The sequence below is a fragment of the Pseudonocardia sp. NPDC046786 genome (assembly GCF_040645415.1).
Classification (GTDB): domain Bacteria; phylum Actinomycetota; class Actinomycetes; order Mycobacteriales; family Pseudonocardiaceae; genus Pseudonocardia; species Pseudonocardia kongjuensis.
Window position 1 is genome coordinate 57107 of the sequence record NZ_JBEYYF010000024.1, and the last position, 42272, is coordinate 99378.

General features: G+C 72.2%; 45 protein-coding genes and 2 pseudogenes (1 of these 47 cut by a window edge). 26 read left to right on the top strand and 21 right to left on the bottom strand.

What is annotated here, in order from left to right:
• Nucleotides 1–66 carry the 3' end of an MFS transporter gene (locus tag ABZ881_RS24770; protein ID WP_358487969.1) on the top strand. It extends 1497 nt beyond the left edge of the window, so only the last 66 of its 1563 coding nucleotides appear in the window; the start codon falls outside the window, past its left edge; it ends in the stop codon at nt 64–66.
• A 98-nt stretch (nt 67–164) separates the two neighbouring features.
• Nucleotides 165–737: a TetR family transcriptional regulator gene (locus tag ABZ881_RS24775; RefSeq protein ID WP_358487971.1), complete on the top strand. Its 573-nt coding sequence runs from the start codon at nt 165–167 to the stop codon at nt 735–737.
• Between the two features lie 76 nt (nt 738–813).
• On the opposite strand, the gene ABZ881_RS24780 is transcribed toward ABZ881_RS24775, so the two are convergent.
• The 4 genes from ABZ881_RS24780 to ABZ881_RS24795 all read right to left on the bottom strand — a co-directional run bounded on the left by ABZ881_RS24780 (nt 814) and on the right by ABZ881_RS24795 (nt 3971).
• Nucleotides 814–1899, bottom strand: a complete 1086-nt coding sequence (locus tag ABZ881_RS24780; protein WP_358487972.1) for an ABC transporter permease — start codon at nt 1897–1899, stop codon at nt 814–816.
• Between the two features lie 56 nt (nt 1900–1955).
• Nucleotides 1956–2426 (bottom strand): hypothetical protein, encoded by a 471-nt coding sequence (locus tag ABZ881_RS24785; RefSeq protein ID WP_358487974.1) that lies wholly within the window; start codon nt 2424–2426, stop codon nt 1956–1958.
• A gap of 94 nt (nt 2427–2520) precedes the next feature.
• Nucleotides 2521–3387, bottom strand: a complete 867-nt coding sequence (locus ABZ881_RS24790) for an LLM class F420-dependent oxidoreductase (protein ID WP_358487975.1) — start codon at nt 3385–3387, stop codon at nt 2521–2523.
• 26 nt (nt 3388–3413) lie between these two features.
• On the bottom strand, nt 3414–3971 hold the full coding sequence (locus ABZ881_RS24795; protein ID WP_358487976.1) for an SDR family oxidoreductase: 558 nt from the start codon (nt 3969–3971) through the stop codon (nt 3414–3416).
• Nucleotides 3972–4063: 92 nt separating this feature from the next.
• Between ABZ881_RS24795 and ABZ881_RS24800 the strand changes: the two genes are divergently transcribed.
• Both ABZ881_RS24800 and ABZ881_RS24805 read left to right on the top strand, forming a co-directional pair.
• Entirely contained in the window at nt 4064–4672 is a 609-nt protein-coding gene (locus ABZ881_RS24800; RefSeq protein ID WP_358487977.1) for a TetR/AcrR family transcriptional regulator, read from the top strand.
• Between the two features lie 79 nt (nt 4673–4751).
• A complete protein-coding gene (locus ABZ881_RS24805; RefSeq protein WP_358487979.1) occupies nt 4752–5306 on the top strand; it encodes a 3-keto-5-aminohexanoate cleavage protein in 555 nt (184 codons plus the stop codon).
• A gap of 51 nt (nt 5307–5357) precedes the next feature.
• Here the strand turns inward: ABZ881_RS24805 and zwf are convergent, their stop codons facing one another.
• The 3 genes from zwf to ABZ881_RS24820 form a co-directional block, all read right to left on the bottom strand.
• A complete protein-coding gene (zwf, locus tag ABZ881_RS24810; protein WP_358487980.1) occupies nt 5358–6854 on the bottom strand; it encodes a glucose-6-phosphate dehydrogenase in 1497 nt (498 codons plus the stop codon).
• Nucleotides 6855–7373: 519 nt separating this feature from the next.
• On the bottom strand, nt 7374–7958 hold the full coding sequence (locus tag ABZ881_RS24815; RefSeq protein WP_358487981.1) for a hypothetical protein: 585 nt from the start codon (nt 7956–7958) through the stop codon (nt 7374–7376).
• A 19-nt stretch (nt 7959–7977) separates the two neighbouring features.
• Nucleotides 7978–8658, bottom strand: coding sequence for a haloacid dehalogenase type II (locus ABZ881_RS24820; protein WP_358487982.1), 681 nt, complete (start codon nt 8656–8658; stop codon nt 7978–7980).
• A 71-nt stretch (nt 8659–8729) separates the two neighbouring features.
• On the opposite strand from ABZ881_RS24820, the gene ABZ881_RS24825 reads away from it, so the two are divergent.
• The gene (locus ABZ881_RS24825) at nt 8730–9332 is read left to right on the top strand and encodes a CGNR zinc finger domain-containing protein (RefSeq protein ID WP_358487984.1); all 603 of its coding nucleotides are present in this window, start codon (nt 8730–8732) and stop codon (nt 9330–9332) included.
• 72 nt (nt 9333–9404) lie between these two features.
• Here the strand turns inward: ABZ881_RS24825 and ABZ881_RS24830 are convergent, their stop codons facing one another.
• Nucleotides 9405–9842, bottom strand: coding sequence for an ArsI/CadI family heavy metal resistance metalloenzyme (locus ABZ881_RS24830; protein WP_358487985.1), 438 nt, complete (start codon nt 9840–9842; stop codon nt 9405–9407).
• Between the two features lie 72 nt (nt 9843–9914).
• Between ABZ881_RS24830 and ABZ881_RS24835 the strand changes: the two genes are divergently transcribed.
• The 3 genes and pseudogenes from ABZ881_RS24835 to ABZ881_RS24845 all read left to right on the top strand — a co-directional run.
• Nucleotides 9915–10277 (top strand): metalloregulator ArsR/SmtB family transcription factor, encoded by a 363-nt coding sequence (locus tag ABZ881_RS24835; protein ID WP_358487987.1) that lies wholly within the window; start codon nt 9915–9917, stop codon nt 10275–10277.
• Entirely contained in the window at nt 10274–11350 is a 1077-nt protein-coding gene (gene arsB / locus ABZ881_RS24840) for an ACR3 family arsenite efflux transporter (protein WP_358487988.1), read from the top strand. The genes ABZ881_RS24835 and arsB overlap by 4 nt, the downstream gene beginning before the upstream one ends.
• A pseudogene (locus ABZ881_RS24845) lies at nt 11347–11439 on the top strand (arsenate reductase ArsC); the annotation flags it as partial. The gene arsB and the pseudogene ABZ881_RS24845, both read left to right, overlap by 4 nt.
• Nucleotides 11440–11830: 391 nt before the next feature.
• Here ABZ881_RS24845 and ABZ881_RS24850 read toward each other — a convergent pair.
• Nucleotides 11831–12070 (bottom strand): annotated as a pseudogene (locus ABZ881_RS24850) (rhodanese-like domain-containing protein); the annotation flags it as partial.
• 597 nt (nt 12071–12667) lie between these two features.
• Complete coding sequence (locus tag ABZ881_RS24855) at nt 12668–13960, bottom strand: ROK family transcriptional regulator (protein WP_358487989.1); 1293 nt, start codon at nt 13958–13960, stop codon at nt 12668–12670.
• Nucleotides 13961–14092: 132 nt separating this feature from the next.
• Between ABZ881_RS24855 and ABZ881_RS24860 the strand changes: the two genes are divergently transcribed.
• From ABZ881_RS24860 to ABZ881_RS24925, 14 genes are read left to right on the top strand one after another with little or no spacing between them, the layout of a single operon-like run.
• Nucleotides 14093–14950 (top strand): sugar phosphate isomerase/epimerase family protein, encoded by an 858-nt coding sequence (locus ABZ881_RS24860; protein ID WP_010228579.1) that lies wholly within the window; start codon nt 14093–14095, stop codon nt 14948–14950.
• Nucleotides 14951–14982: 32 nt separating this feature from the next.
• Nucleotides 14983–16026, top strand: a complete 1044-nt coding sequence (locus tag ABZ881_RS24865) for a Gfo/Idh/MocA family oxidoreductase (RefSeq protein WP_358487991.1) — start codon at nt 14983–14985, stop codon at nt 16024–16026.
• On the top strand, nt 16023–16943 hold the full coding sequence (locus ABZ881_RS24870) for a sugar phosphate isomerase/epimerase (protein ID WP_358487993.1): 921 nt from the start codon (nt 16023–16025) through the stop codon (nt 16941–16943). The genes ABZ881_RS24865 and ABZ881_RS24870 overlap by 4 nt, the downstream gene beginning before the upstream one ends.
• 40 nt (nt 16944–16983) lie before the next feature.
• Nucleotides 16984–18561: a GMC family oxidoreductase N-terminal domain-containing protein gene (locus tag ABZ881_RS24875; protein WP_358487994.1), complete on the top strand. Its 1578-nt coding sequence runs from the start codon at nt 16984–16986 to the stop codon at nt 18559–18561.
• Nucleotides 18558–20066, top strand: a complete 1509-nt coding sequence (locus tag ABZ881_RS24880; protein WP_358487995.1) for a sugar ABC transporter ATP-binding protein — start codon at nt 18558–18560, stop codon at nt 20064–20066. Before ABZ881_RS24875 ends, ABZ881_RS24880 begins: the two co-directional genes overlap by 4 nt.
• Entirely contained in the window at nt 20053–21063 is a 1011-nt protein-coding gene (locus tag ABZ881_RS24885) for an ABC transporter permease (RefSeq protein WP_358487996.1), read from the top strand. Before ABZ881_RS24880 ends, ABZ881_RS24885 begins: the two co-directional genes overlap by 14 nt.
• Nucleotides 21060–22100 carry an ABC transporter permease gene (locus ABZ881_RS24890; RefSeq protein ID WP_358487997.1) on the top strand — a complete coding sequence of 347 codons (1041 nt, stop codon included), beginning with the start codon at nt 21060–21062 and terminating at the stop codon, nt 22098–22100. Before ABZ881_RS24885 ends, ABZ881_RS24890 begins: the two co-directional genes overlap by 4 nt.
• Before the next feature lie 11 nt (nt 22101–22111).
• Nucleotides 22112–23137 (top strand): rhamnose ABC transporter substrate-binding protein, encoded by a 1026-nt coding sequence (locus ABZ881_RS24895; RefSeq protein WP_358487999.1) that lies wholly within the window; start codon nt 22112–22114, stop codon nt 23135–23137.
• Nucleotides 23138–23147: 10 nt separating this feature from the next.
• Entirely contained in the window at nt 23148–23990 is an 843-nt protein-coding gene (locus ABZ881_RS24900; RefSeq protein WP_358488000.1) for a sugar phosphate isomerase/epimerase family protein, read from the top strand.
• Nucleotides 23987–24856, top strand: coding sequence for a sugar phosphate isomerase/epimerase family protein (locus ABZ881_RS24905; protein WP_358488001.1), 870 nt, complete (start codon nt 23987–23989; stop codon nt 24854–24856). Before ABZ881_RS24900 ends, ABZ881_RS24905 begins: the two co-directional genes overlap by 4 nt.
• Entirely contained in the window at nt 24837–25253 is a 417-nt protein-coding gene (locus ABZ881_RS24910) for an SDR family oxidoreductase (RefSeq protein ID WP_358488029.1), read from the top strand. The genes ABZ881_RS24905 and ABZ881_RS24910 overlap by 20 nt, the downstream gene beginning before the upstream one ends.
• Nucleotides 25254–25270: 17 nt before the next feature.
• Nucleotides 25271–26158 (top strand): alpha/beta fold hydrolase, encoded by an 888-nt coding sequence (locus ABZ881_RS24915; RefSeq protein ID WP_358488002.1) that lies wholly within the window; start codon nt 25271–25273, stop codon nt 26156–26158.
• On the top strand, nt 26155–27246 hold the full coding sequence (locus tag ABZ881_RS24920) for an agarase (RefSeq protein ID WP_358488003.1): 1092 nt from the start codon (nt 26155–26157) through the stop codon (nt 27244–27246). Before ABZ881_RS24915 ends, ABZ881_RS24920 begins: the two co-directional genes overlap by 4 nt.
• A 1-nt stretch (nt 27247) precedes the next feature.
• On the top strand, nt 27248–28060 hold the full coding sequence (locus ABZ881_RS24925; protein ID WP_358488005.1) for a mycofactocin-coupled SDR family oxidoreductase: 813 nt from the start codon (nt 27248–27250) through the stop codon (nt 28058–28060).
• A gap of 359 nt (nt 28061–28419) precedes the next feature.
• Here the strand turns inward: ABZ881_RS24925 and ABZ881_RS24930 are convergent, their stop codons facing one another.
• From ABZ881_RS24930 to ABZ881_RS24950, 5 genes are read right to left on the bottom strand one after another with little or no spacing between them, the layout of a single operon-like run.
• On the bottom strand, nt 28420–29793 hold the full coding sequence (locus ABZ881_RS24930; protein ID WP_358488006.1) for an aromatic acid/H+ symport family MFS transporter: 1374 nt from the start codon (nt 29791–29793) through the stop codon (nt 28420–28422).
• Between the two features lie 56 nt (nt 29794–29849).
• On the bottom strand, nt 29850–30884 hold the full coding sequence (locus ABZ881_RS24935; protein WP_358488007.1) for a 2Fe-2S iron-sulfur cluster-binding protein: 1035 nt from the start codon (nt 30882–30884) through the stop codon (nt 29850–29852).
• Nucleotides 30881–31861 carry a 4-hydroxythreonine-4-phosphate dehydrogenase PdxA gene (locus ABZ881_RS24940; protein ID WP_358488009.1) on the bottom strand — a complete coding sequence of 327 codons (981 nt, stop codon included), beginning with the start codon at nt 31859–31861 and terminating at the stop codon, nt 30881–30883. Before ABZ881_RS24940 ends, ABZ881_RS24935 begins: the two co-directional genes overlap by 4 nt.
• The gene (locus ABZ881_RS24945) at nt 31858–32406 is read right to left on the bottom strand and encodes an aromatic-ring-hydroxylating dioxygenase subunit beta (RefSeq protein WP_358488010.1); all 549 of its coding nucleotides are present in this window, start codon (nt 32404–32406) and stop codon (nt 31858–31860) included. Before ABZ881_RS24945 ends, ABZ881_RS24940 begins: the two co-directional genes overlap by 4 nt.
• Entirely contained in the window at nt 32403–33689 is a 1287-nt protein-coding gene (locus ABZ881_RS24950; RefSeq protein ID WP_358488012.1) for an aromatic ring-hydroxylating dioxygenase subunit alpha, read from the bottom strand. Before ABZ881_RS24950 ends, ABZ881_RS24945 begins: the two co-directional genes overlap by 4 nt.
• 155 nt (nt 33690–33844) lie before the next feature.
• On the opposite strand from ABZ881_RS24950, the gene ABZ881_RS24955 reads away from it, so the two are divergent.
• A complete protein-coding gene (locus ABZ881_RS24955; protein ID WP_358488013.1) occupies nt 33845–34630 on the top strand; it encodes an IclR family transcriptional regulator C-terminal domain-containing protein in 786 nt (261 codons plus the stop codon).
• A 125-nt stretch (nt 34631–34755) separates the two neighbouring features.
• Nucleotides 34756–35511, top strand: coding sequence for a FadR/GntR family transcriptional regulator (locus ABZ881_RS24960; RefSeq protein ID WP_358488014.1), 756 nt, complete (start codon nt 34756–34758; stop codon nt 35509–35511).
• A 90-nt stretch (nt 35512–35601) separates the two neighbouring features.
• Here ABZ881_RS24960 and ABZ881_RS24965 read toward each other — a convergent pair whose 3' ends face one another.
• Genes ABZ881_RS24965 through ABZ881_RS24975 form a run of 3 tightly spaced genes read right to left on the bottom strand, consistent with a single transcriptional unit; the run spans nt 35602 to nt 38437 of the window.
• Nucleotides 35602–36627, bottom strand: coding sequence for an amidohydrolase family protein (locus ABZ881_RS24965; protein WP_358488016.1), 1026 nt, complete (start codon nt 36625–36627; stop codon nt 35602–35604).
• On the bottom strand, nt 36624–37322 hold the full coding sequence (locus tag ABZ881_RS24970) for a 4-carboxy-4-hydroxy-2-oxoadipate aldolase/oxaloacetate decarboxylase (RefSeq protein WP_358488017.1): 699 nt from the start codon (nt 37320–37322) through the stop codon (nt 36624–36626). The genes ABZ881_RS24965 and ABZ881_RS24970 overlap by 4 nt, the downstream gene beginning before the upstream one ends.
• Entirely contained in the window at nt 37319–38437 is a 1119-nt protein-coding gene (locus ABZ881_RS24975) for a zinc-binding dehydrogenase (protein WP_358488018.1), read from the bottom strand. Before ABZ881_RS24975 ends, ABZ881_RS24970 begins: the two co-directional genes overlap by 4 nt.
• Before the next feature lie 95 nt (nt 38438–38532).
• Here ABZ881_RS24975 and ABZ881_RS24980 point away from each other — a divergent pair, with 95 nt between their 5' ends.
• Together ABZ881_RS24980 and ABZ881_RS24985 are read left to right on the top strand one after the other, a co-directional pair.
• Nucleotides 38533–39477, top strand: a complete 945-nt coding sequence (locus tag ABZ881_RS24980) for a hypothetical protein (RefSeq protein ID WP_358488020.1) — start codon at nt 38533–38535, stop codon at nt 39475–39477.
• Nucleotides 39478–39482: 5 nt separating this feature from the next.
• Nucleotides 39483–39941 (top strand): RpiB/LacA/LacB family sugar-phosphate isomerase, encoded by a 459-nt coding sequence (locus ABZ881_RS24985; RefSeq protein WP_358488021.1) that lies wholly within the window; start codon nt 39483–39485, stop codon nt 39939–39941.
• A gap of 12 nt (nt 39942–39953) precedes the next feature.
• Here ABZ881_RS24985 and ABZ881_RS24990 read toward each other — a convergent pair whose 3' ends face one another.
• From ABZ881_RS24990 to ABZ881_RS25000, 3 genes are read right to left on the bottom strand one after another with little or no spacing between them, the layout of a single operon-like run.
• The gene (locus tag ABZ881_RS24990) at nt 39954–40808 is read right to left on the bottom strand and encodes an alpha/beta hydrolase (protein ID WP_358488022.1); all 855 of its coding nucleotides are present in this window, start codon (nt 40806–40808) and stop codon (nt 39954–39956) included.
• Between the two features lie 4 nt (nt 40809–40812).
• Nucleotides 40813–41628, bottom strand: a complete 816-nt coding sequence (locus tag ABZ881_RS24995; protein WP_358488023.1) for a 3-methyl-2-oxobutanoate hydroxymethyltransferase — start codon at nt 41626–41628, stop codon at nt 40813–40815.
• 12 nt (nt 41629–41640) lie between these two features.
• Nucleotides 41641–42159 carry a hypothetical protein gene (locus ABZ881_RS25000; RefSeq protein ID WP_358488025.1) on the bottom strand — a complete coding sequence of 173 codons (519 nt, stop codon included), beginning with the start codon at nt 42157–42159 and terminating at the stop codon, nt 41641–41643.
• Nucleotides 42160–42272: the final 113 nt, after the last annotated feature.

The following is a 42272-nucleotide window of genomic DNA, read 5'->3' on the forward strand; positions in this document are numbered from 1 at the left end:
CTCGCCCTCCTGACGCTACGCCGGGTCGCCCCGGTCGGCCGTCCCGAACCGTCGAGATGCAGCTGAGCGTTCCGGAAAGATCGACTATTCGCGCTGGTGCGCATCTCGCCGGGCCGCGGGGCCCGGCCGATAGCGTGGGGTGGGCGCCGAGCAGAGGGGGTTGCGTGCCGGGCACCGACACACCGTTCGACGGGCGCCGCGCGCGCGGGGAGCGCCGCCGCGCCGAGCTGATCGCGGCGACCCTGCGGGTGGTCGCGCGGGACGGCGCCGCCGGCGTCACGCACCGCAGCGTCGCCCGCGAGGCGGGCACCCCGACCAGCCTCGCCACCTACTACTTCGCCACCCTCGACGACCTGCTGGTCGCCGCGCTGACCGAGGTCGGCCGGGACTACGAGCGGATCCTGCGGGCGGCGCTGGACTCCGGTGCGGACCCGCTGACCGGGCTCGCCCGGCTGCTCGCCGACTCCGGCACCGGGGCGGGCCGCGGCCGGGCGCTGGCCGAGCGCGAGCTGTCCACACTGGCTGCCCGGCGCCCGGCGCTGCGCGGGCTCGCGCACGGCTGGCGGGCGCTCGTCGCCGAGATCGCCCGCACCCGCACCGACGACCCGCACGCCGCGACCGCACTGATCGCCACCGCGGACGGGCTGTGCGCCTCGATCCTGCTCGACGACGAGCCGCCCGATCCGGAGCGGTTGCGGGCCGTCCTGGAGCGGGCGCTGGGTGTGGCCCGGACGTGACCCGGTGCGCCGGTGCCGACGCCGGTGCCGACGGCTGCCTGCCGCCGGGGGGACTGCACGCGGTCCGGCCAGCGGCTCAGCGCCCGGCGCGGGTTCGGTAGAGCCGCCGGGCCCACAGGCGGCTCGCCACGGTGATCAGCACACACCAACCGACGGCGAGCGCGGCGCTGGTGCCGAGCCCGTCGGCCGGGCCGATCCCGAGCAGCCCGCGCAGCGCGTCGATCATCGGGCTGAACGGCTGGTACTCGGCGAACCAGCGCAACCCGGCCGGCATCGAGCCGGTGGGCACGAAGCCGCTGCTGAGGAACGGCAGCAGCACCAGGAACAGCGGGGTGTTGCTGGCCGACTCGACGGTGTCGGCGGCCAGCCCCAGCGCCACGGTGAACCAGGTCAGCGCGACCGTGACCAGCGCCAGCAGGCCGATCGTGCCGAGCCAGCCGAGCGGCCCGGCGGTGCTGCGGAAGCCCATCGCGACCGCCACCAGCCCGACGACGGCGAGCGCGACGGCGGTCTGCGTGAACGCGGCGACGACGTGCCCGGTGAGCACGCTGATCCGGGCGATCGCCATCGTCCGGAACCGGGCGACGATCCCCCCGGTCATGTCGGTGGCCACCCCGAGCGCGGTCGCCAGCGCGACGCTGGAGATCGTCATCAGCAGGGATCGCCGGGGTGATGTAGACGAGGTACTCGGTGCGGCCGGCCCCCGGTCCGGCGAGAGCGGCGCCCATCGTCGCGCCGAAGGCGTGCACGAACAGCAGCAGCACGATCGGCTGCGGAGCTCGGCCGAGGCGGCGCTCTGCACTCGGACGCCGCCGTAGCCGCTGCGGATCGTGTACGGACCGAGCCTGCCCTCGGTGTGGATCTCGCCGCAGGACGTCCTGGCGTCCAGTGCGGAACCGGCCGGGAGGCCGATCTGCACCGCGATCGACCGCCCGGGCGTGCGTGGCGTGAGCTTCTGCAGCAGGCCCAGCGGGGGACCGGTGACGCGCAGCTCGGTCCCGGTGAGCTCGATCCGGAAAGGCTCCGCCTGTGCCCGGTCGGCGGGTGCGGCGGCGTGCACCCCGACGGTCGTGTCGGTTCGGGCGGAGGCGACGACCCGGAGCTCGCCGATCGGCAGCTCGACGGTCACCATGATCGGATCGGGGGTGTCGACGGTGGGCATGGTTCGTCGCCTCCTCGGCGCCACGCGGGCACCGTGAGTGGGAAGGTCGGTGCGGCTCAGCCGAACCGGCCGGTCCGGCGCTGTTCGCCGGCCGGTGCGCACGGTGGATCGAGTGCGGCGGACGCGACCCGGGTCAGCCAGGTGTTCACGCTGAGGCCGTCGCGGGCGGCGGCCTCCTCGATCCGGGCCTTGAGGCTCTCCGGCGGCCGGAAGTTGATCCGGGCGACCGGCCCCTCGGGCTCCTGCGGTGGCGCCACGGACGGCACCGATGGCGCCGATGGCGCCACTGCGGGAGTGGTGCTGACCACGAACTCGGGATCGGACCCGCTCAGTCGCAGGTGCACCGGGCCGGGCACGAGATCGAGGGTGATCTCGTCGGCGGCCGCGGTCAGCGCCTCCAGCAGGACCAGGCGCAGGGTGGACTCCAGCGGGCCCATCAGGCGTTCGGCGAGGTCGCGGACGTCGTCACCCGCGACCTCGCCGACGGCCGCGAACTGGGTCCGGAGCCGGTCGACATATCCGTCCAACTGAATGGCGCCACCATGGCGCACAGTGGCGCAGCTTGCAAGGCGCAAGCGGGCCCCCGCGGTCTCCCGCGGGGGCCCGGTGTCTGTCCGGGGCTCAGCCCAGCTGGCCCGCCGCCGCCCCGACGACGTCGACGATCCGCCCCGGCTCCGGGATCCGCCGGGCGAAGACGTAGACCGTGCTGAACCCCAGGTCGCGTTGCGCCGACGCGGCCCGGACGACGTCGTCGGCGGTGGTGTCCGGGTCGATCCCGATCATCGCGGTCTTCTCGATGTCGGCGTAGTCGCGCCCGACCGCGTCGCAGTGCGCCCGCAGCACGTCGAGCTTTCGGGCCGACTCCGGCGTCGCGGCGATGTTGCAGGCGTCGGCGTACTGCGCGACCAGCCGCAGCGTGCGCTTCTCGCCGGATCCGCCGATCAGCAGGTAAGGGTGCGGCCGCTGCAGGGTCTGCGGCACGTTCAGGGTGCGGCCGAGCCGGTAGTGCTCGCCGGTGAACGGGTCGTCGGAGTCCGACCACATCTGCAGGCAGATCCGGATCGCCTCCTCCAGTCGCTCGAACCGCTCCCGGGTCGGCGGGAAGCCGAAGCCCAGTCCTGCGGACTCGTCGGCCGCCCAGGCCGCACCGACGCCCAGTCCGGCGCGGCCGCCGGACAGCACGTCCAGGGTGGAGACCTGCTTCGCGACCAGGGCCGGCTCCCGGTAGGTGACGCCGGTGACGAGCGTGTGCAGCCGCACCCGCTCGGTGGCCGCCGCGAGGAAGCCGAGCGTGGTGTACGCCTCCAGCATGTCGTTCTCGAACGGGCCGAGACCGACGTTGCCGCCGAGCTGCCAGAAGTGGTCCATCACGGTGATCCGGCTGATGCCCGCGGCCTCCGCGTCCCGGGCGTGCCGGGCGAGCGCGGGGCCGAGCGCCGCGGCGCCGCCGTTCCAGGTGAAGTCGGCGATGTGCAGTCCGAGTTCCATACGGTCTCCTGTTCTCGTCGTCCGGGTCAGAGCTGCTTCTCGCCGCCGTCGACGTAGAGGTTCGCACCGAGCACGAAGCTGCTCTGCGCGGACGCGAGGAAGGCGACGGCGTCGGCGACCTCGTCCGCGGTGCCCGCGCGGCCGAGCGGCACCTTCGCCGCGAAGCCAGCCCGGGTCGAGGAGTTCACGATCACCGAGGCGCCGTCGTTGAGCAGTGGCAGCGCCTTCTGCACGGTGAACAGCGTGCCGCGCACGTTGACGTCGAAGATCCGGTCGACGTGCTCCTCGGTGATCTCGCCGAGCGGACGGAACTCCGCCGTCCCGGCGTTCGCGAACACGACGTCCAAGCCGTCGCCCCGCTCCCGGACCGCGGCGTAGAGCCGGTCGAGATGGTCCAGGTCGGCGACGTCGCCCGGCACCCCGGTGGCCGGGCCGATCGTCTCGACGGCCGCGTCCAGCTCGGCCTCGTTCCTGCCGGTGACGAACACGTGCGCACCCTCGGCGGCGAACCGCCGGGCGGCCGCCAGGCCGATCCCACTGCTGCCGCCGGTCACCACGGCCGTCCGGCCCTCGAGCTGTCCCATGCCACCCTCTCCCGCCGGTTCAGTACCGATCGGTACTGAAAAGACCATAGCACTTCGGTACCGATCGATACAGAACGAGTAGTCTGGGTCCCGTGACCGGTGCGAAGAAGGCCCCCGTCGGCCGGCCCCGCGGGTTCGACGCCGACGAGGCGCTCGAACGCGCGCTGCTCGTGTTCTGGGAGAAGGGCTACGAGGGCGCCGGCCTCGCCGACCTGACCGCGGCCATGGGCATCACCCGGACCAGCATGTACGCGGCCTTCGGCAACAAGGAGCAGCTGTTCCGCCGGGCCCTGGACCGCTACACCGAGGGACCGGCGTCGTACGGGGAGCTGGCGCTGACCGAGCCCACCGCACTGGCGGTGGCCTCGGCGTTCCTGAACGGCTCGGTCCGGACCACCACCCGTCCCGACGCACCGGCCGGCTGCCTGGGGGTCCAGGGCTCGCTGGCCTCAGGCGAGGCGGGCCGCCCGATCCACGACGCGCTGGTCGAGTGGCGCACCGCGGCCGAGGTGCGGCTCGCGGAGCGCTTCCGGCGGGCGGTCGACGAGGGCGACCTGCCCGCGGGCGCGGACCCGCGGCGGCTCGCCCGCTACATCATGACCGTGGCGAACGGGATCGCCGTGCAGGCGGCGGGCGGGGCGTCGCGGGGGGAGCTGCAGGAGGTCGCCGACACCGCGCTGCGGAACTGGCCGCCGGTCTGACCGGGCTTGACCCTGCCGCGGGGGCATGGTGTTGCGTGGTCCGGGTGAGGCAACCGTTCACCGTCCCGGTGCCCTGCAGGTGGCGCGCAACGGCGACGCCGCGCATCCCGCCATGCCGCGTACGCCGGACGAGATCGCCGCCGCCGCCTGTGTCGCGGCCGGTGCGGACCTGCTGCACCTGCACGCGTTCGACGACGACGGCGTCGAGACGCCGGCCGAGGGCCCGGTGACGGCGGCGATCCGGGCCGTCCGCGGGGTGGGCGTCGAGGCCTGCGTGCTCACCGTCGCCGACGCGGAGCTGCTGGTGCGCCGCGGCGTCGTGCACCGGTTCCGGCGGGTCGTCGTCGAACCCATGGAATCCGATCCGGCGCAGGCGTGCGCGCACGCGATCGCGATGGAGCAGGTCCTGCGCGCCGCCGGGATCGGGATCGAGCAGCTGCACCACGGGATGGGACGGCGTCCTGGCCGGTGCTTCGGCAGGCCGCCGCCCGGGGGCACGGCGTCCGCACCGGGATCGAGGACGTCGGGACGCTGCCGGACGGTGTGGCGGCCGGGGGAACGTCGATCGTCCGGGCCGCGGTGGCGATCCTCGGGAAGGGCGACGCTCTCACGGCGGCCACATCGAGGACGGTGACCCCGACGTCACGAGCCGGCACCGGGTCGGCCGGGACGGGCCCGCGACCCGCTACTTCGTCTCGCGCCAGGCCCGCTCGAACGGCAGCCGCCACATGTTCGGCGCGATGAGCTGGTGGATCGAGTTGGGCCCCCAGGTGCCCGGCGGGTAGCGCTTGACGACGGGCGGGTCGTCCAGCAACGGCTGCGACCGTTCCCACAGGGACTCGATGCCCTCGGCGGTGGTGAACAGGGTGTGGTCGCCGCGCATCGCGTCGAGGATCAGCCGCTCGTAGGCCTCCAGGACGTCGCCCGCGGTCTCGGTCTCCTGGGTGGAGAACTGCATCGACAGCTTCTCCAGTCGCATGCCCGGCCCGGGCCGCTTCCCGTAGAACGACAGCGACACCCGCGACGAGTCGGCGAGGTCGAACGTGAGGTGGTCGGGCCCGGCCTCCCCGACGCCCGAGCCCTGCGGGAACATCGTCCGCGGGGCCTCCTTGAAGGCGATCGAGATGATCCGCTGGCCCTCCGCCATGCGCTTGCCGGTGCGGAGGTAGAACGGCACTCCGGCCCAGCGCCAGTTGTCCAGGCCCACGCGCAGCGCGATGAAGGTCTCCGTGTCGGAGTCGGGCGACACGCCGCGCTCCTCGCGGTAGCCGCCGTACTGGCCGCGGACGACCTCGTGCGGGTGGATGGGCAGCATCGAGCGGAAGACCTTGTTCTTCTCCTCGCTGATGGCGCGCGGCTCCAGGGCCGTCGGCGGTTCCATCGCGACGAACGCCATCACCTGCATGAGGTGGGTAACGACCATGTCCTTGTACGCGCCGGTGGACTCGTAGAAGTCCGCGCGCTGGTCGAGGCCGAGCTGCTCGGGGATGTCGATCTGGACGTGGTCGATGAAGTTGCGGTTCCAGATCGGCTCGAACAGGCCGTTGGCGAAGCGGAACGCGAGGATGTTCTGCGCGGCCTCCTTGCCGAGGAAGTGGTCGATGCGGAAGACCTGCGACTCGTCGAACACCTCGTGGACGTGGTCGTTGAGCTCGATGGCGCTGCGCAGGTCGTGGCCGAACGGCTTCTCCATGACGACCCGGGAGCGGTCCACCAGGTCCGCGTCGTGCAGCATCGTGATCACGTTCTGCGCGGCTTTCGGGGGGACGGACAGGTAGTGCAGCCGGCGCGCGCCCTCCCCGAGTTCCGCCTCGGCGGTGGCGACCGCCGTGGCGAGGCCCTCGGGGCCCGCGCCGGTGCCGACGTAGCTGAGCCGCTGGGCGAACCGGTCCCAGGCCTCGTCGATCAGCTTGTGCACGCCGAAGTCGTGCATGGCGCTCTTGGCGAGGTCGCGGAACTCCTCGACGGGCATGTCCTCCATCGCGGTGCCGACGATGCGCACGTCGGGAGCCAGTTCCGACTCGGCGAGATAGGCGAGACCCGGGAGGAGCTTGCGCTTGGCCAGATCGCCGGTGGCCCCGAACAGCACGATCACGTGCGGGGCGGTCGGCTCGACGTCGCGCCGCCGGGGGCGGGAGGCGGGTGACGGATAGGCGATGGTCTGCGCCGCTCGCAGGGACACCGATCTCCTCCTCGAACCGTTCGGGGGTCTGTCCGGAGTCCCGCACACGCGCCGGGCGGAGGCGTCAACCTAGCACGGGCGAACTCGACCGGGAAACGAATGGCCGGTTCGTCGGGTATTGTTCGACGACCTTTCGGGTCCCCGTTTCCGGAATCGTCCCGCCGAACGCGCGGAATGCCCTGCGGTCCACGATGGCCGGTCGTGTCCCGGGAGGACGGGGGTTCCGGCTCGGCAGCACCTGCCCGGTCCCGGCCCGGGACGGACCGTGTCGATACGGACGGGAGCCGTCGACCTGGTCGATTCCACCGGGTGCCCGGACGGGCGCACGGTCCCGATGCCGGGAATGCTTTCCGCCGACGCGATTCTTCCGGTCCGGCGGAGCCGTCGACGATCGGCGACGCCGTCGGGAGGGCCGCGTGGCGAGCCGCCGTTCCGCGGCGTCGTCGGCATCCACGCCGAGGGCGACGCCGTGCTGGTCGACCGTGCCCCGGCGCGCGACGGTCGACGTCGCGCCGTGGCTCAGCCGGGCTGCTCGATCCACGGCCGCAGGTACTCGCGATCCACCGGGACGCCCGGCGGGACGAGGTCGATCATCCTGCGGACGCGCTCGGCGGCGTCCCGGGTCAGCCGGAAGTCGTCGTCGCGGGTCATGGTCCGCTCGGGACCGAACTCGCGGGCGCAGGCCACGATCCGGGGCACGACGGCCCGCAGGTCGTCGAGGTCGTAGCGGGCGAGCGCCGGATCGAGCCCGGCCCAGCGGAACCGGTCCTCGACGTGCAGCAGCTGATCGGACAGCCATCCCCAGGGGTCGGCGGTCAGCTCCGGTGACCAGACGCGGTCGGAGGGCTCGACGCCGTCGAACGACGGGTGGTAGTGGGCCGCGGCCCACCGTCCCGGCTGGTCGAGGCGGTCGAACAGGTCGGCCCGCCAGAACGTGCTGTCGGCGACGGACCGCTGGGAGGCCGACTCGGTTCCCCGGTGCGGCTGGGGCTCGAGGAGCCGCAGCTCGACCCGCGCCCCGCGCTCCATCGTCGCGTCGGGGGCGATCTCGAACCACCGCCGGACGTCCACGGAGAGTCGGGTGAAGGCGAAGGTGACGATCATGGGCGGTGCTCCTGGTTCGTCAGAGCCGGTCGGCCAGGTCGGCGAGACCGGTGGTGTGCAGATCGAAGCGGTCCGTGCCGGCCGGCGGATCACCGCCAGGGCGTTCGACGTAGGCGGTCCGCATGCCCAGCGCCGCCGCGCCGCGCAGGTCCCAGGCGTGCGCGGCGACCATGAGAACACGGTCGGGGGCGACCGCTGCGGCGGTGAGTGCGAGCCGGTAGACGGCCGGGTCCGGCTTGTAGGTCGCGGCGTCCTCGGCCGACAGGGCCAGGTGCCAGCGCAGGCCGGCGTGGGCGTCGAGTCGCAGCAGCGTCGAACGGTCGGCGTTGGACAGGCCGATCACGGGACGTCGTTCGGCCAGACGGGCCAGTCCCTGCGCCGAATCGGGCCACGGTGGGAGCCGTGTCGAGGCCGCGGCCAGGAGCTGCAGCTGCCCGGGATCGTCGATCCCGGCGCGCCGGGCCACGACGGTTGCGGCCTCGGCGTCGAGGACGCTGCTCGGCGCGAACGCGCGCCCGCCGGCGATGATGCGCTCCTGCTCGACCGCCACGTGCTGCTGCCAGACGGCGACGAGCCCGGCCGCCGTCGTGGGATCGGCGCCCGGGGCGCACTGTTCGACGGCGCTGCGCAGGCCCGCCGCCTCGTCCACCAGCGTCCCCAGCACGTCGAACACGATCACGTCGACGTCGATCGGTGCCATGCTCGACTCCATGATGTAAGGGGTAAAGTCCGATTGAGCCGAGCCTAGGAGGGGGAGCGTAAGGTATGCAAGTGCTTCTTGACGGTTACGCCTTCGCCGCCACCGTGGCGACCGGGCTGGCCAACACGACGCCCGAGGTGTGGCAGGGGCCGGATCACCTCGGCGACCTCGACGCACTGGTCGGCTTCGCCGACGAGTCCGACCGCACAGCGGCCGACCCGGCCGATCCGGGGCGGCCGTTCGGGCTGGGCGAGCTCGCGCGCGCGGCCGACGACCGCCGGCTGGGGGCGGTGCAGTCGCTGCGCTACGTCGTGCGGGGGCTGATCGACGTCCCGGAGCGGGAGCGCCTCGTCGCGGGGGCGACCGCGCTGACCGCCTCCGCCGGGGCGCTGACGCTGGTCCCCGGCGGTCGTGCCGATCGGTGGGCGGTGGAGCTCGCCCCGGGAGGCGGGGTCGACGACGCGCTCGCGCTCGTCTGCGGAGTCGGGATCCTCGGCGTCGTGCAGGCCCTCGGCGAGCAGCGGTTCCGGCAGTGCAGCGCGCCCACCTGCGTCGGGGCGTTCATCGACTCGACCCGGGCGGGGCGCCGCCGCTACTGCATGCCCGGTCTGTGCGGGAACCGGGTCAACGTCGCCAACCATCGTGCGCGGCGGGCGTCGGGGGTGACCGGCTAGCGTCGGCTGCGGTGTGCCGCAGGGCCTCCGGGATCCATGCTCACCCGCTCGGCCGGCCGTCGGAGGAGAGGATCAGCGGCCCGCGCAGCAACCGCCGGCCGGGCCGGCCGCCGGCACCGTGCCGCCGTCCGGCCCGTGCCCGGGGGAGTCGTCGGTGACCGTGTAGACCTCCCACGGCTCGTCACCCGGGCCGTGCACCCACACCTTGTCCTGCCGGGCGTGGCAGCAGACGGTGTCGTTCTCCACCTGCGTGACCAGTCCCAGTCCGGACAGCCGGCCGGTGGCCTGCTGCACCGTGGCGGTGTCCTCGACCTCGACGCCGAGGTGGTCGAGCACCGTGGCCTGGCCGGGCTCGCCCTCGATCAGCACCAGCTTCAACGGCGGATCGGCGACGGCGAAGTTCGCGTAGCCGGGGCGGCGCTTGGCCGGTTCCACCCCGAACAGCGACCGGTAGAACGCGATCGAGCCCTCCAGGTCCGGCACCCGCAGGGCGAGCTGCACATGGGACATGACCCCTCCTTGTCTTGACGACTGTCGAAACAGAGGTTGCGTCTCTGATTCGATGGTTGTCAAGATAGTGAGATGTCGAAGCAAGGTCCCGAGTGCTGCTCCCCGCTGGTCGCCGAGCCGTTGTCCGGCGGGCAGGCCGCGGACCTCGCCCGGGTGTTCAAGGCGCTGGGCGACCCGGTGCGGTTGCGGCTGCTGTCGTTGATCGCCTCCCACGCCGGGGGAGAGGCGTGCGTCTGCGACCTGAGCGACGTGTTCGAGCTGTCCGGTCCGACGATCTCCCATCACCTCAAGGTGCTGCGCGAGGCCGGCCTGATCGCCGGGGAACGACGCGGGACATGGATCTACTACCGGGTCCTGCCCGACGTCCTCGGTCGTCTCGCGGGCGTGCTCGCCCCGAGCGCCACCGGCCGGAGCGTCGCGCAGGCGACCCGATGAGCTCCACGACGAACCGCGGCGACGTCGTCGCCCGCCTGTCCACCCTGGACCGGTTCCTCCCGGTCTGGATCGTCGCGGCCATGATCGCCGGGCTCCTGCTCGGCCGTCTGGTCCCCGGCGTCGCCCCCGCGCTCGACGCGCTCGCCGTCGACGGGATCTCGGTGCCGATCGCACTCGGCCTGCTCGTGATGATGTACCCGGTCCTGGCCAAGGTCCGCTACGACCGCCTCGACACCGTCACCGGCGACCGCCGCCTGCTGATCGGCTCGCTGGTGCTGAACTGGGTCCTCGGGCCCGCCCTGATGTTCGCGCTGGCCTGGCTGATGTTGCCCGACCTGCCCGAGTACCGCACCGGCCTGATCATCGTCGGCCTGGCCCGCTGCATCGCGATGGTCGTCATCTGGAACGACCTCGCCTGCGGCGACCGCGAAGCCGCCGCCGTGCTCGTCGCCCTGAACTCAGTGTTCCAGGTCGTCGCCTTCGGTGCCCTGGGCTGGTTCTACCTCGTCGCCCTGCCCGGCCTGCTCGGGCTGCCCGTCACCGACGTCGCGTTCTCCACCCGGGACATCGTCAAGTCCGTGCTGGTGTTCCTCGGCATCCCGCTGCTCGCCGGCTACCTGACCCGCCGGATCGGTGAACGCGCCAGGGGCCGCACCTGGTACGAGGAGCGCCTGATCCCGCGGATCGGACCGTTCGCGCTCTACGGCCTGCTGTTCACCATCGTGCTGCTGTTCGCCCTGCAGGGCGACGCCATCATCTCCCGGCCGCTCGACGTCGTCCGGATCGCACTGCCGTTGCTGGCCTACTTCGTCCTGATGTGGGCCGGGTCCTACGCCCTCGGCCGCGTCCTGGGCATGGGCTACGAACGCACCACCACCCTCGCGTTCACCGCCGCGGGCAACAACTTCGAACTCGCCATCGCCGTGGCCATCGGCACCTTCGGCGTGACCTCCGGCGAGGCCCTCGCCGGGGTCGTCGGCCCGCTGATCGAGGTGCCCGTCCTCGTCGCCCTGGTCTACGTCTCCCTGTGGCTGCGCCGCCGCCTCGTCACCCGGACCGGAGTTCCGTCATGACCCACGTGCCCGAGGTGCTGTTCGTCTGCGTGCACAACGCCGGCCGCAGCCAGATGGCCGCCGCCCTGCTCGCCCGGCACGCCGCCGGATCCGGTCGACGACCGCTGCCGGTGCCGGTTCGACGGCGTCCGGTTGAACGGCAGCTTCGCCAGCATCGCACCCGTCCCGCAGGTGTTGCTCAGCGCCGAGAAGGTCAGCCCGGTGCCGATGCCACCTGCCAGCAGCCGCAACTTCGGTGAGACGAAGCGACCGCCGAGGATGCCGGTCAGCACCAACGAGCCGGCGACGAGCCGGACCTGAGGCTCCAGGGCCCAGGCCGTCCGTCCGCGGACGACGTGACCGCCTTCCGCGGCGTAGGCCGGCACCCCGGCGTCGAGCACGCGGGCGTGGTCCAGGCCGGCGGCGGCCAGGTGACGTCGCCCCTGCTCGGCGCGAAACGCCGGGCTGGCACACCAGTACCAGCGGGGACGCCGGGGCGTCGAGATGAGCGGCGAGCTCGGCCGCGTGCTCGGCGAGGGTGGCGAGGGGCACGTGATAGGAGCCGTGGATGTGCTGGGCCTCGAACTCGGCGGCGCTGCGGACATCGATCACCAGTGCCTGCGGCCACCGGCGTAGGTCGGCTGCGGAGACGGTGCGGGGTCCGGTTCCGTCGGTCCAGGGGTGGGACATCGGCACCTCGGAGGTCGTGGGAACGGGCTCGCCGCCGGCGTTCTCGATCATGAAATGTGACGGCGGCTGCGCAGGACCCGGGCGGGTCGGCCGGTGATCATCTCAGGCCCCGGCCCCTTCCGCGACCACCTCGGGGGCTCGCCGAGCCGGCGCCGGAGTGTGCGCATCGTGGAGATCGTCGAGCGGAGCGGCGTTGAGGTACGAGCGGAGTTCGCCGACGTCGAGATGGCGCGCAATCGTGATGACCTCTGATCAGGCGCTCGAATCCGTCGGAGGGCCGGTGCGATCGACCTCCCACCATATCCCCGATACCCCATGATTCGCTGCGCCGCAGGTGCGGGAGCACAGGCAACCACGCCGGCTGGTCTGGCCGCCCGGGCACGCTCGTCGAGTCTTGGAGCAGAGCAGCATCGGACGTCGTGCTCAAGCACACATCTGGCCTTGTCGGTCTCAGCGCGAAGTCGCTGACGACGGTCGTGGAACGGCGTTGGGCCGTCGTTCGCGGCGACGTTGATCGAGCGGTTGTCGGTCCAGGCGCGCACCGGACTCGTCAACACCAGATGATCTCTACTTGGTGGGACGGTCGTAGCGATGCGGGCATGTCGTGGAGCGGCGGCGATGTCGGTGGCGCCGCGAGGCGGTACAGGTTCAGCCGCCGGCTGCCGCCCGCGGACGGAGCCCCGGCATGCCGGCAGGGCTGCCGTGGGGGATCCACTGGGCGAGTAGGTCCCGGCCGAACAGCTCGTCGACGACCATGAATCCCGCGCCGGTCGGGCCCGATCGCTCACCCAGCGACGTCCGCATAATCTGCAGCTCGCGTGTGGCCAGCGGCAGTGACCGTCGGTAGACCGATTGGCGGACGCTGGCCAGCAGGAGGTCGCCGGAGGTGCCGATCCGCCCGCCGAGCAGGATCGTCGACGGGTTGAAGAAGTTGACCACCGCGGCGACCGTGTCGCCGACCAGTCGACCGGCTCGGGACAGCAGTTCCACCGCCACCGGGTCGCCGAACTCGGCGGCGAGCACGACGTCGTTCGGGGTGATCTCACCGACCTGGGCCAGCCGCGCGACCAAGTGCTCGCCCCGGCCGTCCTGGGCGGCCGCCGTCGCGTCCCTGGCCAGAGCGGCCCCGCCGACCAGCGCCTCCAGGCAGCCGACGTTGCCGCAGCGACACACCACCTGGTCGGCGCCGGGCACCGATCCGGTCAGTCCGACGTGCCCGATGTCGCCCGCCGAACCCTGCGCGCCGCGGTGCAGCCCTCCGCCGGAGATCAGCCCGGCCCCGATCCCGGTACCGATCTTGATCAACACCAGGTCCTGGGAGCCGGCTCCACGGCCCGCTCGGAACTCGCCCAGCGCCATCAGGTTGACCTCGTTGTCCACGAACGCGGGCGCGTCGTAGCGGGCGGCCAGCCGATCGCGGACCGGGTAGCCGTCCCAGCCCGGCATGATCGGTGGCGCCACCGGACGTCCCGAGGCGAACTCGACCGGCCCGGGCACCCCGAGACCGATGCCCCAGACCGAGGGAGCGTCCCGTTCGGCCAGCAGCTCGTCGAACAGGCCCTCGACCCGGCTCAGACTGGCCTCCGGTCCGGTACCGATGTCCCAGTCGTGGCCCCGGTGGACGATCAGGCGCCCGCTCAGGTCGGCCACGCCGGCGTCGAACCCGGTCGCCCCGAGCGAGGCCACCAGCAGCACCCCCGCATCGACCTGGAAACGCAGCTCGCGCGGCGCCCGGCCGCCGGTGGACATCCCGAGGTCGCCCTCGGTCACCAGGCCGGCCGTCTCCAGCTGACCGAGCCGCTGCGATATGACTGTGCGACCGAGCCCGGTGCGACGGGCCAGTTCCGGGCGCGTGCGCGCACCGCCGGAACGAACCAGGTCGAGCACGGTGACCAGCGTGTCCAGCTGGTCCGGCGCGACACCTTGCACGGACAGTCCCACTCGTGGCCCTCCTCGTTCCGCGTCGGTCCCGGACTTCCGAGTCTAGTTCATTGACTTTTGTGCGGATCAAACTTTAGTGTCATTGCATCGATCGGAAGTGCGGCGCTGCGGCCGCACCGGAGGAGGTGGGCCGTGCGTCTGGGCTATCACTCGATCACCTGGGGCGGAGTCACCGGCGCCGCCGCCGGGGTGACCAGTGTCAAGGATCTCGTCTACCGGGTGCCCGGCGACATGCGGCTGGCGCTGCGCGAGATCTCCGCCGCCGGTTACCGAGGTGTCGAGATGTTCGACGGGAACGTGCGCGAGTTTGCCGAGCTCGCCGACGGTCACCCCGGCTCGCTTCCCCGGCTGCTCGACGAGACCGGGTTGTCGCTGGTCGGGGTCTACACCGGAGCGAACTTCATCTACCCGGACACCCTGCCCGACGAGCTGCACCGGGTGCGCCGGGCCGCAGAGGACGCCGCCCGGTTCGGTGCCGGCCAGCTGGTGGTTGGTGGCGGCGCTCCGCGTGCACACGGGATCGCAGACGGCGACCACGACCGGCTCGCTCAGGCTCTTGACACGGTGGCCGGGATCGCGGCGGAGCACGGCCTGTCGGCCTGCTACCACCCGCACCTGGGCACGATCGGCCAGTCGCCGGAGCAGGTCGAGGCCGTGTTCTCCCGGTCCTCGATCGGCTTTTGCCCGGACACTGCGCACCTGGCCGCCGGCGGCGGGGACCCGGCCGCGATGATCCGCCGGTACCCGGACCGGATCCGGCACGTGCACCTCAAGGACCTCGGAGCCGACGGTGCCACGTTCCTCCCGCTGGGCCGCGGCGAGCTCGACCTGGACGGCGTGCTCGCCGCCGTCGCCGAGTCCGGCTACGACGACTGGCTGGTCGTCGAGCTGGACTCCTACGACGGCGACCCGGCCGAGGCAGCCCGGATCAGTCGCGCCTGGCTCGACGGCGCGCTGGACCGGGCCGGGCTGACCGTGACGACGAGTTGAGACGTGACGACGAGTTGAGACAGGAGCAACCGATGGCGGACAGGCTCCGCGCCGGGATCATCGGCGCCGGCTTCATCGGCGGCGTGCACGCGCACGCCGTCCGGGCGGCCGGCGGCGAGGTGACCCGCGTCGCGGCATCGAGCCCCGACCGGTCGCACGAGGCCGCCGTCCGGCTCGGTGCCCGCACCGGGGCCGTGAGCGGCGAGGCTCTGATCGATGCCGACGACGTCGACGTGGTGCACGTGTGCACTCCGAACTCGATGCATGTCGCTCTGGCCCGCCGGGCGCTGGCCGCGGGCAAGTCCGTGATCTGCGAGAAGCCCCTCGCGACGACGCTGGACGGCGCGCGAGAACTGGCCTCCGCGGCCCGCGGACTGGTCGCGACGGTGCCGTTCGTCTACCGCTTCTATCCCGCAGCCCGCGAGATCCGGGCCCGGGTCCACGCGGGCGAGTCCGGGCCTCTGCACCTGCTGCACGGCGCCTACCTGCAGGACTGGCAGGCCGCCGGAGCCCCGGCCGGCTGGCGTGGCGACGCCGCCGAGGGCGGCGCACACCGTGCGTTCGCCGACGTCGGAGTGCACTGGTGCGACCTGGTCGAGTTCAGCAGCGGGCACCGGATCACTCGCCTGCAGGCTGCGACCGCGGGCGGGGGTACCGCCAGCACCGTGCAGTTCGAGACCGACACCGGTGCCACCGGTTCGGTCGTGGTCAGCCAGACCGCGCTCGGCCGGCGCAACGCCCTGCGGATCTCCCTCGACGGCGAGCGGGCGGCGTACCGCTTCGACCAGGAGGCCCCGGAGGCGGTGCGGATCGGTGGCATCGACGGTGACCGGACGCTGCACCGTGGCTCGTCGGCGTCGTCGGAGGCCGCGGCGCGCTACTCGCTGCTCCCGCCCGGGCACCCGCAGGGCTACCAGGACTGCTTCAACGCGTTCGTGGCCGACACCTACGCCGCGGTCCACGGCGGCGCACCGGACGGGTTGCCCACGTTCGCCGACGGCCTGCGCGCCGCGGCACTGACCGACGCGGTGATCCGCTCGTCGGAGTCCTCGACCTGGGTGGAGGTGCCCTCGTGAAGCTCGGAATGCTCACTGCCTGCCTTCCCGACCAGCCGCTGGAGCAGATCGCGGCCTGGGCTGCCGGACAGGGCTACGAGGCATTGGAGGTGGCGGCCTGGCCGGCCGTCGGCGACCGCCCGTTCACCGCCAGCCACCTCGATGTCAGCTCGTTCGGCGAGCGGGAGGCCTACAGCACACGCGCGCTGTTCGACCGCCACGGCCTGACGCTGAGCTCGCTGGCGTTCTACGACAACAACCTGCACCCCGACCCGGGCGAGCGGAAGGCCGTCAACGACCACGTCGCCGCCTGCATCGATGCCGCCGCGTTGCTCGGCTGTCCGAGCGTCGGCACGTTCGTCGGGCGACACCCGGGAAGGACGGTCGCGGAGAACCTGCGCGACGCCGAGGAGATCTTCCCGCCCCTCGTGGAGCGGGCCGGCGAACACGGGATCAAGCTGATCGTCGAGAACTGCGTGATGGAGGGCTGGCACCCCGACGGCTACCCGGGCAACCTCGCCTACTCCCCGGAGCTGTGGGAGTGGATGTTCTCGCTCGGGCTCTATCTCAACTACGACCCGAGTCACCTGCTGTGGATGGGCATCGACCCGGTCGAGGCGCTGAGACCCTACGTCGACCGCATCCCGCACGCGCAGGCCAAGGACATCCAGCTCTTCCCGGAGCGGCGCCACCGCTACGGCTGGCCGGGCAAGGCCGTCGAGCGCGAGGACCCGTTCGACGTCGGGTGGTGGCGCTACCGGGTGCCGGGCCTCGGCGACGTGGACTGGCGCCGGGTCGTCGACACCCTCTATGAGGGCGGCTTCGACGGCGTGCTCTCGGTCGAGCACGAGGACCCGGTCTGGGGTGGCACCGAGGACAGGATCCACACCGGCCTGCAGGTCGCCCACCGCACCCTGCGGCCGCTGATCGTGGCCTGAGGGGGCCTTCACACACTGCCGCAGCAAAGGAGCTTGCGAGTTGAGCGAGAGTGTCGATGTCGTCGTGGTCGGCGGCGGTACGGCCGGGTGCATCGTGGCGGCCCGGCTCAGCGAGGACCCCGGCCGCAGAGTGCTACTGCTCGAGGCCGGACCCGACTATCCCACCACGGTACCGACCGCAGTCCTCGACGGCCGGGTGGTGCCGATGCGCGGGCACGCGGCGGACGTCGACCCCCGCCACGACTGGGGGCTGGCTGCCGAGGGGGCCGGCGGCGCGTCGATCGCGGTGCCGCAGGGCCGGCTGATCGGCGGCGGGTCCGCGATCAACGGCATGATCGCACTGCGCGGCGCGACGGCCGACTTCCGGGAGTGGGCCGAGCGAGGCAACCCACGCTGGGACTGGGTGCACGTGCTGGCCGCCTACCGCGCGCTGGAGAACGACCCGGCACCCGGCCCGGACATCCACGGCCGCGGCGGCGCGTTCCCGATCGCGCGCGCCGACGAACACGAGTACGCCCCGCTCCAGGCCGCGTTCGTGCAGACCTGCCGGGCACTCGGGGCCAAGGACCAGCCGGACCTCAACGCCCCCGACGCCGAGGGCGTCGGGCCTGCCCCGATGAACCGGGTCGGCACCACCCGGATGTCCACCGCGACGACCCACCTGGCGCCGGCACGCGGACGGCCCGACCTGACCGTGCGCGGTGACCTGCACGTCCGGCGCGTCATCTTCGACGGCACCACCGCGACCGGCGTCGAGCTGACCGACGGCACGGTGATCGGCGCCGGCGAGGTGGTGCTCGCCGCCGGCGCGATCCAGACCCCGGCACTGTTGCAGCGCTCGGGCGTGGGTCCGGCGACGCTGCTGTCCGGGCTGGACATCCCGGTCCTGTCCGATCTGCCGGTCGGGGAGAACCTGGGCGACCACTTCTCGGTGCCCCTGCTGGCCGCGCCGCGCGAGGGCACATGGTCACCGGGGGACTTCAGCCTGCAGACGGTGCTGCGCACGTCGACCGAGGCACAGCCGGGTGCGATGGATGCGCAGCTCACGATGTTCACCTACCTCGACGTGTCGACCACCGAGGCCGGCGCACGGGGGCTGGCCGGCACCGGCGGGAAGGGCCTCGGCCAGCTCGCCGGGATGGGCTGCGTCCTGAACAAGCCGCGCTCGGTCGGCTCCGTCCGGATCACCTCGACCGACGCGACCGTGCTGCCCCGCGTCGCACCGGGCTATTTGACCGAACAGGTCGATCGGGACGCGATCCGCGAGATCGTGCGGCTCGGCTGGGCCGTCATCACGGGCGAACCGCTGGCCGGGATGCTGCATGAGCCGATCGGGCTCGACGCCGCCACCGTCGCCGACGACACCGCCCTGGACGCTGCGATCGAGACCATGACCGCGTCGGGCTACCACTTCACCGGAACCTGTGCCATGGCGCCGGCCGAGCGCGGTGGTGTGGTGGACCAGGACGGCAGGGTGCACGGACTGACCGGGCTGCGGGTCGCCGACGCGTCGGTGATCCCGGTGGAGCCGGCGGCCAACACGATGCTGCCCACCGTGATGACCGCAGAGCGGCTGGCCGCCGCGGCTCGCGGGCGCTCCTTCCCGGAGGCGTCATGAGCACCCCAGTGGTCGAGCTGTCCGGAGTCGCGAAGCGCTTCGGCGGCGTGGTCGCGGTCCGCCACGTCGACCTGGCGCTGTTTCCCGGTGAGGTGCACGCGCTGCTCGGGGAGAACGGCGCCGGCAAGAGCACGCTGGTCAACATGCTGGCGGGCATCCACCGGCCGGACGCCGGCACGATCACCGTGGACGGCACCGAGGTGACGATCCCGAACCCGCGTACCTCGCGGGCGCTGGGGATCTCGGTGGTGCATCAGCATCCGGTGACGTTTCCCGACCTGACGGTCACCGAGAACATCATGCTGGCCGGTCCGGCGCCACGCCGGCGCACCCGGCTGCTGGACTGGGGCACGGCCCGCCGGCACGCCCGCGAGGCACTGGCCCGCCTGGATGTCCACCTCGACATCTCGGCCGAGGTCAAGCACCTGTCCGCAGCCGACCAACAACTGCTCGAGATCGCCAAGGCGCTCGACACGGGCACCCGGCTGCTGGTGCTCGACGAGCCCACCGCGGCACTGTCCACTCGCGAGGTGGATCGGCTGATGGAGATCATCGCTCGGCTCAAGGCCGATGGGGTCTCGGTCCTGTTCGTCGGCCACCGGCTCAACGAGGTGTTCGCGCTCGCCGACCGGGTGAGCGTCTCCCGGGACGGGGCCACCGTGGTGACCGGTCCGGCGCACGAGTTCACCCCGGAGTCGGCGGTGGGGCACATGGTCGGCCGCTCGGTGGAGACCGCGTTCCCCAAGGCCGAGGTCGAGCTCGGGCCGGTACGCCTCGAGGTGCGTGGTCTGAGCCGGCGCGGCGCCTACACCGACGTGTCGTTCACCGTGCGCCGCGGCGAGATCCTCGGTCTGGCCGGCCTGGTCGGCGCGGGCCGCACGGAGATCGCCCGCGGGTTGTTCGGGCTGGAGCCGGCCGACTCCGGCGAGATCGTGTTGGACGGCGCTGCGGTGAGCATCGGATCGCCGCAGCAGGCGATGCGCCACGGGGTCGCCTACGTGCCCGAGGACAGGCATTCCGAGGGTGTGGTCCTGGAGCACTCGATCGGCTTCAACCTGCCGCTGGCGCTGCTGGAGCGCCGCCCCCGGCTCGGTCTGCTCTCTCCGCAGGCCGACCGGGCGCTGGCAGGCGACTACATCGACCGGCTCCGGATCCGCACCAGCGGGCCGGACCAGTTGCTCGGTGCCCTGTCCGGGGGCAACCAGCAGAAGGTCGTCATCGCGAAGTGGCTGGCCACCGACCCGTCGGTGCTGATCCTGGACGACCCGACCAAGGGTATCGACGTCGGTGCGAAGGCCGAGGTGCACCAGCTCATCTCCGGGATGGCCGAACGCGGCCTGACCATCATCCTGATCAGCAACGAGCTCGAGGAGCTGCTCGCCGTGTCCGATCGCGTGATCACGTTCTACCGCGGCGCGCAAGGGCCGGAGTTCGACCGACGCCCGTTCGAAGCGGAACAGGTGCTGGCGGCGATGACCGGGCAGGTGTCCGATGTCCACGTCTGATACCCGCACCGCGCCCGCCCCGGCGCTGCCGGAACCCCGGCGCCCGATCCACCGGGAGGCAGGCCTCGGCGTCGTCCTGGTCGTACTGGTGGTGTTGTTCGCGACGCTCACGCCCCGGTTCGCCACCGGGGACACGTTCGCCCAGATCGGCACCGATCTGTCCATCGTGCTGATCGTCGCGGTCGGCCAGGCCCTGGTGCTGTTCACCCGCAACATCGACGTCTCGGTCGGGTCCACGGTCGGGCTCACCGCCTATCTCGCGGCCAGCCTCACCGCGGCCGTCCCCGGGCTGCCGTTGGTGCTGACGGTGCTGGTCGCCTGCCTACTCGGAGCCGCCCTGGGTGCGGTGAACGGCGTTCTGGTCGCGACGCTCAAGGTGCCCTCGATCATGGTCACACTGGGCACGCTCTACATCTTCCGCGGGATCAACTCCGCGATGGCGGGCAGCTCGCAGATCACCGCGCAGAACCTGCCGGACTCCTACTCGGCGATCGCCACCGGGACGGTGCTGGAGATCCCGCTGATGTTCCTCTACGCACTGGCGGTGGCCGGGCTGGCGCACCTGGTCATCCGGCACACCTTCACCGGGCGCGCGATGCTTGCTGTGGGCAGCGACCCGGCCTCGGCCGAAAGGACCGGCATCGCCTCGAAGCGACTGGTGTTCGGGGCCTATACCGTCACCGGGCTGCTCTGCGGGCTCGCCGGGGTGCTCTGGGGTGCCCGCTACGGAACGGTCGACTCCTCGGTCGCGACCGGCTTCGAACTCGTCGTTCTGGCCACCGTCGTCGTCGGCGGGGTCCGCATCACCGGCGGGGTCGGCACCGTCGGCGGGGTCGTGCTGGGCGCGGCGATCCTGTCCGTGATCAGCACCGGCCTGGCCCTCGCCGACGTCTCCCCGTTCTGGCTGCAGGCCATCCAGGGACTGGTGATCATTCTGGCGATCGCCTTCGACCTGGTCCTGCGGCGCCGCCTGGAATCCCGAGGAGTGTCCACATGACCGCGCAGACGACCGGTCGGCAATCGCCCACACCCGTCCCCGCCGCCGTGCGACGGCGGCTCCCGAGCTGGTTCGGCACCTGGGAGATCACGCTGCTCGCGCTGGTGGTCCTCGCGGTCGCCCTCGCCTCGGCCACCAGCCCGTACTTCGCGACCGGACAGAACTTCTCCATCTCGGCGACCGGCGCGCTCGGGCTGAGCCTGATGGTCGTCCCGATGGCCTGGCTGATGGTCGCCGGGGAGATCGACCTCTCGGTGGCGTCGACGTTCGCGCTGTCCGCGACGGTGTTCGGCCTGGCCGTATCCGGTGGGCTGGGCACCTGGCCGTCGATCGGATTGGGCGTGCTGACCGGGGCGGTGGCCGGCCTGGTCAACGGACTGCTGGTGGTGGATGTCGGGCTGCCGTCGCTGATCGTCACGATCGGGACGCTGGGCCTCTACCGCGGGCTGTCCTACGTGCTGTTGGAGAACCGGGGGATCAGCGACCTGCCGCCCGGGCTGACCACGTTCGCCCAGGAGAACCTGCCCGCCACCTTGGTGCCCTACGGCTTCGTCGCCTTCGTGGTGGTGGCCGTCGCGGCAGCGGTGCTGCTGCACCGCGGAGCGTTGGGCCGGGCTGTGTTCGCGATCGGCAGCAATGCCCAGGTGGCCCGCTTCTCCGGGCTGCGGGTGGGCGCGATCAAGCGCGGGTTGTTCGTGTTCTCCGGCGTCGTGGCCGCGATAGCCGGCATCGCCTACGCCGGATACATCAGTACCGTCCGGGCCAGCAACGGCACCGGGCTGGAGCTGATCGTGGTGGGCATCGTGTTGATCGGCGGGATCAGCATGTACGGCGGAAAGGGCTCGTTCGTCGGGGTGCTGCTGGCGCTGCTGCTGGTCACGATCCTGACGAGCTGGATGACCCTGGGCGACGCCGAGACCGCCGTGCAGTACATGGTGACCGGTCTGTTGATGGTCGGCGCAGTCGTCGTGCCCGCCCTCTCCCGGCGCCTGCGCATGTCGCGTGAACGCCGCCGCTCGGCCGGGAGCGTCCGGTGAGGCGCCCGGGTGTGGGAGCCGCCATCGCGACGGCGGCGCTGCTGGCGCTGACCGCCTGCGCCGCCGCGGAGCCGTCCGGACCGCCGCCGCCGCGACCGGTCCAGGACTGCAACCTGACGATGATCCCGAAGAACACCGACAACCCGTACTTCGCCGCGGTGCGCACCGGGATGGTCGACGCCCAGCGCGAGCTCGGCGGTGACCTGTCGTTCGTCGGCCCCGCGGCCGGCGACGTCACCGGACAGATCCAGCGCATCCAGAGTGGACGTCAGCGCGGATCCTGTGTGATCGGCATCTCCGCGGTGGACTCCTCTGCGGTCGCGCCGGCATTGGACGCTGCCCGCGCCGACGGGTCGCGGGTCATTAGCTACGACGCCGACGTCTCCGACGGTTCGCGGGGCTTGTTCGTCAACATGGCCACGGCCGACGAGCTGGGCCGCGCCCAGTTCGACATCCTCGCCCGGGCGATGGGCAACACCGGCGAGTTCGGCATCGTGTCCTCGCAGAGCACGGCCGAGGTGACCAACGGCTGGATCGACGTGATGATCGCCCAGCTCGACGAGCCGGAGTACAGCGGGATGCGTCTGGTCAGGACGTCCTACGGAGACGACGACGCGAAGAAGAGCTACGACGCCGCCGTCGCACTACTGCGGGCCCACCCGAACCTGCGGGGGATCATGGCGCCGACCCCGATCGCGATGGAGGCCAGCGTCAAGGCCGCCACCGACCTGGGGGTGGCCGACCGCGTAGTGGTCACCGGGTTGGGCAACCCGGGTAACCAGACCGAGCTGCTCAAGACCGGCCAGGTCCCGGCCTACGTGCTGTGGAGCCCGCGCGACCTGGGCTACCTGACCTACTACGCGGCCGCCGCCTACACCGCGGGCGAGATCACCGGCCGGGCCGGCGAGACGTTCGACGCCGGGCGTCTCGGGAGCCAGACCGTCGGGCCCGGCGGCGAGATCGTGATGGGCCACCCGATCACGTTCACCCAGGACAACGTCGATCGCTACCTGCGTGACTTCGAGACCACCGGCTGAGCGAGGAGACATGTTCCGCTACACGTACAACACCCTGGCGTACGGCCGGGAGCCGCTGGCCGAGGGGATCGCCCGGCTGGCCCGGTACGGCTACGACGGCGTCGAGCTCGTCGGGGAGCCCGCCGAGCAGGACGTCGGGCAGATCCGCGCCGCGCTGCACCGGCACGGCCTGGTCGCGTCCTCGATCATCAGCATCTTCACGCCGGAACGCGACATCGTGAGCACCGACCCCGCCGTGCGTCGCCGTGCCGTCGACTACGTACGCGGCAACGTCGACCACGCCGCCGCGCTCGGCGCCGAGGTCGTCACGTTCACCCCGACGGCCTGCATGAAGATCGTCCCCGGTGCCGAGCGGGCCCGGGAGTGGCAATGGGCGGTCGAGGCCGCACGTGAGGTCGGCGACCACGCAGGTGAGTGCGGGGTACGCATCGCGGTCGAGCCGTGGAACCGCTACGAGACCTATCTGATCAACCGGATGGACCAGGCTGTCGCGTTCGTCGACGAGGTGGCCCGCCCGAGCGTCGGCGTCATGGCCGACACGTTCCACATGGCCATCGAGGAACCCGACATCGCGGCCGCGATCCGCCGTGCCGGGGCACGCCTGACCCACGTGCACCTGGCCGACTCCAACCGCGCCGCGCCCGGGTACGGGCACATCGACTTCGGTCCGATCCTCGCCGCGATCACCGACGTCGGTTACGACGGCTGGATCTCATACGAGCTGCTGCCCGCGGCCGGGGACGTGTGGGGAGTGCTCTCCGGCGCCGGCGCCCCGGAGTTCGGCGACGCCTACACCGAGGCCGCGATCACCCACACCAAGAAGATCGTCTCCGACCTGAGGACGGTCCGGTGACCCGCCCGTTGGGCCTGAGCACGTTCCTGCTGGCCTCCCCGTTCTCCGACGACGCCGCGCGCCCGGCGTTCGAGCAGGTCGCGGCACTCGGCTACGACCTGGTCGAGGTGTGTGTGGAGGACCCGGGGCGGCTCTCGGCGCCGGCGCTGACCGAGGCCGCCCGGGAGACCGGTCTGGCCGTGGGTGTGTGCGGTGCGTTCGGCCCCGAACGCGATCTCTCGCACGACGATCCAGGGCGGCGCCGGCAGGGGGTGGACTACCTGCGCGACTGCATCGACCTCGCCGCCGCGGTCGGGTCGCCGCACGTCGCCGGGCCGATGTACGCCACGACCGGCAAGGCCCGGATGCTCGGGCCGGACGAGCGCGCGCAACAGTTCCGATGGGCCGCCGAGAGCATCCGTGAGGCCGCCGACCATGCAGGGGAGTGCGGGGTCACGCTGGCGATCGAGCCGCTGAACCGGTTCGAGACCGACCTGGTGAACACCGTCGAGCGAGGCCTGGAACTGTGCGCCGCGACCGGCCGGGACAACGTCGGCCTGCTGTTGGACACGTTCCACATGAACATCGAGGAGAAACACCTGGCCGACGCCGTACGGCTCGCCGGTGACCGGGTGTTCCACGTCCAGGTCGCCGAGAACGACCGGGGGACGCCGGGCAGCGGGCACGTGCCGTGGGCGGAGTTCTTCGGCGCGCTCGACGAGATCGGTTACCACGGCCAGGTCGTCGTCGAGTCGTTCCTGCCCACCGTGGCCGAGATCGCCCGCGCGGTGTCGCTGTGGCGCCCGGTCGCCGACTCGCCCCAAGCACTGGCCCGCGACGCGATCGCGTTCCTGCGCTCGGTAGACGATTCCCGGGACCGGTCGTGACGGGCGCGGCGTCCACCACGGAGCTGATGCGGGGTGCGGTGGTGACCGTCGTCGGTGTGGTGACCCCGGCGCCGGCCCGGTCACCCACTACAACGCGGCCAAGTACGGCTGCATCGCGCTCATGAAGACCCTGGCCTGGGAGCTGGCGCCGGACAACATCCGGGTCAACGTCGTGCACCCGACCGGGGTGAACACCGACATGAGCAACAACGACTGGTTCGTGCGCTGGCTGGGCGAGCACGAGGACCTGGCTGAGCCGATGCGCGGCAACCGGATGCCCGCCGAGGTGGTCCAGCCCGAGGACGTCTCGAAGATGGTCGCCTTCCTGGTGCCCGACGACGCCCGCTACGTCACCGGCGTCGAGCACCGGGTCGACGCCGGATTCATGATCAAGTGAGTGAGGAGCGGAACCGCATGCAGATCGTCGACCATCATGGTGACCGGGTCCGGCACGGCCGGGCCACGGTCAACGGCGTCCGGTTGCACTACCTGGCCGCAGGCGAGGGCGAGCCCGTCCTGCTGCTGCACGGGGTGCCCAAGACCTCCTATCACTGGCGGCACGTGATCCCGCTGCTCACCCCGCACTACCGGGTCGTGGTGCCGGACATGCGCGGGCTCGGGGACTCCGAGCACGCCGACGGCGGATACGACATGGCGAACGTCGCCGAGGACTTCGCCGCACTGATGACCGAGCTCGGCCACGAGCGCTTCCGGGTAGTCGGCGAGGACTGGGGCGCCGCGGCCGCCTACCAGCTCGCCGCCCGCCACCCCGACCGCGTGCAGCAACTGGTCTACCAGGAGATGATCCTGCCCGGATTCGGGCTGGAGGACTACTCGTTCCTGACCCCGGACAACGTGCGCAGCTACGTCTGGCTCTGGCACATCAACTTCTACTCGGTCCCCGAGTTCCCCGAGATGCTGATCAACGGTCACGAGCGGGAGTACTTCTCCTACTTCATGAAGCACGAGACGCACGACCCGTCGGCGATCACACCCGATGCGCTCGACGAGTACGTGCGCTGCTACTCCTCGCCCGGCGGCGTCAAGTGCATGTGCGAGATCTACCGGGCCACGATCACCGACGGCGACCAGAACAGGGAGTCCGCGAAGACCCGGCTCCCGATGCCGGTGCTGGCCGTGGGCAGCGAGCACTTCATCGGTGCCGACAACGAGCGGCAGATGCGAGAAGTCGCCGACGACGTGCGCGCGGTGATCCTTCCGTGGGGCCACCAGCTCGCCGAGGAGTCGCCGGAGGAGCTGGCCGGGCACTACCTGCGCTTCTTCGCCGGGGAGATGGCGTGACCTACGCGATCCGCGACGGTCGGCTCGTCGATCCGAACGGGAATCCGTTCCTGTCCCTGGGCCTCAATCACACCGACGAGACGGCACTGAAGTTCCCGCGCAACGTCGACGTGTGGCGCGAGCGCTACGGGTCGCGGCAGAGCTGGATCCGGGACGGCGTCGTCGCGGACCTGCGCGGGTGGGGGTTCAACACGCTGGGTTGGACGAGCGAGTACGTCGCGGGCGGCTGGGGCGAGGCGCTGGACTGGTTCGGCGACCCGATCGACCTCAAGCACTCCGAGCAGTGGTCGGCCGCGGAGCTGCGCGGCGCCGGGATGCCCTACGTCGCCCAGGTGCGGGTGGCCGAGATCGAGGACTGGAACGGCCACCCGGCGTTCCGCCCGCTCGACGACGACTTCGCCGACTGGTGCGACCACCTGGGGCGCGCGATCGCCGCCGAACACGCCGACTCGCCGGACCTGCTCGGCTACTTCCTGGTCGACATCCCGGCCTGGTTGCCGCACGCGTCCGGGCGGGACTTCGCCGAGCTCGTCGGCCTGGACACGGCCGCACGGGAGCGCAAGCTCTACGACGTCGCCAGCCGCTACTACGAGACGATCGCGACGGCGATCCGTCGCTACGACCCGCACCATCTGATCCTCGGCGACCGGTTCAACGGCAACAAGGGGATCCCGGAACCGGTGCTGCGCGCGATGGCTCCGCACGTCGACACGCTGTCGGTGCAGTACTTCACCGAACCCACCGACGAGTCCCGTCGCAAGATGCACGACGACCTGGCCCGCTGGCGCGCTCAGTGCGGGGACAAACCGGTGATCGTCGCCGACGTCGGGAACTGGACCCCGACCGAGCTCAACCCGCACCGCGAGGGCCTGCCCGACCACGCCGCCCGCGGCGCGGACTACGGGGCCGCGATGGAGGCGCTGCTCGACGAGCCCTGGTTCGCCGGCTGGCACTGGTGCGGTTACGTGGAGAACACCGGCGGTCGCGGCTGGGGCCTCAAGGACCCGTGGGACGAGCCCTATCGGCCTCTCACCGACGCGATCACCGAACACAATCGCCGCGCGGCGGCGTACCGAAAGGAGAGCTGAGATGGGCCAGCTGGACGGCAAGGTCGCGGTGATCACCGGCGGCGGCCGCGGGCAGGGACGCGCGCACGCGCTCCGCCTCGCCCGTGAGGGCGTCGACATCGTGACCTGTGACATCACCGAGCAGGTGGACTCGGTCCCGTTCGACACGGGGCGCCCCGGCGACCTGGACGAGACCGTTGCGCAGGTGGAGAAGCTGGGCCGCCGGTGCGTCGCCCTCGAGGGCGACGTGCGACGCACAGCGGACATGGCCCGCCTGGCCGACTCGGCGATGAGCGAGTTCGGCCGGATCGACATCCTACTGGCCAACGCCGGGATCCTGAGCCTGTCCGAGAACACCTGGGAGCTCACCGACGAGGCCTGGGACGACATGATCGACATCAACCTGACCGGTGTGTTCAAGGCCTGCCGGGCGGTGGTCCCGCACATCAGGGCGGGCGGCAACGGCGGCTCGATCGTGATCACGTCGTCGATCGCGGGCCTGCGCGGGGTGGCCGGTTGCACGCACTACACGGCGGCCAAGCACGGCATCGTCGGACTGATGCGCACGCTGGCCAAGGAGCTCGCGCCGGAGTCGATCCGGGTGAACACCATCCACCCCACCGGCGTCGCGTCGCCGATGTCGAACAACGACTTCTTCCCGCGGTGGCTGACCGAGCACGAAGAGCTGGGCAACGCCATGCGGTTCAACCTGATGCCGGTGGACGCCCTGCCCGAGGCCGACGTGTCTGAGGTGATCGCGTTCCTGTGCTCCGACGCCGGGAAGTGGGTCACCGGGACGACTGTCCCGGTGGACGCGGGGTTCATGCTCAAGTAGGCAGCCGGAATCCCGCATCGACAACCTCGGCGGGCTTCTCCCGGCATCGCCCGAGACCAGCGGCGAACGGTGGGGCCGGGCGTGGTCGGAGACGGCGACGTCCGGGCCCCGCCGCGGGCGGCGGTGACCGCGGTGGCGTCGTTGGGCCTGGGCCGGACCACCTCCGACGGCGCCATCCACGAGCTGCGCCCCGGTCCGGGACGGCGACGAACGAGTACACCCCGGCGCGGGATTATCTGTGCGTCGCCCCTACCGCGGCCATCGACATCGCAGAACAGCCGATCTGCCCTGGTCGGGGCGTCGGCGCACAGGGCCGCGCCGGTGACACCCGGGTCCGCGCGCCGCGCGGTACAGGCTCGTCACGACCGGCGCACGGCGGTCTCGGCCCGGCTTCCGGTGACCGTGGCCGGCTCGTCGCGGTACCGGAGCCCGCCGAGGGCGAGGACGGTCACCGCGGCCACCAGCATCGGGACCGCCATCACGACGAACAGCCCGGTCGTCGACCACCCCGCCGCCACCGCGAGCCCGACCAGGACGGGGCCGAGGATGCCGCCGATGCGGCCGACCCCCAGCGCCCAGGCGACGCCCGTGGACCGCATCTCCGGCGGGTAGAACAGCGACCCGAAAGCGATCACACTCTTCTGCCCCCCGCTCACGCAGCAGCCGACCAGGAACGTCACACACAGCAACAACCAGAGCGACGCGCCGAACACGGCACCGAGAACCCCGACGAGCACGGACCCGACCAGGTAGAGGACACCGAGGGTGTACCCGGCGCCGAACCGGTCCATCGCCGGGCCGGTCACCAGCGCGGCCGCGATCCCGCCGATGGTGGTCAGGGTGGTGGCCGTGACCACCGTGCTCGTCGGATGGCCGAGCCCCTCCAGGATGGTCGGAAGCCAGCTCTGCAGCGCGTAGAACTCGGCGAGGTTGATCGCGAAGACCAGCCAAAGCAGCAGCGTCCCCACCAGCCACCGGCGCTCGAACAGACGGATCACCGGGAGCCGCCGGGTGGTGCCCTCGTCCTGGATCGGGCGGCGGGCGAGAGTGCTTTCCGGCAAGGCCGGGTCGAGGCGGTGCAGGATCGGGCCGACCGGGCGTCCCCGCTGCATCAGGTACGCCGGGGACTCCGGGAGCAGGCGCCACAGCAGCGGTACCAGCAGCAGCGGGAGGACCCCGCCGATCAGGAACATCGGACGCCAGCCCAGCAGCGGGATCACCGCCCCCGCGGCCGCACCGGCAGCGACGAAGCCGAGCGAGAACCCGCAGTAGATCACGAGCACGAACGTGGCCCGTCGGCGGCGCGGGGCGAACTCGCTGGTGAGCGCGATGGCGCTGGGCGCAGCAGCGCCCAGGCCGACCCCGGTGAGCAGCCGCGCCGCCAGCAGCACCTCCACCGAGGGGGCGAAGGTGGTCAGTAGGGTCAGTACGCTGAACGAGGTGGTCGCCGCGATGACCATCCGGCGGTGACCGATCCGGTCCGCCAACGGTGACACCGCCAGGTATCCGATCATCAGACCGACCAGCGCCGAGGAGAAGACTGGTCCCATCGCCGACGCAGGCAGGTCCCACTCGCGGGCGATCGCCGGGGCCATGTAGCTGATCGCCTGGGTGTCGAACCCGTCGAGGAACATGACCAGCCCGCAGAGGGCCAGTACGGCGTACTGCAACCGTCCCACGGGACGGTCGTCGATGAATCCGGGCAGGTGGACGGTGCGGGGGTGATCGGGCACGCTCGTTACCTCGCTGTACGGCGTCGCAGGTGTGGTGGGGGGGTCCCGGCGGGCGGTCAGCCGGCCGGGACCGGCCCGGGCGGGGCCGGGAGGACCGGTGCGTCCACCGGGACGAAGGCGTCGGCCAGGAAGCGCTCGCCAGCCAGCCTGGCCGCGCCGGTCAGCACCTCGCGGGCGTCCCGGGTCATGGCCGGGTTGCCACAGGCGTAGACGGTGTGCCCGGACAGGTCGGGATGGCGGGCGGCGGCGACATCCTGGACGTGTCCGGTCGCGCCGCGCCAGGTGCGGCCCGGGCGGGACAGCACCGGCTGGACGTCCAGCCAGGGCAGTGCCCGCGACCAGCGCAGCACGGTGTCGAGCAGGTAGAGGTCCGACTCGTCGCGGCCGCCCCAGTACAGAGTCGTGGGCCGGGCGGCCCTCCGGGTGATCTGGTCGAGCAGCACCGAGCGGACCGGGGCGAACCCGGTCCCGGTGGCGAGCAGCACCAGCGGCTCCTCGCCCGGCTCGACCGTCGTGTCGCCGAACGGGGACTCGACGGTGAGCCGGTCGCCCGGGCGCAGGTGCCGGGCCGTCCGGTCGGAGAACAGGCCGCCCGGCTCGATCCGTACGTGCAGTTCGGCGGTGTCGTTGTCCCGGGGGGAGTTGGCCATCGAGTACGGCCGCGAGCCCCCTCCGGGCAATCGCACCTCGAGGTGCTGCCCGGGTCGGAACGGGATCCGGCGTCCGATCGGGAAGCGCAGTTCCAGGACGACCACGCGCGGCGCGGGCCGCCGTACCCGGTACACGCGGGCGGTCAGCGTGCGCCGGCGCGGCAGACCGGAGCGGGTGATCCGGTGCGGCCGGATGTCGACCGGTCCCTCCGGCACGGTCTGGCAGAACAGGGCGTCGTCGCCCGGCCCGCAGCGTCCGCCGCGCCGGTCCCGCACGGTTCCGGCGGTGACGACGCCGAGGCAGCTGCGGCAGACCCCGCGCCGGCAGGAGTACGGGATCGTCCAGCCCGCGGCCTCGGCGGCATCGAGGACGGTCTGGTCGGGGGCGCAGTCGAAGCCGATGTCGGTGCCGGTGACGGTGATCGGGTGGGTGGCGGTCATGCGGTGGCCACCTGCTTCCGGTCGGCGAGGGTGCGCAGCGCGCGGACCGTAGCCTCGGGGTCGGCCCGGCCGCTGCCGGCCAGGTCGAACGCGCTGCCGTGCCCGACGCTGCAGAACGGCACACCCGCGCCGATCGAGAGCGCCACCGACGTTCGCCCGGCGAGCAGCTTGACCGGGACGTGTCCCTGGTCGTGGTAGGCGGCGACATAGCCGGCGTGCTCGTTCGCCGCCAGCAGTGTGTCCGCACCAGTCGGTCCGTCCACCGGATGTCCCTCCTCGCGCAGCCGGGCCACGGCCGGGGCCGTGACCCGCTCGTCGTCATCGCCGAACAGCCCGCCCTCGCCGGCGTGCGGGTTGATCCCGAACACCGCCGTGCGGCCGGGCACGCCGAGCCGGTCGAGGGCCTGATGCAAGGCGCGGCCGGCCGCGACGACCCGGTCGGCATCCAGATCGGTGACCGCGTCGGCCAGCCGGCGATGCAGCGTCGCGTGTACGATCCGCAGCCCGCCGCCGACCAACAGCAGGAACACCCGGTCGGCCGGGCTCCCGGTGACTTCTGCGAGCAACGACGGGTAGCCGGTGAACGACACCCCGGCGGCGTGAATCGCGGTCTCCGAGTGCGGGGCCGCGACCACGGCGGGGTACGCACCGGCGGCCGCGGCCCGGATCGCCGTCCGGGCGTAGGCCAGGGTCGCCCGGCCGGCGGCGGCGTCCACCGTCCCGGGCCGGTGCGCGCCGGCGGGCAGCGCGCCGACGTCGATCAGGTCCAGCGTGCCGGGCTCGGGCGGGAGGCCCGGATGGTGGTCCCGGACGACCTCGGCCCCGCCGGTGACTCGCACCGCCGACTCGACCACGGCGCGGTCGGAGACCAGGATCGGTGCGCAGCCGGTGCGCCGGGCCGCCATGACCGCCACTTCCGGGCCGATGCCGTTCGGGTCCCCGGTGCACAGCAGCGTGCGGGACACGGGGCCGGTCACAGCGGGACCGCCAGCAGCGTGTCGATTCGTGAGCTGTCGCAGACCACGACCCGCTCACGCAGCAGGGCGTGCTCCTCGCGGATCTGGTAGAGGTCCAGGTAGCGGCCGCTGGCGAACAGGTCCGTCGGCCCGTCCCCGGTGATCCGTACGACCAGGAACGACGTCTCGCTGCGCACCTGCAGCGCGCCGTCGCGGGCCGGCTCGGCGGACAGCACGGCCGGGGCCCCGAGCAGGTGCCGGTAGCTGTGCCGCTCGTAGATGTTGGCCTCGCGCAGCGCGGACACCCGGTCGGCGAGCATGCCTCGGGTGTCGGCCCACACGATCCCGGCAGGCAGGCCACGCCGGTGGTTGTCCGCGGTGGTGATCCGATAGTGGCAGTCCTCGGTGAAGAACCCGGGCCAGTCCTCGAGCCGGTCGTCGTCGATGCAGCGCACGTAGTGCCCCTGCGCGGCGAGCACGATCCCGTGCACCCACGAGATCAGCACCGGGTCCGCGTCGGTCGACGGGTCGGTCGACGGGTCGGTCGACGGGTCGGTCGCTGTCATGCGTCCTCCAGCGTGAATCCCATGCCGGCGCGATAGGCCTTCCAGAAGCCGCGCACCGACGCCTCGGTGACCCGGCTGCTGCTGGACACGGCCTCGGAGCCGCCCATCTGCAGGGTCGCGAACTCGTCCCCGGCTCCGGCGATGCCGCGCTGCACGAAGCCGCCGATGCAGCCGTCCTCCATCGACACGTAACCGGCCGGACCGACCAGATTGGACTGCTTGAGTCGGACCAACCGCTGCTCCTCGGTGTCGTCGGTGAACCCGAGGTAGGTCCAGTTCAGCCGGGTCCGGTCCACCCCGATGGGCAGGATCTGCCGGACGGCGACGGAGTTCTGGATCTGCTGCAGCACGAAACCCGGGAACACCGACAGGATCTGCAGGGTGGTGTCGTCGCCGACCTCGGAGAATCCGTCGAGCATGCTCGGATCGCGCAGCCGGTACTCGCTGTCGGAACGGATGTTCTGGTCCCGGTAGTCGGAGTCGGTGGCCTCGACGGAGGTGACGGCGGAGCGGTCGATCGCCGAGTAGCTCACGTGGTGCGCGCCGTCCTCGCTGACGATGATGCCGCCGCGCTGGGAGAGCTTGTTGATCCCGAACGTGGTGAAGAACAAGTGCAGGATGCTGGCGTGGTACGAGTCCTTGACGTTCTCCACGTAGAGCTTCCAGTTGTTGGGCAGCTCCTGGGTGAACCGGCCCAGCACCACAGGAGTGCGCCCGCCGAGCAGGCGGTCGATCCGGTCCACGATCTCCTGGCCGAGATACTCCTCCAGCGGCGGTACCTCGTTGGAGAGGCTGCCGAACACCAGGCCGTTCAGCACCGCGGTGCGCAGCTTGCGCGGCCCGTGCCGCTCCCGGCAGAACTCCGCCGGCATTCCGCCGGCACTGCCGATCCCGTCCTCGAACGCGACCGCGGTCAGGTCGCCCTGCAGGTTGTAGGTCCAGGCGTGGTAGACGCAGGTGAAGTCCTTCGCGTTGCCGTGCTCGGCCATCGCGATCAAAGCCCCGCGGTGCGCGCACCGGTTCTCGAAGGCGTAGAGCTGCCCGTCGGTGTCCCGGGTGACCAGCACCGGTTGCTCACCGATGAAGGTGGCGCAGAAGTCGCCCGGCTCGGCCAGCTCGGCCTCCAGGCACAGGTAGCTCCAGTACGGCCCGTGGAAGAGGCGGCCGAGCTCGGCACGCAGGATTTCCTCGTCCTGGAACGCCCAGTACGGGACTTGCGTGAGCGACGTCGGCCAGATCCGGTCCGCCACCGGTTCCGCGCTGGGGCCGTCGAGTCGGTCCATGATTCTCCATCCGTTCGATTAACGAACAGCAGTTCGCCTTACGAACGCATGGAAGCCCGCGACGAGGAGCCTGGTCAAGGGCTCGGCTTGACAGTTCACGAACTCGGTTCGTATAACGAACAGATGCAGTCCCCTTCCGGCCTGGTGGAGCCCGCGTGACCGACGACGGCGGAGGGGCACCCGGCCGCTCCCGTTCCCCGGAGGGGATGGCCGGGCTGGCGAAGGGGCTGGCCGTCATCGAGCTGTTCGGCAGCACGTCCTCGCGGTTGTCGGTCGCCTCGGCCGCGGAGGGCATCGGCGTCGCCCGGGCGACCGCGCGCCGGTGCCTGCTCACCCTGGTCGAGCTCGGCTACGTGGAGCACGACGGCCGGTACTTCCGGCCGACCCCTCGGATGCTGCGACTGGGCAGCACCTATCTCGACACGTCGACGTTGCCCGGGCTCGCCCAGCAACGGCTCACCGACGCCCGCGACGAGCTCGGCGAGTCGGTGTCGCTGGCGGTGTGGGAGGACGGGTGGTCGGTGTTCGTGGCCCGGGCCGAGGCGTCGCGCATCGTCAAGACCGGGGTGCGGGTGGGGGCTCGTCTCCCGGTGCACTGCTCGGCGACCGGGCGGGTGTTGCTCGGTGCGCTCGACGACGACCGGGTCCTGGAGGTGCTCGGTGCCGCCGAGCGCGAGTGCCGGACCCCGCACACGCTCACCGACCCCGGTGCGTTGCTCGCGGTGGTCCGCGAGGCCAGGCAGGAGGGGCTCGCGATCAGCGACGAGGAGTTGGAGCTGGGCATGCGGGCCATCGCGGTCCCGGTGTCCGACGGGGCCGGCCGGGTCGTCGCCGCGATGAGCGTCAGCGCGTCCAGCGCCCGGGTCTCCGCGGAGCGGATGCGTCGCGAGTTCGGCCCGGTGCTGCGCCGGGAGGCCGGGCGGCTCGGCCGGACGTTGTGAGGTCGGCCGGGGTCCGCGACGCGTCACACGCGTAGTGTGGTCGTTCGAGGTCCGGATCACCTCGTCATCGATGAACACGCCCCGGCGCTCCCACGGCGTCGGCTCGACCGACATACTATTAGTCCATGGCGTCACAGTCCGACGGTTCGACCGTCTCCGGCAAGCCCCGGGAGCAGTCCGAGATGTTCGGCAAGGTTCGTGCCGGCCGGGTGTCGAACCTGATCGTCGAACAGATCCGGCTGCTGATCTCGGAGGGACAGCTGGTGGCGGGGGACCGGCTTCCATCGGAGCGGGAGCTGGGCGAGCGGTTCGGCGCGAGTCGGGTGACGGTGCGCGAGGCCTTGAAGATGCTGGAGGCCACCGGGCTGGTAACGATCAAGGTGGGCGCCCGCGGCGGCGCGTTCGTGACCGCACCGACCAGCGAGCGGGTCGGTGAGGGGATCTCGGACCTGCTGCGGTTCTCGGTGGTGGAACCGTCCGACGTGACCGAGGCACGGCAGGTGTTCGAGATCTCGATCGTCCCGCTGGTGTGCCGGCGGGCCGACGAGACCGACGTCGCGGAGCTGCAGGAGATCTGTGAGCGGGCGGAGCGGAGTCTGGAGTCGGGCGAGGGCTACTCGGTGACGCTGTCCGCCGAGTTCCACGTGCGGGTCGCGCGGGCCACGCACAACCCGGCGATCGAGCTGCTGGCGCGGACGTTCCACGGGCCGATGCTGCGGTCGCTGATGCGGGCGCAGGAGGAGGACTCGCTGGTGGGGGTGCGCGGCACCGCGGAGCACCGGCAGTTCGTGGAGGCCGTGCGGATGCGCGACGTGGCAGCGGCGACCGCGGTGATGACAGCACACCTGGCCCGGACCGCGGAGCGCCTGCGCAAGGACTGACCGCCGACCGTTGCGGGGTGGCACCGGCGGTCTGGTGGCGTTCTCGGCGGCCCGGGCAGGCCTGCGGGCAGGCCGGCCCGGGCATCCGGATCAGGCGACGGGCAGCGGGCCGAACCGTGCCGCGAGCCGTGGGTAGACGCGGCGCGCGTTCCCCTCCAGCACGGCGTACCGGGCGTCGGGGGACAGGCCGGCGGCCTCGACGTACTGCAGCGTGTCGTCGTAGTCGATGCCGCTCTCCGGGTCCGCCCCGCGCACCGCGCCGAGCATCTCCGAGGCGAACAGCACGTTGTCCGGGCCGACGACGTCGAGCAGCAGTTTCACCCCGCGTGCGTGGTAGACGCAGCTGTCGAAGAAGACGTTGTCCATCAGGTGCTCGCGCAGCGGCGGCCGGCCCAGGCGGGCGGCCAGCCCCTCGAACCGGCCCCAGTGGTACGGCACCGCGCCGCCGCCGTGCGGGATCACGAACCGCAGTCCGGGAAAACGCTCGAACAGGTCACCGAGCAGCAGTTGCATGAACACCGTGGTGTCGGCGTGCAGGTAGTGCGCGCCGAGCGTGTGCACCGGGGCCAGGCACGAGCCCGACACGTGGATCATCGCCGGGACGTCGAGCTCGACCAACGCCTCGTAGAGCCCGAACCAATACGGGTCGGTCAGGGCCGGTGCCGTCCAGGCCCCGCCGGACGGGTCCGGGTTCAGGTTGGCCCCGACGAAACCGAGCTCGGTGACGCAGCGGCGCAGCTCGGCGATGCTCGCGTCGAGCGGACCCTCCGGGGTCTGCGGGAGTTGGCAGACCGCCCCGAAGTGTCCCGGGTACAGCGTGCTCACCCGGTGCACGAGGTCGTTGCAGGCGCCGGCCCAGGTGCGGGCCAGCGCGGTGTCCGGGAGGTGGTGGTCCATCGCGGAGGCCTGCGGCGAGATCAGCATGAGGTCGGCGCCGCGCTCGCGCAGCACCCGGAGTTGGTTGTTCTCGACGGCCTCGCGGATCTCGTCGTCGCTCGTGGCCGGGGCACCCGGCTCGGGGAGCTGGGGATCGGCGAGCCGGTCGAGCTGGGCCCGGCGGAACTCCCGGTGCGGCCGGGGCGCCATGGTGAAGTGGCCGTGGCAGTCGATGATCATGCATCCGCTCCCGGACGGTCGACGTAGCGCAGCCCGGCGGCGGCCAGGCGCTCACGCATGCCGGACACGTCGAGTCCGAGCTCGCCCGCCCGATAACGCGCCCGGATGCCTTCCTCCCGCTCCTCGCGGTTGGCCGACGCGGTGGCCACCGCGGTCGCGTCGGCGCGCGGCACGACGACGACGCCGTCGTCGTCGGCGACGATCACGTCACCGGGGTGCACGACCTGCTCGGCGCAGGAGACGGTGACGTTCACGCTGCCGAGCGTCTCCTTGACCGTGCCGAACGCCGACACCGCGCGCGACCAGACCGGGAAACCCAGCTCGGTGAGTTCGCGGACGTCTCGGCAGCCTGCGTCGATGACCAGGCCCCGCACCCCGCGGGCGAGCAGCGAGGTGGCGAGCAGCTCGCCGAAGTAGCCGGCGTCGGAACGGGTGGTCGGGGCGACGACCACCACGTCACTGGCCCGGCACTGCTCGATCGCGACGTGCAGCATCCAGTTGTCCCCCGGCGGGACGGAGACTGTCACCGCGGGCCCGGCGATCCGGGCGCCGGCGAAGATCGGGCGGAGCCGGGGTGCGAGCAGGCCGGTGCGGGCCTGCGCCTCGTGCACCGTCGCCACGCCGAACCGGCCGAGTGCGGCGACCGCGTCCGGGTCGGGTCGCGGCGGGTTGCGCACCACCACCGGGCCGTTCACGCGACACCGGCCCAGGGCAGCAGGGACACGTGCACCACGTCCTCGTCGAGCTCGCCGCCGACGGCCCGGATCGCCCGGTCGGTCTCGTCGAGCCCGAAGCTGTGGGTCGCCAGGCGCTCGAGCGGGAACCGGCCCGACGCGAGCTGGGCGACGGCGAGCTCGCAGGCCCGGTACCCGTGGCCGCGGGCGCTGCGGATCGTGATCGCCTTCTCGGTGACCTTCTTCAACGGGAAGTCGGGGAACGCGGCCACCTCGCCCTGGACCACCATGACGCCCTCACGCCGCTTGAGCGCGTCCACGCCGAGCAGTACCGGTGCGGTCCCGGCGCCCGCCGTGCAGTCCAGGACGACGTCCACGCCGCGCCCGCCGGTCAGGTCGCGCACCGCGGTGAGCGGGTCCTCGGTCCGGACGTCGACGACGTGGTCGGCGCCGAGCTCACGGGCCAGTTCCAGGCGGGCGGCGTCCCGCGTGGTACCGGTGACGATGATCGTCGAGGCCCCGGCCTGCGCGCAGGCGACGACCTGGGACAGGCCCTGCTGGCCGGGGCCCTGGATCAGCACCGTCGAGTCGTAGCCGACGCCCCCGGCGTTCAGTGCCCACTCGATGCCGTTGGACAGCGGGGTGACGATGCCGGCGAGCTGGGCAGAGACGCCGTCCGGGATGCGGTGCAGCACCGCGTTCCACGGCAGGAACATGTACTGCGCGAAGCCGCCCCACAGCTGGTGCTCGTTGGCCGCGGAGGTGTAGCCGTAGCGCCGGGCGTCGGGATTGGTCCGCCAGTCGGTGTTCTCGCAGTGCCGGTACTCCCCGGCGTGGCACCACTCGCAGTGGTAGCAGCCCACGTAGTGCTCGACGAAGACCCGGTCACCGTCACAGACCCCGTGCCGTCGAACGAAGTCGGGTCCCGCGTCGACGATCACGCCGACGTTCTCGTGCCCCATGATCACCGGGTCGGTGAACGGCGGGTTGGCGTACATCTTGACGTCGGTGCCGCAGATTCCGGCGACCTCCACCCGCAGCAGCGCCCCGTCGGCGGGTACCCGCGGCAGCGCGAAGTGCTGCAGCTCCGTGCGGCCGGGGGCCACCCGTACCGCGGCCAGGACATCGTCCGCCATATCGCTCCTCCAGTCTTATGGTCTGGTGTTAGACCAATGATAGTCTGCGCCGGTCGCGGCGACCAGGGACGGTCCGCGACGGAGAGGCGGACGAGATGACCGAGCTGCACCTGTCCACACTGACCCGCAGCCAGGGCGCGAACGCCGCGTTGAAGGACGGGAGCGTTGCGCCGGCCCACGCGACCCTCGACTTCGTCGAGGTGTCGCCGCTGCCCAGGGGGTTCCGCCGGATGGTCCGCGACCTGGAGTTCGACGTCGCGGAGATGGCGGTCACCACCTACCTCGTCGCCCGGGGACACGGCGTCCCGTTCACCGCGCTGCCGGTCTTCCTGGTCCGCGGTTTCCACCACGGCGCGATCCAGGTCGCCGCCGGGTCCGGGATCCGGCCGCAGGACCTGGCCGGGCGGCGGGTCGGGGTGAATCGTGGCTACACGGTGACCACCGGCGTCTGGGCCCGCGGGGTGCTCGACCGGGAGTACGGGCTCGACCTCGACGGGATCACCTGGGTGTGTTCGGACGCCGAGCACGTCGAGCGGTACCGCGCACCGTCCAACGTGGTCGCCGCGGGTGCGGACGCCGATCTCGGGGCGATGCTCGCGGCTGGCGAGCTGGCCGCGGTGATCGGTGCCGGGCTCACCGGGCCCGGCGTGGCCCCGCTCGTACCGGATCCGCAGGCCGCCGCGGTGGCGGCGCTGCACCGCGACGGTTTCCACCCGGTCAACCACCTCGTCGTCGTGCGGGACGAGCTGCTGGCCGACCACCCCGGTCTGGCCGAGGACCTGTTCGCCGCGTTCGCCGAGGCCAAGCGGCGCTACGTCGCCGACCTGGCGGCGGGCGCGGTGACCGACCCGGACGCCACCGACCGGCTGAACGCCGTCGTCGCGCGGGAGACCGGGGCCGATCCGCTGCCCTACGGGATCGAGCCCAATCGGGCCGTGTTGGAGCGGCTCGCCGAGCTGGCCCGTGACCAGCACATCCTCGCCGAGCGGCCGGACGTCGACGGGCTGTTCGCCGCCGGTACCGCGGGCCTGGCCGGGTGAGCGGGATGCGGATCGCGATCGTCGCCGACCACAACGCGGTGCCGATGAAGGCCCGGCTGGTGGACTGGCTGGCCGCGCGCGGACACGACGTGGACGACCGCGGGGTGCACGACGAGCGGGTCGTCGACTACCCGGTGCTGTGTGAGGACCTCTGCCGCCGGGTGCTGTCCGGCGCCGCCGACACCGGCGTCGTGCTCGGTGGCAGCGGCAGCGGCGAGCAGATGGCCTGCAACAAGATCCGCGGGATACGGGCCGCGCTGTGCCACGACACGTTCCTGGCCGGGATCGCCCGCGGCAACAACGACGCGACGGTGCTGGTGATGGGGGCCAAGGTCATCGCGCCGGACGCCGCGGAGCGGATCCTCGAGGTCTGGCTCGACACCGGTTTCCGCGGCGGCCGGCACCACGAGCGCCTGGCCCAGATCGCCGTCCTGGAACGGGGCGGCTCGTTGCTCGGGGACTGACGCTCCCGCGGCTCAGGCGCGGTGGGAGTCCAGGAAGTCCAGGAGGCGGGCGGGCGCGGTGTCCGCCGTCTGCTCGGCCACCCCGACGTCCCAGAGCTGGGAGCCGGGCAGGCACTCGTGCAGGAACCAGGCGGCGGAGCGGGCGTGCGAGGCGTCCTGGCCCGGCACGACCAGTGCCGGGACGTCGAGGGTGAGCAGGTCCTCCGGCTCCGGGCCGGGGACGCTGTCCCGGTCGAACATCGTGCGGACGATCCCCTCGAGCACGGTGCGGTACCGGCCGGGATCGCCCGCGGCGTAGGCGGTGGCGAAGTCCTGGTCGCGGCGCAGGACCGGCGCCCACGGGCCCACGGCCGGATCCGTGCCGAAGCCGGCGCCGGACCCGCGGGCCCGCTCCACCACCGCACCGAGCCCGTGCGCCGCGACGAACGCGGCGTGCTCGGCGAACCGGCGGTGCTGGGTCATCCGGTACCGCGCACCGCCCGCGGGGGAGTACAGGACCATGCCCGCCGTGCGTTCCGGGTACGCGACGCCGAACGTCGCCGCCACCGACGCGCCGACGCACCCGCCGAGCACGAACGCGCGCTCGATGCCGAGGTGGTCGAGCAGGCCGGCGCCCTGGGCCGCGTAGTGCGCCCATGTGACCCGCTCGACCCGGCCGCCGGAGTCCCCGGATTCGCGCCGGTCGAAGGCGATGGCCGTGTACCGGGTAGCCAGTGCCTCGACGAGCCCGGTGGCCCGGTAGACGCCGTGCGTCGACCAGTTCGCGAGGGTCGCGTCGAACCCGCCGGGGGAGAACAGCAGCAGGGCCGGCCCGTCGCCGGTGACCTCGTAGCGGGTTCGCAGCCCGTCGATCGTGGTGGTGGGCACGTCCTCACCGCCCGCCACGGATCTGGCGCCCGGCGCGCACGTCGCCGGCGTAGGCCGAGATCGCGTCGAGGCTGATCCGGGCCACGTCGGCGTAGGTATTGCGCGGGTCGTCGAGCTGCGACTCCGCGTAGCCGATGGCCGCGTTCACCATCCGGACGCGACCGTCCAGCCACGGCCCGCCGCCGTGACCGCCGAGCACCGGGATCGATACCGCATCCACCACGGCCGGCCCGACGACCGGGCCCGAGTTCGTGAAGTTGAGCAGCGCCGCCCCGGCCGCCTCCAGGGCCCTGGCCTCGGCGACCATCTCCTCACGCATGTCCGCGGGCACCTCGCTGGACGCCCCCGGCGTGGTGTCGTAGGCGATCCCGTGCCGCAGCGCGGTCTGCGGGGTGATCCCGAACTGGGCGAACACCGGGATTCCGGCGCGGTGCACCGCGGTCACGGCGTCGAGGTGGTCGGCGGCGCCGTCGAGCTTCACCAGGTCCACCCCGCCCTCCTTCACCAGCCGGATCGCGGCGCTGACCGCTTCGCGGGGGCCTTCCTGCAGCGGCCCGAACGGGAAGTCGCAGGACACCAGGGCCCGGCGCACCCCGCGCCGGACGGCCCGGCAGACCACCAGGAGCTCGTCCATGGTGATCTCCAGCGGGTTCGGCCGGCCCCACAGGTTCATGCCGACGGTGTCGCCGACCGACACCAGGTCGACACCGGCCCGGTCGACGATCCGGGCCATCTGGTAGTCCCACGCGACGACGCCGACGATCTTTCGGTCGTCGCGCTTCATCGCCTGCAGCGCCGGGACGGTCACGGTCTCGCTCATCGGTTCCCCCTCTCAGGCACGGATCGCGGTCAGCAGATCGGCGGCGTCGCGGTCGTCGGCGCCGGCCAGCAGGACACGGGCGTGCGGGCGCAGCGCGGCCACGCTCGCCCGGGCGTCGGCCCCACCGAGCACGATCCCCGCGGTCATCACCCCGCGCCCGGCGCAGGCGCGCCCGATCCGTCCGGCCGCCAGCGCGGCGGCGTCCCCGGCCCGGGCCGAGGCGATCATGACCACGGCGTCGGCCGCGGCCAGCTCGGCGGCGAGGTCGGTGGCCGCGCCGCCGGTGTGGTGCAGGGGCAGGGCATCGTCTGTGCCGTCGGGCGCCGGGGGTGGGCCGGTGCGCAGGGTCAGGAACCGCGCCGCGTTCCACCGCTCGCGGGCGAGCCTGCGGACCGCGGTGGCCGCGTCGTCGTCGAGCGCGACGACGCGGGTACCCCGCCGGCCCTCGACGGGGGCGTCGATCCGGTAGCCCGCCTCCTCGGCGGTGGTGGCCAGCGCGCAGCTGCTCTGCAGGATCGGTCGGGTGCTCATCGACGTCCTCACACTGACGCGTGCGGCTTGCCCGGTTCCGCGGTGAGCGCGTCCCGGCTGGAGTCGATGAACGCCGAGTCCCGGGGCAGCACGACCGCCGCCGAGCGCACGTG

Excerpts from the sequence above, each read along its gene's own strand:
- ABZ881_RS24780 (WP_358487972.1), bottom strand. The coding sequence starts at position 1,899 with ATGCCCACCGTCGACACCCCCGATCCGATCATGGTGACCGTCGAGCTG.
- ABZ881_RS24790 (WP_358487975.1), bottom strand. The coding sequence starts at position 3,387 with ATGGAACTCGGACTGCACATCGCCGACTTCACCTGGAACGGCGGCGCC.
- ABZ881_RS24795 (WP_358487976.1), bottom strand. The coding sequence starts at position 3,971 with ATGGGACAGCTCGAGGGCCGGACGGCCGTGGTGACCGGCGGCAGCAGT.
- ABZ881_RS24815 (WP_358487981.1), bottom strand. The coding sequence starts at position 7,958 with ATGATCGTCACCTTCGCCTTCACCCGACTCTCCGTGGACGTCCGGCGG.
- ABZ881_RS24820 (WP_358487982.1), bottom strand. The coding sequence starts at position 8,658 with ATGGCACCGATCGACGTCGACGTGATCGTGTTCGACGTGCTGGGGACG.
- ABZ881_RS24830 (WP_358487985.1), bottom strand. The coding sequence starts at position 9,842 with ATGTCCCATGTGCAGCTCGCCCTGCGGGTGCCGGACCTGGAGGGCTCG.
- ABZ881_RS24835 (WP_358487987.1), top strand. The coding sequence starts at position 9,915 with ATGTCGAAGCAAGGTCCCGAGTGCTGCTCCCCGCTGGTCGCCGAGCCG.
- arsB (WP_358487988.1), top strand. The coding sequence starts at position 10,274 with ATGAGCTCCACGACGAACCGCGGCGACGTCGTCGCCCGCCTGTCCACC.
- ABZ881_RS24865 (WP_358487991.1), top strand. The coding sequence starts at position 14,983 with ATGGCGGACAGGCTCCGCGCCGGGATCATCGGCGCCGGCTTCATCGGC.
- ABZ881_RS24880 (WP_358487995.1), top strand. The coding sequence starts at position 18,558 with ATGAGCACCCCAGTGGTCGAGCTGTCCGGAGTCGCGAAGCGCTTCGGC.
- ABZ881_RS24885 (WP_358487996.1), top strand. The coding sequence starts at position 20,053 with ATGTCCACGTCTGATACCCGCACCGCGCCCGCCCCGGCGCTGCCGGAA.
- ABZ881_RS24890 (WP_358487997.1), top strand. The coding sequence starts at position 21,060 with ATGACCGCGCAGACGACCGGTCGGCAATCGCCCACACCCGTCCCCGCC.
- ABZ881_RS24900 (WP_358488000.1), top strand. The coding sequence starts at position 23,148 with ATGTTCCGCTACACGTACAACACCCTGGCGTACGGCCGGGAGCCGCTG.
- ABZ881_RS24915 (WP_358488002.1), top strand. The coding sequence starts at position 25,271 with ATGCAGATCGTCGACCATCATGGTGACCGGGTCCGGCACGGCCGGGCC.
- ABZ881_RS24925 (WP_358488005.1), top strand. The coding sequence starts at position 27,248 with ATGGGCCAGCTGGACGGCAAGGTCGCGGTGATCACCGGCGGCGGCCGC.
- ABZ881_RS24935 (WP_358488007.1), bottom strand. The coding sequence starts at position 30,884 with ATGACCGCCACCCACCCGATCACCGTCACCGGCACCGACATCGGCTTC.
- ABZ881_RS24945 (WP_358488010.1), bottom strand. The coding sequence starts at position 32,406 with ATGACAGCGACCGACCCGTCGACCGACCCGTCGACCGACCCGTCGACC.
- ABZ881_RS24950 (WP_358488012.1), bottom strand. The coding sequence starts at position 33,689 with ATGGACCGACTCGACGGCCCCAGCGCGGAACCGGTGGCGGACCGGATC.
- ABZ881_RS24960 (WP_358488014.1), top strand. The coding sequence starts at position 34,756 with ATGGCGTCACAGTCCGACGGTTCGACCGTCTCCGGCAAGCCCCGGGAG.
- ABZ881_RS24965 (WP_358488016.1), bottom strand. The coding sequence starts at position 36,627 with ATGATCATCGACTGCCACGGCCACTTCACCATGGCGCCCCGGCCGCAC.
- ABZ881_RS24975 (WP_358488018.1), bottom strand. The coding sequence starts at position 38,437 with ATGGCGGACGATGTCCTGGCCGCGGTACGGGTGGCCCCCGGCCGCACG.
- ABZ881_RS24980 (WP_358488020.1), top strand. The coding sequence starts at position 38,533 with ATGACCGAGCTGCACCTGTCCACACTGACCCGCAGCCAGGGCGCGAAC.
- ABZ881_RS24985 (WP_358488021.1), top strand. The coding sequence starts at position 39,483 with ATGCGGATCGCGATCGTCGCCGACCACAACGCGGTGCCGATGAAGGCC.
- ABZ881_RS24995 (WP_358488023.1), bottom strand. The coding sequence starts at position 41,628 with ATGAGCGAGACCGTGACCGTCCCGGCGCTGCAGGCGATGAAGCGCGAC.
- ABZ881_RS25000 (WP_358488025.1), bottom strand. The coding sequence starts at position 42,159 with ATGAGCACCCGACCGATCCTGCAGAGCAGCTGCGCGCTGGCCACCACC.